The 55,980-nt window shown below is 71.0% G+C and carries 53 protein-coding genes (1 of these 53 only partly in view); 19 read left to right on the top strand and 34 right to left on the bottom strand.

Annotated elements, in window-relative coordinates; translation table 11 throughout:
* Positions 1 to 118: the beginning of a DUF3817 domain-containing protein gene (locus GQR16_RS17255; RefSeq protein ID WP_157416406.1), read on the bottom strand. 344 nt of this gene lie to the left of the window's left edge; only the first 118 of its 462 coding nucleotides appear in the window; its start codon is at positions 116 to 118; its stop codon lies off the left edge, out of view.
* Positions 119 to 211: 93 nt separating this feature from the next.
* Between GQR16_RS17255 and GQR16_RS17250 the strand changes: the two genes are divergently transcribed.
* Positions 212 to 745 (top strand): adenine phosphoribosyltransferase, encoded by a 534-nt coding sequence (locus GQR16_RS17250; protein ID WP_157416405.1) that lies wholly within the window; start codon positions 212 to 214, stop codon positions 743 to 745.
* Positions 746 to 762: 17 nt separating this feature from the next.
* Here the strand turns inward: GQR16_RS17250 and GQR16_RS17245 are convergent, their stop codons facing one another.
* The 5 genes from GQR16_RS17245 to purS all read right to left on the bottom strand — a co-directional run bounded on the left by GQR16_RS17245 (position 763) and on the right by purS (position 5,115).
* Positions 763 to 1,782 carry a DUF389 domain-containing protein gene (locus GQR16_RS17245; protein ID WP_211373566.1) on the bottom strand — a complete coding sequence of 340 codons (1,020 nt, stop codon included), beginning with the start codon at positions 1,780 to 1,782 and terminating at the stop codon, positions 763 to 765.
* Between the two features lie 114 nt (positions 1,783 to 1,896).
* Positions 1,897 to 3,489, bottom strand: coding sequence for an AMP-binding protein (locus GQR16_RS17240; protein ID WP_157416404.1), 1,593 nt, complete (start codon positions 3,487 to 3,489; stop codon positions 1,897 to 1,899).
* 92 nt (positions 3,490 to 3,581) lie between these two features.
* Complete coding sequence (locus GQR16_RS17235) at positions 3,582 to 3,968, bottom strand: hypothetical protein (protein ID WP_157416403.1); 387 nt, start codon at positions 3,966 to 3,968, stop codon at positions 3,582 to 3,584.
* 179 nt (positions 3,969 to 4,147) lie between these two features.
* Entirely contained in the window at positions 4,148 to 4,846 is a 699-nt protein-coding gene (purQ, locus tag GQR16_RS17230) for a phosphoribosylformylglycinamidine synthase subunit PurQ (RefSeq protein ID WP_157416402.1), read from the bottom strand.
* A gap of 5 nt (positions 4,847 to 4,851) precedes the next feature.
* Positions 4,852 to 5,115, bottom strand: a complete 264-nt coding sequence (gene purS / locus GQR16_RS17225) for a phosphoribosylformylglycinamidine synthase subunit PurS (RefSeq protein ID WP_170298550.1) — start codon at positions 5,113 to 5,115, stop codon at positions 4,852 to 4,854.
* A gap of 239 nt (positions 5,116 to 5,354) precedes the next feature.
* Here purS and GQR16_RS17220 point away from each other — a divergent pair, with 239 nt between their 5' ends.
* Both GQR16_RS17220 and GQR16_RS17215 read left to right on the top strand, forming a co-directional pair.
* Entirely contained in the window at positions 5,355 to 5,924 is a 570-nt protein-coding gene (locus tag GQR16_RS17220) for a PadR family transcriptional regulator (protein WP_157416401.1), read from the top strand.
* A gap of 41 nt (positions 5,925 to 5,965) precedes the next feature.
* Positions 5,966 to 7,486, top strand: a complete 1,521-nt coding sequence (locus GQR16_RS17215) for a DHA2 family efflux MFS transporter permease subunit (RefSeq protein WP_157416400.1) — start codon at positions 5,966 to 5,968, stop codon at positions 7,484 to 7,486.
* Between the two features lie 86 nt (positions 7,487 to 7,572).
* Here the strand turns inward: GQR16_RS17215 and GQR16_RS17210 are convergent, their stop codons facing one another.
* The 4 genes from GQR16_RS17210 to kynA all read right to left on the bottom strand — a co-directional run bounded on the left by GQR16_RS17210 (position 7,573) and on the right by kynA (position 11,357).
* Positions 7,573 to 8,043: a hypothetical protein gene (locus GQR16_RS17210; protein WP_157416399.1), complete on the bottom strand. Its 471-nt coding sequence runs from the start codon at positions 8,041 to 8,043 to the stop codon at positions 7,573 to 7,575.
* A 152-nt stretch (positions 8,044 to 8,195) separates the two neighbouring features.
* Positions 8,196 to 9,419: a kynureninase gene (locus GQR16_RS17205; RefSeq protein ID WP_157416464.1), complete on the bottom strand. Its 1,224-nt coding sequence runs from the start codon at positions 9,417 to 9,419 to the stop codon at positions 8,196 to 8,198.
* A 32-nt stretch (positions 9,420 to 9,451) separates the two neighbouring features.
* Complete coding sequence (locus GQR16_RS17200) at positions 9,452 to 10,453, bottom strand: amidohydrolase family protein (protein ID WP_157416398.1); 1,002 nt, start codon at positions 10,451 to 10,453, stop codon at positions 9,452 to 9,454.
* A 4-nt stretch (positions 10,454 to 10,457) separates the two neighbouring features.
* Positions 10,458 to 11,357, bottom strand: coding sequence for a tryptophan 2,3-dioxygenase (kynA, locus tag GQR16_RS17195; RefSeq protein WP_157416397.1), 900 nt, complete (start codon positions 11,355 to 11,357; stop codon positions 10,458 to 10,460).
* A gap of 192 nt (positions 11,358 to 11,549) precedes the next feature.
* Between kynA and GQR16_RS17190 the strand changes: the two genes are divergently transcribed.
* From GQR16_RS17190 to GQR16_RS17180, 3 genes are all read left to right on the top strand, one after another.
* Positions 11,550 to 12,200 carry a TetR/AcrR family transcriptional regulator gene (locus GQR16_RS17190; protein WP_170298549.1) on the top strand — a complete coding sequence of 217 codons (651 nt, stop codon included), beginning with the start codon at positions 11,550 to 11,552 and terminating at the stop codon, positions 12,198 to 12,200.
* Positions 12,201 to 12,281: 81 nt separating this feature from the next.
* Positions 12,282 to 12,464, top strand: coding sequence for a hypothetical protein (locus tag GQR16_RS17185; RefSeq protein ID WP_157416395.1), 183 nt, complete (start codon positions 12,282 to 12,284; stop codon positions 12,462 to 12,464).
* A gap of 10 nt (positions 12,465 to 12,474) precedes the next feature.
* Positions 12,475 to 12,756 carry a hypothetical protein gene (locus GQR16_RS17180; RefSeq protein ID WP_157416394.1) on the top strand — a complete coding sequence of 94 codons (282 nt, stop codon included), beginning with the start codon at positions 12,475 to 12,477 and terminating at the stop codon, positions 12,754 to 12,756.
* A gap of 41 nt (positions 12,757 to 12,797) precedes the next feature.
* Here GQR16_RS17180 and GQR16_RS17175 read toward each other — a convergent pair whose 3' ends face one another.
* Entirely contained in the window at positions 12,798 to 13,640 is an 843-nt protein-coding gene (locus tag GQR16_RS17175; protein WP_157416463.1) for a VOC family protein, read from the bottom strand.
* 197 nt (positions 13,641 to 13,837) lie between these two features.
* Here GQR16_RS17175 and GQR16_RS17170 point away from each other — a divergent pair, with 197 nt between their 5' ends.
* Complete coding sequence (locus GQR16_RS17170) at positions 13,838 to 14,365, top strand: DUF1269 domain-containing protein (RefSeq protein WP_157416393.1); 528 nt, start codon at positions 13,838 to 13,840, stop codon at positions 14,363 to 14,365.
* A gap of 16 nt (positions 14,366 to 14,381) precedes the next feature.
* Here GQR16_RS17170 and GQR16_RS17165 read toward each other — a convergent pair whose 3' ends face one another.
* Both GQR16_RS17165 and purD read right to left on the bottom strand, forming a co-directional pair.
* The gene (locus tag GQR16_RS17165; RefSeq protein ID WP_157416392.1) at positions 14,382 to 15,323 is read right to left on the bottom strand and encodes a phosphoribosylaminoimidazolesuccinocarboxamide synthase; all 942 of its coding nucleotides are present in this window, start codon (positions 15,321 to 15,323) and stop codon (positions 14,382 to 14,384) included.
* A 19-nt stretch (positions 15,324 to 15,342) separates the two neighbouring features.
* Entirely contained in the window at positions 15,343 to 16,656 is a 1,314-nt protein-coding gene (gene purD, locus GQR16_RS17160) for a phosphoribosylamine--glycine ligase (RefSeq protein WP_157416391.1), read from the bottom strand.
* A 210-nt stretch (positions 16,657 to 16,866) separates the two neighbouring features.
* Between purD and GQR16_RS17155 the strand changes: the two genes are divergently transcribed.
* Positions 16,867 to 17,313 (top strand): sterol carrier family protein, encoded by a 447-nt coding sequence (locus GQR16_RS17155; protein WP_157416390.1) that lies wholly within the window; start codon positions 16,867 to 16,869, stop codon positions 17,311 to 17,313.
* 36 nt (positions 17,314 to 17,349) lie between these two features.
* Here the strand turns inward: GQR16_RS17155 and GQR16_RS17150 are convergent, their stop codons facing one another.
* Positions 17,350 to 17,691, bottom strand: coding sequence for a hypothetical protein (locus GQR16_RS17150; RefSeq protein WP_157416389.1), 342 nt, complete (start codon positions 17,689 to 17,691; stop codon positions 17,350 to 17,352).
* 133 nt (positions 17,692 to 17,824) lie between these two features.
* Between GQR16_RS17150 and GQR16_RS17145 the strand changes: the two genes are divergently transcribed.
* Positions 17,825 to 18,385 (top strand): putative immunity protein, encoded by a 561-nt coding sequence (locus tag GQR16_RS17145; protein WP_157416388.1) that lies wholly within the window; start codon positions 17,825 to 17,827, stop codon positions 18,383 to 18,385.
* Here GQR16_RS17145 and GQR16_RS17140 read toward each other — a convergent pair.
* The 4 genes from GQR16_RS17140 to GQR16_RS17125 form a co-directional block, all read right to left on the bottom strand.
* Entirely contained in the window at positions 18,382 to 18,882 is a 501-nt protein-coding gene (locus GQR16_RS17140) for a DUF1990 domain-containing protein (RefSeq protein ID WP_246200911.1), read from the bottom strand. The two genes, GQR16_RS17145 and GQR16_RS17140, sit on opposite strands and share 4 nt — an antisense overlap.
* A 109-nt stretch (positions 18,883 to 18,991) precedes the next feature.
* Complete coding sequence (locus tag GQR16_RS17135; RefSeq protein ID WP_157416386.1) at positions 18,992 to 19,756, bottom strand: heme ABC transporter ATP-binding protein; 765 nt, start codon at positions 19,754 to 19,756, stop codon at positions 18,992 to 18,994.
* Positions 19,753 to 20,850, bottom strand: a complete 1,098-nt coding sequence (locus tag GQR16_RS17130) for a FecCD family ABC transporter permease (RefSeq protein ID WP_157416385.1) — start codon at positions 20,848 to 20,850, stop codon at positions 19,753 to 19,755. The genes GQR16_RS17135 and GQR16_RS17130 overlap by 4 nt, the downstream gene beginning before the upstream one ends.
* Positions 20,847 to 22,028 (bottom strand): heme/hemin ABC transporter substrate-binding protein, encoded by a 1,182-nt coding sequence (locus GQR16_RS17125; protein ID WP_157416384.1) that lies wholly within the window; start codon positions 22,026 to 22,028, stop codon positions 20,847 to 20,849. The genes GQR16_RS17130 and GQR16_RS17125 overlap by 4 nt, the downstream gene beginning before the upstream one ends.
* Before the next feature lie 153 nt (positions 22,029 to 22,181).
* Between GQR16_RS17125 and GQR16_RS17120 the strand changes: the two genes are divergently transcribed.
* Both GQR16_RS17120 and GQR16_RS17115 read left to right on the top strand, forming a co-directional pair.
* Positions 22,182 to 27,278 carry an HtaA domain-containing protein gene (locus GQR16_RS17120; RefSeq protein ID WP_157416383.1) on the top strand — a complete coding sequence of 1,699 codons (5,097 nt, stop codon included), beginning with the start codon at positions 22,182 to 22,184 and terminating at the stop codon, positions 27,276 to 27,278.
* Positions 27,279 to 27,390: 112 nt separating this feature from the next.
* The gene (locus tag GQR16_RS17115) at positions 27,391 to 27,816 is read left to right on the top strand and encodes a hypothetical protein (protein WP_246200910.1); all 426 of its coding nucleotides are present in this window, start codon (positions 27,391 to 27,393) and stop codon (positions 27,814 to 27,816) included.
* A gap of 100 nt (positions 27,817 to 27,916) precedes the next feature.
* Here the strand turns inward: GQR16_RS17115 and purF are convergent, their stop codons facing one another.
* The gene (purF, locus tag GQR16_RS17110; RefSeq protein WP_157416382.1) at positions 27,917 to 29,374 is read right to left on the bottom strand and encodes an amidophosphoribosyltransferase; all 1,458 of its coding nucleotides are present in this window, start codon (positions 29,372 to 29,374) and stop codon (positions 27,917 to 27,919) included.
* Between the two features lie 142 nt (positions 29,375 to 29,516).
* Positions 29,517 to 30,002 (bottom strand): carboxymuconolactone decarboxylase family protein, encoded by a 486-nt coding sequence (locus GQR16_RS17105; RefSeq protein WP_157416381.1) that lies wholly within the window; start codon positions 30,000 to 30,002, stop codon positions 29,517 to 29,519.
* Between the two features lie 47 nt (positions 30,003 to 30,049).
* On the opposite strand from GQR16_RS17105, the gene pdxR reads away from it, so the two are divergent.
* Complete coding sequence (pdxR, locus tag GQR16_RS17100) at positions 30,050 to 31,459, top strand: MocR-like pyridoxine biosynthesis transcription factor PdxR (protein WP_157416380.1); 1,410 nt, start codon at positions 30,050 to 30,052, stop codon at positions 31,457 to 31,459.
* Between the two features lie 13 nt (positions 31,460 to 31,472).
* On the opposite strand, the gene GQR16_RS17095 is transcribed toward pdxR, so the two are convergent.
* The gene (locus tag GQR16_RS17095) at positions 31,473 to 31,907 is read right to left on the bottom strand and encodes a PaaI family thioesterase (RefSeq protein WP_157416379.1); all 435 of its coding nucleotides are present in this window, start codon (positions 31,905 to 31,907) and stop codon (positions 31,473 to 31,475) included.
* A 99-nt stretch (positions 31,908 to 32,006) separates the two neighbouring features.
* Positions 32,007 to 32,615 (bottom strand): zinc-binding alcohol dehydrogenase, encoded by a 609-nt coding sequence (locus tag GQR16_RS17090; protein WP_157416378.1) that lies wholly within the window; start codon positions 32,613 to 32,615, stop codon positions 32,007 to 32,009.
* Between the two features lie 88 nt (positions 32,616 to 32,703).
* Between GQR16_RS17090 and purM the strand changes: the two genes are divergently transcribed.
* Both purM and GQR16_RS17080 read left to right on the top strand, forming a co-directional pair.
* Positions 32,704 to 33,810, top strand: a complete 1,107-nt coding sequence (gene purM / locus GQR16_RS17085; RefSeq protein WP_157416377.1) for a phosphoribosylformylglycinamidine cyclo-ligase — start codon at positions 32,704 to 32,706, stop codon at positions 33,808 to 33,810.
* A 17-nt stretch (positions 33,811 to 33,827) separates the two neighbouring features.
* On the top strand, positions 33,828 to 34,661 hold the full coding sequence (locus GQR16_RS17080) for an LLM class flavin-dependent oxidoreductase (protein WP_246200909.1): 834 nt from the start codon (positions 33,828 to 33,830) through the stop codon (positions 34,659 to 34,661).
* A 5-nt stretch (positions 34,662 to 34,666) separates the two neighbouring features.
* Here the strand turns inward: GQR16_RS17080 and GQR16_RS17075 are convergent, their stop codons facing one another.
* Positions 34,667 to 34,876: a DUF3073 domain-containing protein gene (locus GQR16_RS17075; protein ID WP_157416376.1), complete on the bottom strand. Its 210-nt coding sequence runs from the start codon at positions 34,874 to 34,876 to the stop codon at positions 34,667 to 34,669.
* A gap of 183 nt (positions 34,877 to 35,059) precedes the next feature.
* On the opposite strand from GQR16_RS17075, the gene GQR16_RS17070 reads away from it, so the two are divergent.
* Positions 35,060 to 36,244, top strand: coding sequence for an FAD-dependent oxidoreductase (locus GQR16_RS17070; RefSeq protein ID WP_246200908.1), 1,185 nt, complete (start codon positions 35,060 to 35,062; stop codon positions 36,242 to 36,244).
* A gap of 83 nt (positions 36,245 to 36,327) precedes the next feature.
* Here GQR16_RS17070 and GQR16_RS17065 read toward each other — a convergent pair whose 3' ends face one another.
* From GQR16_RS17065 to GQR16_RS17045, 5 genes are all read right to left on the bottom strand, one after another.
* Positions 36,328 to 38,382 carry an APC family permease gene (locus GQR16_RS17065; RefSeq protein ID WP_246200915.1) on the bottom strand — a complete coding sequence of 685 codons (2,055 nt, stop codon included), beginning with the start codon at positions 38,380 to 38,382 and terminating at the stop codon, positions 36,328 to 36,330.
* A 157-nt stretch (positions 38,383 to 38,539) separates the two neighbouring features.
* Positions 38,540 to 38,920 (bottom strand): fluoride efflux transporter CrcB, encoded by a 381-nt coding sequence (gene crcB / locus GQR16_RS17060; RefSeq protein WP_157416373.1) that lies wholly within the window; start codon positions 38,918 to 38,920, stop codon positions 38,540 to 38,542.
* On the bottom strand, positions 38,917 to 39,336 hold the full coding sequence (locus tag GQR16_RS17055) for a fluoride efflux transporter FluC (protein WP_157416372.1): 420 nt from the start codon (positions 39,334 to 39,336) through the stop codon (positions 38,917 to 38,919). Before GQR16_RS17055 ends, crcB begins: the two co-directional genes overlap by 4 nt.
* Before the next feature lie 9 nt (positions 39,337 to 39,345).
* Positions 39,346 to 39,867, bottom strand: coding sequence for a GNAT family N-acetyltransferase (locus GQR16_RS17050; protein WP_157416371.1), 522 nt, complete (start codon positions 39,865 to 39,867; stop codon positions 39,346 to 39,348).
* Positions 39,868 to 39,905: 38 nt separating this feature from the next.
* Positions 39,906 to 40,664, bottom strand: coding sequence for a MerR family transcriptional regulator (locus tag GQR16_RS17045; RefSeq protein ID WP_157416370.1), 759 nt, complete (start codon positions 40,662 to 40,664; stop codon positions 39,906 to 39,908).
* A gap of 213 nt (positions 40,665 to 40,877) precedes the next feature.
* On the opposite strand from GQR16_RS17045, the gene GQR16_RS17040 reads away from it, so the two are divergent.
* Positions 40,878 to 41,771 carry a DUF4097 family beta strand repeat-containing protein gene (locus GQR16_RS17040; RefSeq protein WP_157416369.1) on the top strand — a complete coding sequence of 298 codons (894 nt, stop codon included), beginning with the start codon at positions 40,878 to 40,880 and terminating at the stop codon, positions 41,769 to 41,771.
* Complete coding sequence (locus GQR16_RS17035) at positions 41,768 to 42,427, top strand: PadR family transcriptional regulator (protein WP_157416368.1); 660 nt, start codon at positions 41,768 to 41,770, stop codon at positions 42,425 to 42,427. Before GQR16_RS17040 ends, GQR16_RS17035 begins: the two co-directional genes overlap by 4 nt.
* A gap of 207 nt (positions 42,428 to 42,634) precedes the next feature.
* Here GQR16_RS17035 and yczE read toward each other — a convergent pair whose 3' ends face one another.
* Positions 42,635 to 43,330 (bottom strand): membrane protein YczE, encoded by a 696-nt coding sequence (gene yczE, locus GQR16_RS17030; protein WP_211373565.1) that lies wholly within the window; start codon positions 43,328 to 43,330, stop codon positions 42,635 to 42,637.
* A 61-nt stretch (positions 43,331 to 43,391) separates the two neighbouring features.
* On the opposite strand from yczE, the gene yczR reads away from it, so the two are divergent.
* Positions 43,392 to 44,852, top strand: coding sequence for a MocR-like transcription factor YczR (yczR, locus tag GQR16_RS17025; RefSeq protein WP_157416367.1), 1,461 nt, complete (start codon positions 43,392 to 43,394; stop codon positions 44,850 to 44,852).
* Positions 44,853 to 44,911: 59 nt separating this feature from the next.
* Here yczR and GQR16_RS20000 read toward each other — a convergent pair whose 3' ends face one another.
* Together GQR16_RS20000 and GQR16_RS19995 are read right to left on the bottom strand one after the other, a co-directional pair.
* Positions 44,912 to 46,285: an LPXTG cell wall anchor domain-containing protein gene (locus GQR16_RS20000; protein WP_157416366.1), complete on the bottom strand. Its 1,374-nt coding sequence runs from the start codon at positions 46,283 to 46,285 to the stop codon at positions 44,912 to 44,914.
* A gap of 122 nt (positions 46,286 to 46,407) precedes the next feature.
* On the bottom strand, positions 46,408 to 47,490 hold the full coding sequence (locus tag GQR16_RS19995; RefSeq protein ID WP_157416365.1) for a hypothetical protein: 1,083 nt from the start codon (positions 47,488 to 47,490) through the stop codon (positions 46,408 to 46,410).
* Between the two features lie 145 nt (positions 47,491 to 47,635).
* On the opposite strand from GQR16_RS19995, the gene GQR16_RS17010 reads away from it, so the two are divergent.
* Entirely contained in the window at positions 47,636 to 51,139 is a 3,504-nt protein-coding gene (locus GQR16_RS17010) for an efflux RND transporter permease subunit (RefSeq protein WP_157416364.1), read from the top strand.
* A 71-nt stretch (positions 51,140 to 51,210) separates the two neighbouring features.
* Here the strand turns inward: GQR16_RS17010 and GQR16_RS17005 are convergent, their stop codons facing one another.
* The 3 genes from GQR16_RS17005 to GQR16_RS16995 are packed head-to-tail and all read right to left on the bottom strand — an operon-like array spanning position 51,211 to position 55,711.
* Positions 51,211 to 53,283: an ABC transporter ATP-binding protein gene (locus GQR16_RS17005; RefSeq protein WP_157416363.1), complete on the bottom strand. Its 2,073-nt coding sequence runs from the start codon at positions 53,281 to 53,283 to the stop codon at positions 51,211 to 51,213.
* Positions 53,280 to 55,016 (bottom strand): ABC transporter ATP-binding protein, encoded by a 1,737-nt coding sequence (locus tag GQR16_RS17000; protein WP_157416362.1) that lies wholly within the window; start codon positions 55,014 to 55,016, stop codon positions 53,280 to 53,282. Before GQR16_RS17000 ends, GQR16_RS17005 begins: the two co-directional genes overlap by 4 nt.
* Before the next feature lie 11 nt (positions 55,017 to 55,027).
* A complete protein-coding gene (locus GQR16_RS16995; protein ID WP_157416361.1) occupies positions 55,028 to 55,711 on the bottom strand; it encodes a TetR/AcrR family transcriptional regulator in 684 nt (227 codons plus the stop codon).
* Positions 55,712 to 55,980 lie beyond the last annotated feature (269 nt).

Here is a 55,980-nt window from a genome sequence, read left to right as displayed (position 1 = left end):
CGATCGTCACGGCGATGTCGACGCCGAACCCGTACTTCAGCACCATGCCCGCGATGAGCAGGGTCCAGGTGATCGCCTCGGCGACGGCGAACGTTCGGTACAGGCGTTTCGGTGACACGGGGGCTCCTCGGGTGGGGGTCCTTCCATCGTGTCATCAGGGCCTGGGCGGATGCCTCAGCCGAACGATTGATTGAACGCGTACCCTTGACCGGTGACCGATCAAGACGTACGCACGCTCGTCGAATCGCATCTGGCGACGATTCCCGACTTCCCCGAACCGGGCATCCTCTTCCGCGACCTGACGCCGGTGTTCGCCGACGGTCCCGCCTTCCACGCGCTGTCCGAGGCGCTGACCGAGCCCTTCGCCGGGCGCTTCGACGTGCTCGCCGGCGTGGAGGCGCGCGGATTCCTGCTCGCCGGGGCCGCGTCGGTGCTGAGCGGCGCGGGCGTGCTGCCCGTGCGCAAGGCGGGCAAGCTGCCGCGCAAGGTGCTCCGCGAGGAGTACGCGCTCGAGTACGGCACCGCTGCGCTCGAGGTCCACGAGGGCGAGCTCCCGCCCGGCACGCGCGTGCTCGTCGTCGACGACGTGCTCGCCACGGGCGGCACGGTCGGGGCGGCCGCACGGCTCGTCGAGCGCGCCGGATGGCAGGTGGCCGGCATCGCGGTCGCGATCGAGCTCGTCGACCTCGGCGGGCGCGAGGCGCTCGGCGACCGCTACGAGATCTTCTCGCTGCTGCAGTACTGAGCCGGCGGCGAGGAGTTCTACTCGCCTGAGCCCACGCCCAGTTCGACGGTGTGCGTCGGCACGAACTTCACCTCGACCTCGGCAGGGTCGACGCCCTGCGCTCGCAGGGCGTCGGCGAACGTCGAGGGGTCGGGGTCGTCACCACTGCCCTCGAGCTCGACGGTGACGGCGCCGCTGCCGCCGGTCACGCCGACGACGCTCCAGCCGGTGCCGTCGACCCACTGCTCGGCCGCGGCGTTGACGGTGGTCTGGTCCGTGAAGTCCTGTACGCGCTGCACGGTCGTGACGGTGAGCGGCACGACCACCACGATCGCCATGAGCGAGAGCACGATCGCCGTGTTGCGGCGACTCCGGCCGAGCACCGCGGGGTCTCGCGGGGGCGTCGCGAGTCGACCCGCACCGTAGACGGCCATCACGACGATGCCCGTGCCGATGATCGCGGCGACGTTCGTGAGGAACAGCAGCATCGCGCCGAGCGACTCGTCGGGGACGCCCGATTCGAGCGTCAGCCCGACGACCGACAGCGGGGGCACGAGCGAGATCGCGATCGCGACGCCCGGCAGTGCGTCGGCGATGTCGCGGCGCACAAGTGCGATCGATCCGACGACGCCGGTCGCGAGCGCGGCGAGGAGGTCGATGAGGCCCGGGGAGACCCGACCGGCGACCTGCGAGTTCGTGGCGGCCGTGACATCCGTCACCGTGAGCAGGCCGACGACGAAGCCGATGCCGATCGCGGTGCCCGCACCGGCGACGAGCAGGAACAGTGAACGGAACAACCCGCTGCGATCGCCCAGCACGGTCGCGAGCATCGTGCCCTGGATGGGCAGCATGAGCGGCGCCACGATCATCGCGCCGATGACGGTGGCGGTCGAATCGGCGACCACGCCGGCGGCGGCGATGATCGACGCGAGGATCAGCAGGATCCAGAATCGACTGATCTTGTGCGGCGCCTGGGGGCCCTCGAACAGCACGGCGTCGCGCATGTACACGATGTCGTTCAGCTGGGGCTTGGGCTTCAGAGGGGCTGCGTCGGTCATCCGGTCCGCCGATCGTCGCGTCGATGGGTGCTCGCCGAGCCTATCCGCGTGCGGACGCGGGCCTGTGGCAGCCTCCGTAGACACGCCGAGGCAGGCGGGCGGCGCCGACGCCGCTCATGCGGGTGCAGCCGCCTGCCGCGCCCGCAGGTCCTTGCGCAGGATCTTGCCCGAGCTCGACTTCGGCACCACGTCGATGAACTCGACCGCGCGCACCTTCTCGTGCGGCGCGACGTGCTCGGCCACGTACGCGATGACCGCGTCGGCGTCGAGGTCGGCGCCGGCCTGGGCCACGACGAACGCCTTCGGGATCTCCTGCCCGTCGTCGTCGAGCACGCCGATGACCGCGGCGTCCGCGACATCCGGATGCCCGAGCAGAACGGCCTCGAGCACGGCCGGCGCGACCTGGTAGCCCTTGTACTTGATGAGCTCCTTGAGCCGGTCGACGATGCGGTAGACGCCGTCGGCCGTGACGGTCGCGATGTCGCCCGTGTGCAGCCATCCGTCGGCGTCGAGCATCTGGGCCGTCGCCTCGGCGTTGTTCAGGTAGCCCTTCATGACCTGCGGGCCGCGGATCCACAGCTCGCCCGGCTCGCTCGGGCCGTCGGCCGGCACGTCGACGTCGGCGCCGGACTCGACGTCGACGACCCGCGCCTCGGTGCTCGGCAGCAGGTGGCCGATGCTCGAGCGATCGAGATCGGGCCGGTCGAGCGGGATGACGTGGGTCACCGGGCTCGTCTCGGTCATGCCGTAGCCCTGGCAGACGATGCAGTCGAGGCGTTCGGCGACGAGTTCGGCGAGCGCCCCGTCGAGCGGCGCCGCACCCGAGAAGACGACCTTGACGCTCGAGAGGTCGGCCTCGGCGACGAGCGGGTGCTTCGCGAGCGCGACGGCGATCGGCGGCGCGATGAACACCCACGTCGCCCGGTACTCGCCGATGACCCGCAGGAACTCGACGAGGTCGAACTTCGGCATCGTGACGAGGCTCGCGCGGCACTTCAGCGCGTAGTTCAGCAGCACGGTCATGCCGTAGATGTGGAAGAACGGCAGCACCGCGAGCACGCGGTCCGACGACTCGAGGCCGATCGACTCGACGTTCTGGGCGACGTTGGCCACGAGGTTGCGGTGCGTGAGCATGACGCCCTTCGGACGACCGGTGGTGCCCGACGAGTACGGCAGCACGGCGAGGTGCTCGGCCGGGTCGAAGGAGGCCTCGGGTGCTGCGTGCCCCTCCGACAGCAGGTCGCGCAGGGACGGGTACCCCTCGGCGCCGTCGAGCACGACGAGGTGGTCGTCGGCGATGCCGACCCGTTCGGCGGCGGCCTTCGCCTGGGGGAGCAGCGGCGACACCGTGAAGAACCAGGTGGCACCGGCATCCGTCAGCTGGTTCGCGATCTCGTCGGGCGTGTAGAGCGAGTTCACGGTCGTCGCCGTGGCCCCCGACCGCAGGATGCCGTGGAACACCGTCGCGAAGGCGGGGACGTTCGGGCAGAGCACCGCCACCACGTCGCCCACGCCGACGCCGCGCGCGGCCAGCGCTCCGGCGAGCAGCTGGATCTGGCCGACCAGCTGGCGGTAGGTCGTCGTGGCCCCGCTGGTGCCGTCGACGATCGCGACGGCGTCGAGGTCGGCCTCGGCCAGGCTCCCGAACAGGTAGTCGTAGACGGACAGTTCGGGAACGGTCGTGTCGGGGCGCGGGCTGCCGGCCATCGGATCTCCTTCGATCAACGGGTGCAGCCATCATCCGTCATCGAAACGATCGAGGGAAGGGCGGATGCCGCGGTCGGCCGCATCCGTCGAGGTCAGGAGTTGGTGCCGTCGGAGGTTCCCGTGTCGTCGCCCTGCGTGCCCTGGTCGCCGGGCTGCCCGCCCTGCCACGGGCCGCCGCCGTTCGGAGGTTCGGGCATCTCGCCGTCGCCGCCGGGGAACTGGCCGGGTCCGCCCTGGAAGTCGCCGCCCGACGGCACCCCGAGCATGCCGTTCAGCAGCGAGCTCGCCGATCCGGCGGCGAACCCGCCCGTGAACGAGAGCAGCACCAGCAGCACGCCGCCCGAGACGAGCACCCACACGCGGCGGTACCACGGGGTCTTCGCTGCCGGCGTCGCACCGATCGCGGGAGCGGATGCCGGTGTCGCACCGGTCGGTGCCGCCGCTCCGTCGGCGCGCGGCGTGGGGTACGTGGCGGTCATGGGCTCCTCCGGAGGCGGGAGCGGGGCGGTTCCCCGCGCTGGCCTCCAGTCGACCCCGAGCCGCTATGCGGAACCCCTCATGCGCCAATGAATCGGCCGAGAGTGCGTGCCGCCGAAGGGCGGAGACGCGAATGGGCGACCGTCGCCGGTCGCCCATCCACGTATTCGAGAGTGCGGGGTTACGCCTCGACGAGGGACGTCTTGATGACGCTCGTGAAGAACGCGAGCCCGTCGATGCCGGAGCGCATGGCCGCGGCGGTGTCGGGGCCGAAGCCGGGCTCGACCGCGTGCTCGGGGTGCGGCATGAGGCCGACCACGTTGCCGCGCGCGTTCGTGATGCCGGCGATGTCGCGCATGGAGCCGTTGGGGTTCACGTCGACGTAGCGGAACACCACGCGACCCTCGCCCTCGAGCCGGTCGAGCGTGTCGGCGTCGGCGATGAATCCGCCCTCGCCGTTCTTCAGCGGGATGGTGATCTGCTGGCCGGCGTCGAAGCCGCTCGTCCAGTCGGTCGAGGTGTTCTCGACCGTGAGCACCTGGTCGCGGCAGATGAACGAGCCGTGATCGTTGCGGATCAGGCCGCCCTCGAGCAGGTGGGCCTCGGTGAGCATCTGGAAGCCGTTGCAGATGCCGAGCACCGGCATGCCGGCGTTCGCGGCAGACACGACCTCGGTCATGATCGGCGAGAGCGAGGCGATCGCGCCGCAGCGGAGGTAGTCGCCGTAGCTGAAGCCGCCGGGCAGGATCAGCGCGTCGACGCCTTCGAGGTCGTGCGAGCCGTGCCAGAGGGCGACGGGCTCGGCGCCCGCGAGGCGGACCGCGCGCTGTGCGTCGCGGTCATCGAGCGAGCCGGGGAAGGTGATGACGCCGATGCGCATGGGCGTCAGGCCTCGGGGCTCTCGTCGCCGAAGTCGATGTTCACGACGTCTTCGATGACCGAGTTCGAGAGGATCTCTTCGGCGATCTGCTGCACGTTCGCGCGCAGCGCGTCGTCGACGGGTCCGTCGACGGTGAGTTCGAAACGCTTGCCGATGCGCACGGAGGCGAACCCCGCGTGACCGGTGCGTGCGAGGGCGCCGGCGACGGCCTTCCCCTGGGGATCGAGCAGTTCGGCCTTGGGCATCACGTCGACGACGATGGTGGGCACCGCGGTTCTCCGTCCGGTGTCGAGGGGTGGTTTGCCTCGATTCTACCGGCCGCGGGCGTGCGCGCCGCACGGGCGCCGCGCCGAGGGGCGAACGGCGGCGCACCGGCATCCGCGATCCGGATCGTCGCAGGTTCGGTCGCCGATGCCGCTGCCGGTTGGGCGCGGGTTGTTCCGCGTGTATTATTCCGGATGGAATAACCAACGACGACCCGACATGCGAACAGAACGGAGGCGAACGGATGCCGCAGCTGAACCCGCTGGCCTTCTCGGCGCTCGCGATCCTGATCGACGCGCCGATGCATCCGTACGAGATGTACCAGCTCATGCTGGCCCGCAAGGAGGACCGTGTCGTCAAGGTGAGCGCCGGATCGCTCTACCGTGCCGTCGAGCGGCTCGCCCGTGACGGCCTCATCGTCGAGAGCGCGACCGAGCGCATGGGCAACCGACCCGAGCGCACGGTCTACACCGTGACCGAGGCCGGGCGTGCGGCGTTCGACGAGAGCCTCGAGGAGATGCTCGGGCGGCAGGTCAACGAGTTCCCCGAGTTCCCGCTCGCGGTCGGCGAGGCGCACAACCTCCCGGCCGAACGCGTCATCGAACTGCTCTCGACCCGGCTCGACGCCGTGCGCGACAACATCGCCTGGCACGACGTCGCCGTGGTGCGCATCGCCGACAAGGGCAAGCCCAAGTCCGTCGTGCTGAACGTCTACTACACGAGGGCGATGCTCATCGCCGAAGCCGACTGGCTCGCACAGACCATCGACGAACTCCGCTCGGGCGCCCTCGAGTGGCCGTCGACCACCGACTGACCCGTCTGAACCGACCGCATCGCGGTCCACTGGAGGCATACATGAACACCGAACGAAAGCCGTGGCCGGCGCTCTGGGCGCTCGTCATCGGCTTCTTCATGATCCTGGTCGACTCGACCATCGTCTCGATCGCGAACCCGGCCATCATGGCCGACCTGAACACCGACCTCACGATGGTGATCTGGGTCACGAGCGCGTACCTGCTCGCCTACGCCGTGCCGCTGCTCATCACCGGCCGTCTCGGCGACCGCTTCGGGCCGAAGAACCTCTACCTCGTCGGGCTCGTGGTCTTCACGCTCTCGTCGCTCTGGTGCGGGCTCTCGGGCGACATCGGAACCCTCATCGCGGCGCGCGTGGTGCAGGGCCTCGGCGCCTCGCTCATGACCCCTCAGACGATGGCGATCATCACCCGCATCTTCCCGCCGCAGCAGCGCGGTGCGGCCATGGGCCTCTGGGGCGCCGTCGCCGGTGTCGCGGCGCTCGTGGGCCCGATCCTCGGCGGCCTGCTCGTCGACTCCCTCGGCTGGGAGTGGATCTTCATCGTCAACGTGCCCGTCGGCGTGATCGGCTTCGTCCTCGCGTGGCGGCTGGTGCCGAAGCTCGAGACGCATGCGCACAGCTTCGACTGGCTCGGCGTGGTGCTCTCGGCGGTCGGCCTGTTCCTGCTCGTCTTCGGCATCCAGGAGGGCGAGACCTACGACTGGGGCACCATCGTCGGGCCGATCACGGTGTGGTCGCTCATCATCTCGGGCATCGTGGTGCTCATCGGCTTCGTGGTCTGGCAGCGGTTCAACCCGGCCGAGCCGCTGCTGCCGCTGGGGCTCTTCCGCGACCGCAACTTCTCGCTCGCGAACGGCGCGATCTCGCTCGTCGGCCTCGCGATGACGGCCATGCCGATGCCGCTCGCGTTCTACTACCAGATCGGTCGCGGGCTCGACCCGACGCAGGCGGCGCTCATGCTCGTGCCGATGGCCGTCGTGATGGGCATCGCCTCGCCGCTCGCCGGGCGCCTGAACGACCGCGTGAACCCGAAGTGGGTCGCGGTCAGCGGCTTCGCGATCGTGTCGCTCGGCCTCGTGCTCTTCGCCGTGCTGATGACGCCCGACGTCGAGCTCTGGGTGCTGCTGATCCCGTCGGCCCTGCTCGGCCTCGGCCAGGCCGGCGTCTGGTCGCCGCTCGCCTCGACGGCCACGCGCAACCTGCCGATGTCGCAGGCCGGCGCCGGCTCGGGTGTCTACAACCTCACCCGCCAGGTCGGCGCCGTGCTCGGTTCCGCCGCGATCGCCGCCCTGCTGAGCGCACGCCTCGCGGTCGAGCTGCCCGGGTTCGACCAGAACAGCGCGGGCGGTGGCGCGCTGCCGCCCGAGGCCGTCGAGGGCTTCACGGCCGCCATGAGCCAATCGCTGTGGCTCGCGGTCGGCGCGTTCGTCGTCGGCGCGTTCGTCGTGCTCTTCTTCGCCAAGCCCAAGGTCACGGTCGCGTGGGGCGAGCACAAGGGCGCCGCCTCCTGGTCGGATGCCGCGGGCGCGCCCACGACCGGATCGCTCACGGCCGTCGACTAGGCGTCCGATACCCGCCGGTCGCCGAGTGCAGACCGTCGGCCGAGGCGCGCTGCGCGCTCCTTGACCGGCGGCCGGCCGGCGTCGCGTCAGCGACGGGTGATCGCCCGCACGATGAAGACGACCGCGAGCAGGGCCGCGGCACCCACCGCGATCACGAGTCCGGGGTTCTCGCGGTACTTCTCCTGCACGAATCCGACGCCGTCGTCGACGATGCCGCGGCCGGAGTCGTAGGCCTGCCGGGCTTGGGCCTGAGCCGAGTCGAGTGCGTCGGCACTCGCGTCCTTGGCCTGCGACGCGGCCGACTTGAGGCCGTCGATCACGTCGTCGACGGTGTCCTTCGCGGTGTCGACGGCGTCGCCCGCCGCCTCCTTCGCCGCCGAGACCGCCGACTCGGCCGCACCGCGCGCGTTCTTCACGGCGTCCTGCGCGTTTTCGGCCGCCGACCCCGCGGCGTCCTTCACCTGGTCGGCCGCGTGCGCCGCGGCATCCGTCACCTGATCAGCGGTGTCGCGTGCCGTCGCCCGTGCTTCCGAGATGGTTCGCTCCGCGTCTGACATGGTGCCCTCCTGCCGTTCGGGAACGGGAGCCGGCTCGTGACGAGCGCTCGCCGTTCCGATGATCCGGCCATGGTAGGGCGCGCATCGGGGGAACGCCTGATCGGGGCGGTGGGGTTGTCACGGGGCGACGCGGGTGGTAACCGAGCCCCCTGCTACGCGAGCCCGGCGCGCTCGAGCAGCACCTGCTTGAGCACGTCGCGGGTCGCCGCCATGCCGCGGTGCACCTCTTCGAAGCTCGTCGAGAGCGGCGACAGGCCGATGCGGATGCCGCCGGGGTCGCGGTAGTCGGGAATCACGTCCTGCTGCCAGAGACGCGCCACGACCTCGCGCATCTCGGGGTGGAAGAGCGTGACGTGGCCGCCGCGCCGTTCGACGTCGTCGGGGGAGGCGAGGGTCACGCCGAGCGGCGCGAGCCAGTCGGCGGCGAGCGAGATCGCGTACTCGGTGAGGGCGATCGACTTCGCCCGGATCGCGGGCATGCCCGCCTCCTCGATCATCGCGAGCGTCTCCTGCATGGCGATCATGCCGACGACGGGCGCGGTGCCGCTGATGAAGCGCTGCATGCCGGGCGCCGGCCGGTACTCGGGCCCCATGAGGAACATGCCGGTCGTGCCCCACCAGCCTTGGATCGGCTGCTCGAGCACCTCCTGCAGGTCTTCGCGCACGTAGGCGAACGCCGGGGACCCGGGCCCGCCGTTGAGGTACTTGTACGTGCAGCCCACGGCGAGGTCGAAGCCCCACTCGTCGGCCTTCACGGGCACCGAGCCGGCCGAGTGGCAGAGGTCCCAGAGCACGAGGGCGCCGGCATCGTGGGCGATGCGCGTCAACTCGGGCGCGTCGGCGAGGTAGGCCGAGCGGTAGGCCACGTGCGAGATCACGACGAGCGCGGTCTGCGGGCCGACGACCGCGGCGAGCTGCTCGGGCGTCACGCCCGACGAGGTGTCGACCTCGATCCACCGCAGGGTCAGTCCGCGCTCCTTGGCGATGCCGTCGAGCACGTAGCGGTCGGTCGGGAAGTTGTCGGTGTCGAGCACGATCTCGCGGCGGGCGGGGTCGCGGGCGACCTGCGCGTCGACGGCCGCGCGCGCGAGCTTGTAGAGCAGCACGGTCGTCGAGTCGCCGATGACGGTCTGGCCCGCCTTGGCGTCGATCACGGCGCGGCCGATGCGGTCGCCGATCTCGTTCGGCAGGCGAAGCCAGGATTCGTCCCACCCGCGGATCAGGCGCCCGCCCCAGCTCTCGCGCAGGAACTCCTCGACGCGCCTGATCGCCGACTTCGGCGGGCGCCCGAGCGAGTTGCCGTCGAAGTAGACGAGGTCGGTGTCGGTCCCCTCGAACTTCGCCCGGTGATGCGCGAGCCCGTCGGAGCGGTCCATGCGCCGGGCGAACGCGAGCTGGGGGTCGAGCGTCACAGGGTCTCCAGTTCTTCGGCGGGCACGACGACGGCCGCGGCGAGCCACGCGGGCAGGTGGGCGAGCGTCGCGGGCGCGGGGTCGGCCGCGAACGTCACGACGCCCTCGGCGGGTTCGTCGCGCGGCCATGGGTCGGTCAGGGCTTCGAGCACTTCGGATGCCGCGAGCCCCGCCTCGGCGAGCAGCTCGAGCTCGCGGGCGTTGACGCCGAGCGGCTGGTCGCCGTTGCCGAGGTCGGTGCCGTAGAGCACGCGCCCGCCCGCGGCGTGGAATCGGCGGAGGTTGTCGACCGCGCGTTCGGCCTCGGGTGTGCGCTCGCCGTAGCCGGCGACGAACAGCGTCGAGATCCACCGCTGCCCGAGCGCGACGGCGCGGGCGATGAGCTCGTCGTCGACCCGTTCGGTGAAGGGCGTGTGCGCGAGCGCGTCGACCCCGGCCTCGACGGCCAGTCGGGTCATGCCCTCGCCTTCGACGTGGGCGACCACCGGCATCCGTCGTTCGTGTGCGGCCGCGACGATCGCGCCGAGCGTCGCGGCGTCGAACACGGGACCGGCCGAGGCGTTCAGCGCGACCTTGACGACGGATGCCCCGAACGCGTGCTGTTCGGCCACGGCCGCCTCGGCGGGCGAGGGCAGTGCGCCCCGCCCGTCGCCGTCGATGGGCGGCACCTCGCGCGCGCAGCCCTCGACGGCCCAGGTGCGACCGACCGGATACCCGCCGGGCGTCGTGAGGAACGCGCCCGCGAAATCGGTGCGGGGCAGGCCCTCGCGGCCGCGGGCCGCGGTCACCACGTCGAGCGGCGCGCCGAGGTCGACGACACCGGCGAGGTTGCCGCCCGCGAGCGCATCTGGGCTCACGAGCATGAGGTGCACGTGGTGGTCGACGAACGGCGGCAGCGCGACGCCCGTCTCGCCGGGATGCCCGCCGTTCAGCGACCGCCGCGCGCGAGCGGCGAGCGGGCCGAGGTCGAGCCGGGAGGAGTCGTCGAGCTGCGGCATCCGATCACCCCGGGATCTCGGTGCGCACGGCGTAGAGCTCGGGGAAGAACGTGAGCTCGAGCGCACGCTGCAGGAACGGCGCACCGCTCGACCCGCCCGTGCCCGGCTTCGAGCCGATGATGCGCTCGACGGTCTTCAGATGCCGGAACCGCCACAGCTGGAAGTTGTCCTCGAGGTCGACGAGCTCCTCGCACGTCTCGTACGCGGCCCAGTGCTGGTCGGTGTGCGCGTAGATCTGCGCGAAGACCGGCACGAGCTCCGGCACGAAGGTCCACGCCTGCGTGACGTCGCGCTCGAGCACCGACTCGGGGATCGGGTAGCCCGCGCGAGCGAGCAGCCGCAGGAACTCGTCGTAGAGGCTCGGCGTCTCGAGGGCCGTGGTCAGCATGGCGGTGGCGTCGGCATCCGCCTCGAAGACCTTCAGCATGCGGGCGTTCTTGTTGCCGAGCACGAACTCGACCGCACGGTACTGGTACGACTGGAACCCGCTCGCGTTGCCGAGCACCCCGCGGAACTGCGCGTACTCGGCCGGCGTCAGGGTCGCGAGCACCGACCACTGCTCGGTCAGCGTCTTCTGGATGTGCTTCACGCGCGCGACGCACTTGAGCGCCCGCGCGAGTTCGTCGGCCCGCAGCAGGTCGCGCGCGGTCTCGAGCTCGTGCAGCACGAGCTTCAGCCACAGCTCGGTGGTCTGGTGCTGGATGATGAACAGCAGCTCGTCGTGGTGCTCGGGCCGCGAGATCGGTCGCTGCGCACTGAGCAGCGTCGGCAGGTCGAGGTAGCCGCCGTAGCTCATGCGGTCGCTGAAATCGGTGACGACGGATGCCTCGATGCGGCGGGTGTTGCCTTCGACGCCGTCGCTCGCGCGATCGTCGACGCCGGCGTCGGGCTGCTCGGTACTCACACGTTCAGCCTAGCCGCGGGGTCTCGCCGGAGGCGGGTCGGGCGCGGCGGGCGCTCCCCCCGACCGGTAGAACCGGCGGTCTGCCCGCCGCACCGCATCCTTCTCCCCCAAGAAGGCCGTTCGGCTCAGAAATGGATGAAACGGAGCCGACCCTCCGAATCATATCCGATGTCGCGGCGTACAGTGAACCCCATGACATCGAGCGCCTCGCCCCGTCGCGATGCGCGACGCAATCACGAGCGGCTCCTCGCCGAGGCGAGGACCCTCTTCACCGAGCGCGGCATCGACGCGCCGCTCGACGAACTGGCCACGCGTGCAGGGGTCGGGCCCGGTACCGTCTACCGTCATTTCGCGAACCGCGATGCCCTGATCCGCGAGCTGTACGACGCGGGCGTCTCCGACCTGCACGGCCTCGCCCCAGGGATCCTCAGTGCCGAGACCGGCTGGCGCTCGATCGAGCTCTACCTCGAGCGCCTCGCCGAGTGGCTCGCGGCCTCGCCGTACGTGCCTGCGGTGATGCGGCGCATGGCCGACCTCGATCCGACGTACAAGCCGGGCACCGAGTTCGCCGAGGCGATCGCCGGAATGGTCGCCCGCGCGCAGGAGGAGGGCACCCTCCGGCCCGATGTCACGGCCGTCGACCTCAGCGTGCTCGTCGACATGCTCGGCAGCCTCGGGCAGTACGGCGGCGCCTACCTGCCGTTCTGGCGACGCCAGCTCACGATCGTGCTCGACGGGCTGCGTGCGCGGCCCGACAACACGCCCGTGCCGGGCGTCGGGCAGGAGTTCGACGAGTTCCACGACATGTCGCACGCCAAGGGGCCGAAGCCGTCGCACGACTGACGGGCGTAGGCAAAGCCTCCACGCGAAGCTGAGCAATCGTTGCTCATGGGCACCGTGCGCCACCTCGGTAGCTTCGCCGACATGAACAGAACGACCACCGCATCGACCAAGCGTCGCCCCAAGACGTCGACCCTCGTGGTCCTCGGCGTCGTCGCCATCGCCGGCTTCCTCCTGGCGGTCGGCGGCTTCACGGGCGCCGACCTCACCGCCGTCTTCCAGGGCGTCGAGAACGCCTTCGACGGCCCCCAGGGCCGACGGTTCTGAGGCGCGACCGATGATCGAGGTCAAGGGAGCGAACGGCGAACGCCTGCTCTTCGACGGCGCGAGCGTCGCGAAGTTCCGGCACAACGGCTTGGAGGAGGTCGCGCGCAATCCCGTGTCGACCTACCGCAGCATCCAGGTGAAGCACCGGCCCGGCAAGCGCGGCCGGCCCGACACCTACGAGGTGCTGCTCGCGATGGCGTCGTTCATGTCGCTCACGGTCGACGACGAGCAGAAGCCGCGGCTCGACGACCTCGTCGCCGCGCTCGACGGTTCCGGTACGCCTGCGCCCTGACCCGTGGCCTGACCCGTGGCCTGACCCGGTGGCCTACCCGGCTACGCTCCGGCGCGCACCTCGACGAGGTTCGCCCACGGGTCGTCGAACGCCAGGCTGCGGCCGTCGTCACGTGTCGCGACCTTGAAGTGCGACATCCGCTCGCCCAGCTCGCCGAGGTCGTCGGCGCTCGGCACGACGATCTCGACCTTGCCGAGGCCGAGCGCGAGACCGCGGCGACCCGCACCGCGGCTGCCCCACGTGTTCATGGCCATGTGGTGGTGGTAGCCGCCGGCCGAGACGAACAGCGCCTGGTCGCCCATGGCGGCGGTGGTCTCGAATCCGAGGCGGTCGACGTAGAACTCCCGCGCGCTCGCGATGTCGCCGACCGAGAGGTGCACGTGCCCGACGACCGCGTCGCCGATGCCCGTGCCGGATGCCGCGGCATCCGCCCCTCGCTGACCGAGGTGCTCGCGGAGGTACTCGTTGGGGTCGAGGTAGATCGTCGCCATCTCGATCTGGCCGTGCACCCAGCTCCAGCCGGAGCGGTCGCGGTCGAAGTAGAGCTCGACGCCGTTGCCCTCGGGGTCGGTGAAGTAGAACGCCTCGCTGACGAGGTGGTCGGCGCTGCCCGTGAAGGTGCCCGGGTAGCGCGAGGCGACCGAGTAGATCGCGGTCGCGAGCGCCTCGCGCGATTCGAAGAGCACGGCCGTGTGGTAGAGCCCCGCGTCGCGCGGCGAGGCGTGCTTGAGCTCGGGGGAGTGCTGCAGGATCACGACGGGCGTCGTGCCGCGGCCGAGCACGGCGACCGGGCCGTCGTGGCTCAGCACGTCGAGCGTGACGCCGTCGCGGTAGTAGCGGATCATGCCGTCGAGGTCGCCGACGCGCAGGGTCACGGCGCCCATGCCGGTGTCTGCGGCGAGCAGGCCGGCGCCGTTCGGGGTTCCATTAGTTGTAAGCACAACTAATAGTAACGCGGACGCCGGCCGGGTATTCCGCCGGAGGGCGAAATCCCCCTTGAACCGGCGTTCTCCGGGTCCATAGAGTGGAGGCCACACGCTCCGGGGGGATGCCGGGAGCATTCTTCGAGGGGGAACGAATCATGGGTATGGACAACCTGGTGCTCTACGTGGCGACGTACGACGACGCCGCGACGGCGACCGACGACTACCGACTCCTGAAGGACGCCCAGTCGGCCGACGACATCGAGGTCGTCTCGTCGGTCGTGCTGCGCCGCAGTGACGACGGCCGCGTCACCGTCGATGAGCACGGCACCGGCCAGGTCGCCGCCGGCGCGTGGATCGGCGGCGCCGCCGGCCTCGTCGTCGGATTGTTCTCCCCGCCGCTGCTCGCGGCCACGGCCATCGGCGCCGGCATCGGAGCGATCTCGGGCAAGCTGGCGAAGAAGCACGACGAGAAGAAGGTCGGGCTCGACCTCGAGCAGTACCTGCCCTCCGGCAGCTCCGCGATCGTCGCGGTCATCGACGACCGCTACCTCGATCGCATCGACAAGGCGCTCGGGCAGACCACCAAGAAGGTCGACAAGGTGATCGACCGCGACGACTTCGAGGCGCTCGAGAAGGCCATCAGCGAGGGCGGCGACAAGATCGCGAAGGCCATCGCCTCCTAGGCCCGACTGCTAGACGCTAGACGCCGAGACGGTCGAGCAGCTCGCGGTACTTCGCCGCGGTCTGCTCGACGATCTCGTGCGGGAGCGTCGGCGCGTGCTCGACGGCGGACTGGTCCCAGTTCGCGGCGAGCCAGTCGCGCACGATCTGCTTGTCGAAGCTCGCCATGCGACGCTCGGGCGTGGTCTCGGTCGCGTACGTCGCGGCATCCCAGTACCGGCTCGAATCGCTCGTGAGCACCTCGTCGCCGAGGGTCACGATGCCCGTCGCCCGGTCGGCGCCGAACTCGAACTTCGTGTCGGCGAGGATGAGCCCGCGCGACTCGGCGATGGCCTGCGCCTTGGCGAAGATCTCGAGCGAGAGCTCGCGCAGCTGGGCCGCGACGACCTCGCCCACGATCTCGACCGTGCGCTCGTAGCTGATGTTCTCGTCGTGCTCGCCGAGCGGCGCCTTCCACGCGGGCGTGAAGATCGGCTCGGGAAGACGGTCGCCGTTCGAGAGCCCCTCGGGCAGCGCGATGCCGCCGATGGCGCCCGTCTGCTGGTACTCCTTCCAGCCGCCGCCCGTGATGAAGCCCCGCACGACGCACTCGATCGGGAACATGTCGAGCGTGCGGCAGAGCGTCGCCCGGTCGGCGAGCTCGGCGGGCACCTCGGGCAGGCCGAGTGCCTGTAGCCGGTCGTCGAGCGGGTGCGCGAGGTGGTTCGGCACCTCGGGCAGCTGGTCGAACCACCAGCGCGTGAGCTCGGTGAGCATCGCGCCCTTGCCCGGGATCGCGGGCTCGAGCACCTCGTCGAACGCGCTCACGCGGTCGCTCGCGACCACGAGCACCACGGGCGAGAGCCGCAGCGGGTCGCCGGTCCACGTGTCGTCGTCGTCGAGCACCGAGGTCGGCACGTAGAGGTCTCGCACCTTGCCCGAGTAGACGTGGGTCCAGCCGGCGTACTCGGTGTCGCTCATGGTGCTTCCTTTGCTCTGGTTATTCGGCGACGCGCGCGGCGATGTCGGTGCGGTACTGGCCGCCATCGAGGCGCAGGTGGCCGAGCGCCTCGTAGGCGCGGCGACGGGCCTCGCCGAAGTCCTCGCCGACGGCGACGACGTTGAGCACGCGGCCCCCGGTCGCGAGCAGGGGCGGGTCGACGTCGGGCTCGGTCACCGCGCCGATGGCGGTCGCCGCATGCGCGATGTGCACACCGGGAACGGATGCCGCGGCATCCAGCCCCTCGATGGCCCGGCCCGTCTCGGGGGCCTCGGGGTAGCCCTCGCTCGCGAGCACGACCGTGACCGCGGCGTCGGGGCGGAACTCGGGGCGGGGCAGCTCGCCGAGCCCGCCCGTGGACGCGGCCAGCAGCAGGCCCGACAGCGGGGTCGCGAGTCGCGGCAGCACGACCTGGGTCTCGGGGTCGCCGAAGCGCGCGTTGAACTCGATCACGCGGATGCCGCGCGTCGTGAGGATGAGGCCCGCGTAGAGCAGCCCGATGAACGGGGTCTGCTCGTCGGCGAGCTGCTTCACGGTCGGCAGCGCGATGGTCTCGATGACCTCGTCGACGAACGCCTGCTCGCTGCCGAAGTCGGCGTCGAGCCACGGCAGCGGCGAGTAGGCGCCCATGCCGCCGGTGTTCGGACCCTGGTCGCCGTCGCGCAGGCGCTTGTAGTCCTGGGCGGGTGAGAGCGGCAGCACGTTCGTGCCGTCGGAGAGCAGGAAGAGCGAGACCTCCTGGCCGTCGAGGAACTCCTCGACGAGCACCGGCCCCTGCTGCAGGTAGTGGGTCGCGTGCGCGAGCGCCGCATCGCGGTCTTCGGTGACGAGCACGCCCTTGCCCGCCGCGAGGCCGTCGGCCTTCACGACGTACGGCGCACCGTACTCCTCGAGCGAGGCCTCGACGTCGGCGAGGTTCTCGGCGAGGCGCGCACGGCCGGTGGGCACGTTCGCCTCCTCCATGATGCGCTTCGCGAAGGTCTTCGAGCCCTCGAGCGCGGCCGCGGCCTTGCCCGGACCGAACACCGGGATGCCGCGCGTGCGGAGCGCATCGGCGACGCCCGCGACGAGCGGGGCCTCGGGGCCCACGATCACGAGGTCGATGTCGTTCTCGAGCGCGTAGTCGGTGACCACCGAGCGGTCGGTCGGGTCGAGCGCGATCGTCTCGACGCTGCCGCGGGCAGACGAGGTCGCGGATGCCGCGATGCCGGCGTTGCCCGGTGCGGCGACGATCTCGTGCCCGGCCTCCTCGTCGAGGAGCGCGAGGATGATGGCGTGCTCGCGCGCGCCCGAGCCGAGGATGAGGATTCGCACCGGTTCAGGCTACCCGATCGGGCCCGCGCCGCCCGCGGCGTGACGCCGCTCGCGCGCACTGCGGACGCGCACCGCCGACGAGCCCGGGCACCCCGTTCGCGCGCGGACGCAGATGGTCGCCTCGCGGCTCGAATGGCGACCACTCGCGTCCGCACGGTGGGCATCAGCAGGGCATCCGGCAGGGTCGGCGGTGTGCGGGAGGATGGAAGCATGGCACGAGCGAGGATCGGCGACGACGAAGGACGCGCGGCGGTGGCCGCCTGGCGGGCGGCATCCGGAGTCGCTGCCGGTGCGGCCGGCGGTGCTGCCGGTGACGGCGACTCGGCCGCAGACGGGTCGCCCGCGGCATCCGCCCCGACCGTGGTCGACCGCACGACCCTGGCGCTGGCCGTGCGCTACTCGCTGCAGCTGCTCGCCGAGCGCGCGCCCGGCGGCACCGTCGAGGTGCGGGTTCCGCCGTTCGCGGCCGTGCAGTGCGTCGAGGGCCCCAAGCACACGCGCGGCACCCCCCCCAACGTCATCGAGACGGATGCCGCGACGTGGCTGTCGCTGGCCACCGGCAGCCTCGCGTGGGCTGACGCCCGAGACGCGGGCCGCGTGCACGCCTCGGGCCAGCGCGCCGACCTCGAGGGCCTGCTGCCGGTGCTGCGCGGCTGAGCGCCTCACCGTCGTGATCGATGCAGGCGTGACGGCCTACGCCCAGAGGTGCCGAGGCGGCACCGCGTCCCACGGCCACGTCGCGGGTGCGCCGGCCTCGACGACCTTGTAGGTGGGCGCGCCACGGATGCAGAGCCCCCAGAAGCGGGTGCGCCCGCACGACTCGCACGTCAGGAAGCTCACGATCGTGAACTTCCGGTCGGACTCCGCGAGCGCAAGCATGTCGCCGAGCGGGACGTCGGCCCGCACGATGCGCATGCGTCCTTCCACGACACGTTCTTCGAGTGCCGCGGAGGTCTTCGCGATGTCGACGTCGTGCGGCGGAGTGCCGGCGTTGTGCACCAGAGCGGTGTCGCACGTCGCGCAGTCGGTTCCCATCCCGAAACTGTATCGACGCGTGGCGACTCCCGGCTCCAAGAGGTGCTCGCAGCGGTCTGGGATCAGGAGCCGGTGCTCGGCGCATGTCTGTGAGTCCCGACGGGCTCGCGGAGCGGTGTGGCAGGCTGCTGTGATGCTCTCACCGCAGACGCTGAGTGAACCCGATCGTCGCCTGGTCGCATCGTGGGCGGCCGACTGCGCCGAGCGCGTCCTGCCGTTGTTCGAGGCGGAGGCGCCCGACGACGATCGGCCCCGCGAGGGCATCGCGCGCACCAGAGCCTTCGCCCGAGGCGAACTCGATGCCGCCGGCCAGATCCGCATCCGGTTCGTCGCGGGCAGGGCCGCGCAGGCGGTGAGCTCGCCGGCTGCCGTCGCTGCTGCCCGGGCCGCCGCCCAAGCCGCCGGAGTCGCGCACATGGGCGCGCACGCGCTCGGCGCGGCCGCCTACGCCGCGAAGGCAGCGGGACTCGCCGCCCCCGATCGTCCGGAGGCCCTGCATGACGAGATCGCCTGGCAGCTCGATCACCTGACCGACGAGACGCGCTCGGCGTTGCTGCAGTTGCCCCTGCTCGGCACGGACTCGGCGGGCCCGCTCGGCTCGGGCTTGCTCGCGTCGGGCGTGCTCGGGTCGACGATCCGCGAGATCCAGGCTGCGCTCGGCGACGCGCCCACGCCGAATGGCGCCGCGCACTAGGCACCCTTTCCGCTGCCGCGCGAGCGCAGCGAGCGCAGGTACCTGCGCCGAGCCACGATCTGCGCGATGCGGAGCAGCGGGTGCAGCGACCGCCACGGTTGCTGCGGCGCGGGGCTCGTGAGCGAGCGGACGGTCAGGAACACATCGGCGCCCTCGCGATGGACGATGAACGCCTCCTCGCCCGACACCGGATGCCCCGGGAGCGTGCGGTACGCGAACCCCACGCGCGACGGAGTGATGACGACATCCGCCACCTCGATGGGCTCGCGCACGGTGATGCCGAGAACCCGAGCGGTGATCGTCAGGCTGGCACCGGATGTCACGGCGCGCGCGTCGTCGACGCGGAACCCGCTCCGCGTCTTCACCTTCCAATGCAGGATGTCGCGGCTCGCCCGCTCCCAGAAATCGTCGCCGCTGCCGATGCGCGCCGACACCTCGCTGCGGCGGAACCCGTCGGCGCCGCCCGCCGGCCAGATCGGCAGCTGCGGATGCGTCACGCTGCGCCCGTGCCAGGGCGCGCGGTGAGCATCGCGACGAGGTGGCGATCGCCCGGTCCGGTCATAGGCACACTCTTCCATGCGCGCCGAGGCCGGAAGACCGACCGATTCACCGAACCGGCAGCACAAGCGGCACGCCCGTGCGCGGGTGCTCGATCACGTCGACCGGCTGCCCGTAGACGGCCTTGATGCGGTCGGCCGTGAGCACGTCGGCCGGGGCGCCGTGGGCCACGACGCGACCTCGCTCGAGCAGGGTGATCTCGTCGGAGTAGGCCGCCGCGAGGTTCAGGTCGTGCAGCACGACGACGACCGCGTCGCCCTCGGCGGCCTGTGCGCGCGCGAGTCGCAGCACGTCCTCCTGGTGCCGCAGATCGAGGGCCGCGGTCGGCTCGTCGAGCAGCAGCACGGGGGAGCGCTGGGCGAGCACGCGGGCGAGCGCGACGCGGGCCTTCTCGCCGCCCGAGAGGTCGGCGACGGGGCGATCGGCGAGGTGCGAGACATCCGTCGCCGTCATGGCGCGCTCGATCTCGCGATCGTCGTCGTCTTCGGCGGAGGTTCGCGCCCACGGGTGGCGGCCCATCTCGACGATCTCGCGCGAGCGGAACGAGAAGGTCACGCTGTGCTCCTGCGTGAGCACGGCGCGCGTGCGGGCGAGCTCGCGCAGCGGCCAGTCGGCGAGCGGGCGATCCCGGAGGACGACCCTCCCGGAGGACGGCACGCGGTCGCCGGCCAGCACCGAGAGCAGGGTCGACTTGCCGGCCCCGTTCGGGCCGAGCAACGAGTGCACGCGTCCGGGAATCGCCGCGAACGAGACATCCGTCAGCAGGTGCGCACGATCGATCGTGACCGAGACGTTCTCGGCGACGAGGCTCATCGCCACCCTCCGGCACCCTTGCGCTGACGCCGGAGCAGCCAGAAGAAGAACGGGCCGCCCACGAGCGAGGTGAGCATGCCGATCGGCAGGTCGGCCATCGGAACGGCCGTGCGTGCGACGAGGTCGGCGACGAGCAGCAGCAGCGCGCCGCCGAGCGCGCTCGCCGCGATGAGGCCGCGATGGGCCGGGCCGATGACCATGCGCATGAGGTGCGGCACGATGAGGCCGACGAAGCTGATGATGCCCGCGAAGGCGACGGCGGCGCAGGTCAGCACGGCGACGAGCACGATCGAGACGATGCGCACGCGTTCGACGTTGACGCCCAGGTGGCGTGCGCTGCGCTCGCCGAGCGAGAACAGGTCGAGCTGCCGGGCGAGCACGAACGCGAACACGAGCGAAACCGCCACGAGCGGCGCGATGACGCCGATCTCCTGCCAGCGCGATCCGTTCAGCGATCCGAGCTGCCAGAAGATGATCTCCTCGCGGCTGGCGGTGTCGCCCAGGAACGTGAGCAGCGCGAGCCCGCCCGCGGCGAACGCGTTCACGGCGATGCCCGTGAGCACGAGCGTGACGACCTCGGTGCGTCCGCCCGAACGGCTCGCGAGGTAGACGACCATCGTCGTCGCGAGCCCCGCCAGGAACGACGCCCCGGCGGTCACCCAGTCGCTCGTCGCGGTCAGGCCGAAGACGATCGTGACCGCGGCGCCGAGTGCCGCGCCCGACGAGACGCCGACGACGCCCGGCTCGGCGAGCGGGTTGGCGAACACCGCCTGCATGATCGTTCCGGCGACCGAGAGGGCGGCGCCGATCAGGATCGCGGCGACGATGCGCGGGAACCGGATCGTCCAGAGCGCCGCGTCGACGTGCGGCGCCGTCGCCGGCGCGTCGCTCAGGCCGAGACCGCGCAGCAGGCTGTTCCACACCTCGCCGGGCGCGATCTGCAGCTGCCCCATGCCCGCCGAGACGAGCGCGAACACGACGAGCGCGACCGAGAGCCCCGTGAACAGGGCGACCCGTCGGCCCGTCGATCGTCGGGTCTCGAGCGGGGCGGATGTCGCGACGGCGGCGTCTGCGGAGGACTCGAGCCGAGTCATCCGTTGGTGCCGTCTGCAGTGTCGGGGCCGCTGTCGGATGCCGCGACCGCGGTCTGGGGCGCGTACACCGCCCGAGCGAGGGCGTCGACGACCGCCGGCGTGCGCGGCCCGAACCCGAGGATCTCGGTGTCGGCCATGTCGACGATGCGCCGGTGCTCGCCCGCTGGTGTGGCGGCGAGTGCGGGCAGGCGTTCGAGCAGCCCGTCGACGCCGCCGGTGGAGGCGAGGCCCTCGGTCATGACGAGCACGACGTCGGGGGCGGCCTGCACGAGGGCCTCGGCGGTGACGGGCCGCATGCCCTCCCAGCCGATCTCGCCGGCGACATCGAAGCCGCCGACCGCGTCGATGAGCGAGTCGGCGCCCGACTCCTCGCCGAAGAGGTAGTAGACGTTCGCGCTGCCGCGCACGTAGAGGAAGATCATGCGGGGCCGGTCGGCCGGGTCGGCCGGGATCGACGCCTCGATCGGCAACGTGACGGCCGTGAGGTCGGAATCGATCGCGGACTTCAGCAGCTCGGCGCGCTCGGGCACGCCGAGCGCGGCGGCGATCTGGTCGACGAGCTCGCCGATGTTCTCGACGCTGCGCTCCTTCGTGACGATGACCACCGGGATGCCGGCGTCGCGCAGCTGCGCGAGCGCGTCGCGCGGACCGAGCGTCGTGTCGGTGATGACGACCGTCGGAGCGAGCGAGAGCACGGCCTCGGCCGACAGCGTGTGGCCCTCCTGGGTGACCTCGGGCAGGCCGGCGGCCTCGGCGAAGCCGGTCGAGGAGTCGCGGCCGACGACCTGGTCGCCGAGGCCGAGGCTGAAGACGGTCGCGGCGATCGTGCCGGTGATGTCGAGCGGCAGGATGCGCTCGGTCGAGTCGACGGTGACCTCGACGCCGTCGACGCCGGTCACGGTCAGGGGCACGGCGGATGCCTCGTCGGACTCGATGACCGGGAGGCTGGTGTCGGCGAGGCAGGCCGTCGACGGGCCGTCGATCGTGCGCACGTCGGCGGCGAGGTCGAGTTCGTCGAACGGGGTGGAGGCGCCGGGGCACTCGGCTTCGGCGGATGCGCCGTCGGCGGAGGTGCCTGCGCCCGAATCGCTGCCGGGGGTCGCGCAGCCCGTGAGCGACAGCGCCACGAGTGCCGCGAGCGCCGTGAGGGCGGTGCGCGCAGTTCGAATCTTCGTCATCTTAAGGTTAGCCTTACCTCACCTTGCGCGGTGAGTATTCGTCCGCATATGTTAGATGAGCCTAACCTAACTTCAGGCATCCCCCTCACCCGCTGCTTCGCCTCGGAACCCCTGGTTTCGTCGCGCTCGCGCGCCGACCCGGAGGTCCGCGTCTTGACGTCGCAACTGCCCACAGCTCCGCCGCCCGAAACCGAGATCGGCGGCCGACCCCGGCGCCGGCGTTGGCTCGCGGCCATCCTCGCCGCGGCGCTCGCGTTCGGAGGCTCCGTCACGGCCGCCGCTCCGGCCTTCGCCGACGGCGCGCCGACGGTCACGGTGACCGAGGCGCCCCGCGAGGGTGGAACGGTCACGGTCGCCGGCAGCGGATTCAAGGCCGACGGCACGGGCATCTACGTCGGCATCGGCTCCGCGGCATCCGCGGGCTTCTACACCGCGAGCATCACCGAAGCCGGAACGGTCTGGGTGGCGACCGGCCTGGCATCGACCGCGACCCGTGCGCCGATGAACGCCGACGGCTCCTTCTCGCTCGAGCTCGCGGTTCCCGCAGCGGGCGACACCGAGCTCGCCGTGTTCACCTCCCGCGCGCACGGCGGCGGCATGATGGGCGATCTGACCCAGGACACGAAGACCCCGGTGGCCTACGCCGCCGCTCCCGAGGAGCCTGGCACTGAGGAGCCGGGCACTGAGGAGCCGGGCACTGAGGAGCCGGGCACTGAGGAGCCGGGCACTGAGGAGCCGGGCACTGAGGAGCCGGGCACTGAGGAGCCGGGCACTGAGGAGCCGGGCACTGAGGAGCCGGGCACCGAGGAGCCGGTCGCCGCGGCGCCGTCGATCGTCGTGTCGAAGGTGGACGGGCTCGACCCGCACGGCGAGACCGTCACGATCACGGGTTCCGGATTCGTCCCGAACGGCGCAGCGACCACGGGCACCCGTCCGCCGCTCGCAGGCAAGTTCACGGGCACGTACATCGCCTTCGGCGCCTTCGCCGATGTCTGGGCGCCGAGCACGGGTGCCGTCGGCGCGACCCGGCCTGCCGCCGAGGTGAGGTGGGGCGTGCACGAGGCCGATCTCGCGACGATCGGCGGTGCCTCCAAGGGCGGCATCGTCATCGCAGAGGACGGCACCTTCGAGACGACGCTGACCGTCTCGTACGACTACGCGGGCGCGCTCGCCGACGGCAACTACGGCATCTACACCTACCCGGGCGGCGGCGCCAAGAACGCCGAGTTCGAGACCTTCACGCCGATCACCTTCAAGCCGGGCGTCTTCGTCTCGAAGACGGCCGATCTCGACCCCTTCGGCGACACGGTCACGGTCAAGGGCGTCGGCTTCACGCAGACCGCGGCGACCACCGGAGCCCGTCCGCCGCTCGCCGGCAAGTTCAGCGGCGCCTACGTCGCGTTCGGCGCGTTCGCCGACGCCTGGGCGCCGAGCACCGGCGCGGCCGCGGCGACCAGGCCCACCGGTGACGTCAAGTGGGGCGTGCACGCGGCGGACCTCGCGACGATCGGCGGCGCCAACGCCGGCGGCATCGTCATCGACGCGGACGGCACCTTCGAGACCGAGCTCCACGTGAGCGCCGCCTACGCGAACCTCAAGGCCGACGGCACGTACGGCATCTACACCTACCCGGGCGGTGGCGCGAAGTACGCCCCGTTCGAGACCGCGACCACCGTCTCCTTCGCTCCCAAGGTGACGGTCTCCAAGACGAGCGAACTCGACCCGGCAGGCGAGACCGTGACGGTCCGCGGCGCGGGCTTCCTTCCCGCCGGCTCCGCGACGACCGGCACCCGCCCGCCGCTGGCGGGCAAGTTCACGGGCGCCTACGTCGTCTTCGGCTCGTTCGCCGACGGCTGGCAGCCGAGCACCGGCGGTGCGAGCGCGCTCCGCAAGGTCGACGCCCAGAAGTGGGCCGTGCAGGACGCCGAACTCGCGACGATCGGCGGCGCGAACGCCGGCGGCATCGCGATCGGCACCGGCGGCACCTTCGAGACCACGCTCACCGTGCGCGAGTTCGAGGGCGCGCTCGCGAACGGCAGCTATGGCGTCTACACCTATCCGGGCGGTGGCGCGAAGTACGCCCCGTTCGAGACCGCGACACCGCTCGAGTTCGCCGAGCCGGTACCGGTCGCGGACCCGAAGTTGACGGTGTCGCCGTCGACGGATGTCGATTCGACGGTGTCGAACACGTTCACTGTCTCCGGCACGGGCTTCATCGGTGACGGCGCGAAGAACGGCGCGTACGTGCTGATCGGTGAGGAGGGCGTGTGGGACGGCAGCGGGCCGCTGCCGTCGACCGGGTGGCTCGTGCAGGGCTGGGTGATGCCGCAGCAGATCACGGACGGCGCGTTCACGACGACGCTGACGGTTGCTGCCGGCAAGCTCGACCCGGCGAAGCGCTATGTGGTCGCATCGTCCGCGGCGCACGGTCTGTCGGTCACGGACCGCACGCTCGATGCATTCGCACCCATCACGGTCGCCCAGGTGGCGCCGGTGATCGACCCGAAGCTGACGGTGTCGCCGTCGACGGATGTCGATTCGACGGTGTCGAACACGTTCACGGTCTCCGGCACGGGCTTCATCGGCGACGGCGCGAAGAACGGCGCGTACGTGCTGATCGGTGAGGAGGGCGTGTGGGACGGCAGCGGGCCGCTGCCGTCGACCGGGTGGCTCGTGCAGGGCTGGGTGATGCCGCAGCAGATCACGGACGGCGCGTTCACGACGACGCTGACGGTTGCTGCCGGCAAGCTCGACCCGGCGAAGCGCTATGTGGTCGCATCGTCCGCGGCGCACGGCCTGTCGGCCACCGACCGCACGCTCGATGCGTTCGCACCCATCACGGTCGCGTCCATCGTGCCGACCGGGCCGACCCTCTCGGTGACCCCGTCGACGAATGTCGACGGCACGGTCTCGAACACGTTCACGGTCACCGGCGCCGGCTACACCGGATTCGGCGCGTCGCAGGGCGTCTACGTGCTCATCGGCGAAGACGGCATCTGGAGCGGCGAAGGCCCCCTGGTCGCCGACGGATGGCTCGCTCAGGGCTGGGTGATGCCGCAGCAGATCGTGGGCGGCACGTTCTCCACCACGCTGACGGTGACGGCCGGCAAGTTCGATTCGGCCAAGGACTACGTCGCGGCGTCCTCCGCGGCCCACGGCCTGTCGGTCACCGACCGGAGCATGGATGCGTTCGCTTCGATCACCGTGGCGAGCGGCACCGTCGATCCCGTCGATCCCGTCGATCCCGAGGTCCCGGTCGACCCGAGCGTCCTGAAGCTCGTCGTCTCGCCCTCGAAGGACCTCGACGGGGCGAAGTCGAACGTGCTCACGGTCACGGGCTCCGGCTACACGGGCGCGTCGGCCGCGCAGGGCGTCTACGTCGTGTTCGGCGAGAAGTCGGTCTGGGCCGGCAACGGTCCGCTCCCGGCCGACGGCTGGATCGCACTCGAGTGGGTGCGCCCCGACCAGATCTCGAAGGGCGCATTCACGGTGAAGGTCACCGTGCCCGCGGGCAAGCTCGACGCGGCGCGCTCCTACGTCGTGGCCACCTCGGCCGCGCACGGCCTGTCGCAGACCGATCGCAGCCTCGACGTGTTCGCCCCGGTGACGGTGAAGGCCGGCACGAAGCCGGATCCGACGACGCCGACGGAGCCCACCACGCCCACGAAGCCGACCACGCCTCCCGTCGTGGCCCCAGGCACGTCCGTCGACGGCGGTTCGCTCAGCTGGGGCGTCTCGGAGCGATTCGTCGCGTACATCGGCGGCCCGATCGCCAACGGCAGCATCACCGTGAGCGGTGCGACGCGTTCGGGCGGTGCGTTCCAGTTCGGCCAGTCGGGCGGCGACTACAACGCCGGCACGGGTCGCGGCACCGCGGAGTACTCGGGGTCCGTGAGCTTCCGAGGCCATGGCGGACTGCTCGACCTGACCTTCGCCGACCCGGTGCTCCGCGTCACCTCGCCGCAGTCCGGCGTGCTGAGCGTGGCCGTCAACGGGTCGCGCGTCGACCTGGCGAGCGTCGACCTCGGCGCCGCGTCGACGAGCGTGCAGAACGGTGCGACCCGCTTCGCGAACGCGCCGGTGTCGCTGCTCGCCACGGGCGTGTCCGCCTTCGACGGCTTCTACGGAGCGGGCCAGGTGCTCGCACCGCTGACGGCCGTGATCGGGTCGCCCGCTGCGGCACCGGCCGGCGACAGCGGCACCGTGGTCTCCGCGGCCTCGACCGCGACGGCGAGCACCAAGCGCGACATCCCCGCGACGCCCCCGGCCACGACGGGCATCGTGCTCGACACCGCGACCCTCGCCGCCCTCGGCGCGGGCGAGACGGTCACCGTGACCGCCGCCGGTTTCGAGGCGAACGAGGAGGACATCGCCGCGGTCGTGTACTCCACGCCGATCGTGCTCGCCGACGACCTCTCGGCCGATGCCGCGGGCAACGTGACGTGGACGGGAAGCATCCCGGCCTCGCTCGAGCCCGGCGTGCACACGCTCACCTTCCAGGGGTCGACAAACGTCGGTGTGGAGTTCACGGTTCCGGTCGAGAAGGCCGGCGTCTGCAAGGTGACGGCCGGAAGCCTCGACTGGGGCTTCAAGGAGTCGTTCCGCAGCTACCTGACGAGCGGCATCGCCAACGGCGACTGGACGCTCTCGGGCACGACCGAGGACGCGGGCGTGTTCACGTTCGTCGACGGATCGGGCTCGCTCGACGAGTCCGGTCGCGGCGTGCTCGCCTACACCGGTGCGGTCGAGTTCACGGGCCACGACGGCGCACTCGACACGACCATCGCGAACCCGAAGGTCGAGCTCGACGGCGACGGCGGCGCGTTCCTGCTCCTCGACGTCACCGGCACCACGCAGGACGGCCAGCCGATCGACCTGAAGTCGGTGCGGTTCGCCGAACTCGAGCTCGGCGACGGCGTCGCGGTGGTCGACGGCGTGCTGAACGGCGAGGCGACCGCGGTGCTCACCGCCGACGGCTCGGCCGCGTTCGGCACCTACCCGGCCGGCGAGGCGCTCGACCCGGTGTCGTTCACCGCCACGGTCTCGAGCGACTGCGTCGTGGCCGCACCGGCCGCCGTCGAGGCCGTCGAGGCCGACTCGGAGTCCGCCGAGACCGAGGCGGTCGAGCCGATCAGCGAGACCGGATCCACCTGGTGGATCTGGGCGCTCTCGGCCGCGCTGCTGGTGATCGTGCTCGCGATCATCGCGGTGCTCGTCATCCGCTCGCGTCGCAACTCGACCGAGAGCTGACACCGAACCGCCACGCCGGGCCGTCGACCTCACCTGGTCGGCGGCCCGGCGTCGTCTTCGGTGTTCGGATGCCGCGCGGCGGGCGTTCAGCCGCATGCGCGACAATGGTGGGGTGAGCAACGCCCCCATCCCCGCCGAGCCGAACGACTCCGCGGCCCCCGCAGCCGTCGAGCCGATCATCGTCGAGCCCACCGCACCCGTGCCGGCACCCGAGATCCTCATCGAGACCGAGGTCACGAGCGACACCGTGACCGTGCGGCGCGCGCCGAAGTACGGTCGGTTCATGACGCTCGGCGCCGGTCTCGGCGCGATCGTCGCGCTCGTGCTCACGCTCGCGTTCACCCCGACCCAGAGCGAGATCGAGCCCCTCGGGGTCGACGGCGGCCAGGTGTTCGGCTTCCTGCTGCTGATCTGCGCGTCGATCGGCGTCGCACTGGGCGCGCTCGTCGCCCTCGCGTTCGACCGCGCACTGGCCAAGCGCACGGCCTCGGTCGCCGTCGAGCACGAGGTCGCGCACCGCGTCGACGAGACGCCGTAGCGCTCACCGCCCGGTACGACGAAGGCCGCCCCGAGATCGGGGCGGCCTTCGTGCATTTCGCCGGGCACGCGACATCCGGATGCCGCGTGCCAGGCGCAGGTCAGCTGAGCTGCGTCTGCTCGACCCAGCCGAGGTACTCCTCGGTGACCGTGCCGGTGACGTAATCGCCCGTGAAGCACGACAGGTCGAGCGACTCGATCGACGTGCCCTCAGTGATCGCCGCCTGCAGGTCGGCGACCTCCTGGTAGATCATGTGGTCGGCGCCGAGCTCGGCCGCGATCTCGGGGATCTTGCGTCCGTGGGCGATGAGCTCCTGACGGCTCGGCATGTTGATGCCGTACACGTGCGGGAAGCGCACGGGAGGCGCCGCCGAGGCGAAGGTCACCTTGTTGGCGCCGGCGTCGCGGGCCATCTGCACGATCTGCTGCGAGGTCGTGCCGCGCACGATCGAGTCGTCGACGATGAGGATGTTCTTGCCGCGGAACTCGGTGCCCATGGCGTTCAGCTTCTGGCGCACCGATCGCTTGCGCTCCGACTGCCCGGGCATGATGAACGTCCGGCCGACGTAGCGGTTCTTGTAGAAGCCCTCGCGGTACTCGATGCCGAGCTTCTGGGCGACCTGCATGGCCGACGGGCGCGACGAGTCGGGAATGGGCATGACCACGTCGGCGTCGCCGAGCGGCATGTGCTTCGCGATGGTGTCGGCGAGGCGGTCGCCCATGCGCAGGCGCGACTCGTAGACCGAGATGCCGTTCATGACGGAGTCGGGGCGGGCGAGGTAGACGTACTCGAACGAGCACGGCACGAGGCGCGGGTTCTTCGCGCACTGGCGCGAGGTCATCTGGCCGTCGAGCGTGATGAAGATCGCTTCGCCGGGCTCGACGTCGCGCACGATCTCGTAGTCGCCGTTCTCGAGCACGAGAGACTCGGAGGCGACGATCCACTCCTCCTTGCCCTTCGCGGTCAGGCGGCGCCCGAGGATCAGCGGGCGGATGCCGAACGGGTCGCGGAACGCGAGCAGGCCGTGACCGGCGATGAGCGCGATGACGGCGTAGGAGCCCTCGACGCGCTCGTTCACCTGCTCGACCGCCGCGAAGATCTGGTCGGGGTCGAGGTCGAGGCCCGTGATCTGCCCCTGCAGCTCGGTGGCGAGCACGTTCAGCAGCATCTCGGTGTCGCTCGTGGAGTTCACGTGCCGACGGTCGATGTTGAAGAGGTCCTGCGAGAGTTCGCGGGTGTTCGTGAGGTTGCCGTTGTGCACGAGGATGATGCCGTACGGCGCGTTCACGTAGAACGGCTGCGCCTCCTCCTCGCGCTCGGCGGCACCCTTGGTCGTGTAGCGCACGTGGCCGAGGCCCATGTTGCCGATGAGCGAGCGCATGTCGCGCGTGCGGAACGCCTCGCGCACCTGCCCCCGCGCCTTCGCCATGTGGAAGGCCGAGCCGTCGGCGGTCGCGATGCCCGTCGAATCCTGGCCGCGGTGTTGCAGGAGGAGCAGGCTGTCGTACACCTGCTGGTTGACGGGTTCGGTCGAGACGATTCCGACGATGCCGCACATGCGAGCAATGGCTCCTCGAAGGTGGGGGAAGGTGTCCGAGCGGACTGGACAATCCTCCCACACGTGCGCGGGTGAGCCGACTGAGTGCGGGCTGGTGCTCGGCTGAGCATCGCCCGCCTCATCCGCGCGGATTCGCCCGCCGTCATCCGCGGGTCTTGGCCCGCCATCCGCGCGTCGCGACCGAGATCTCGTTCCACGCGTTGATCGAGACGAGCAGCGCGAGCAGGGCGGCGAGCTCGTCGTCCGAGAAGTGGGCGGATGCCTCGTTCCACACGCCTTCGGGCACGTGCGTCTCCGAGAGGCGGGTCACCGAGTCGGTGAGTGCGAGGGCGGCCCGTTCGCGCGCCGTGAAGAAGTTCGCCTCGGGCCAGACGGCGACCGCGAAGATCCGCTGGTCGGATTCGCCGGCCTCGCGGGCGTCGTGCGAGTGCAGGTCGACGCAGTACGCGCAGCCGTTGAGCTGCGAGGCCCGCAGCTTCAGGAGGTCGCGGAGTCCCTTCTCGATGCCGGCGCGGTCGGCCTCGGCGGAGGCGGCGTCGTCGAGTGCGCTGACGGCGCGCGTGAAGGCCGGGGCGACGCCTTCGAAGTCGAGGCGGCGGGCGGGGGTGATGGTCGTCGTGGTGGTCATGTGGTTCACGCTACGGAGCGCGGCCGCCGCTGGTAACGTCCATTCGCATGGCGGATGATTGGGCCAATTCAGGATTGGATCTGCTCGTCGTGCTCGACCCCCGGCACAAGGTGCAGTCGCTCGAACGCGCGCTGCGGGACGCGATCGACGACGGCTCGCTCCGGGCGGGCACCCGGCTGCCGTCGTCGCGCGCCCTCGCTGCAGACCTCGGCATCGCGCGCAACAGCGTCGTCGAGGTCTACGAGCGGCTGCTCGGCGAAGGGCGCCTCGAGGCGCGCGTCGGGTCGGGCACCAGGGTGCGCGAGCGCCTCGCCTCCGCGTCGGCATCCTCGGGGGCCCTCGTCAACCGGTCCACGCGGTTCGAGCTCGACCTCCGCGGGGGCCTGCCCGACGCCTCCGCGTTCCCCCGGTCGGCCTGGCTGGCGGCGATGCGCCAGGCTCTCGCCGAGGCGTCGAGCGCCTCGCTCGGATACGGCCCGCCCGAAGGGGTCGCGCCGTTGCGCGCCGCACTCGCCGAGTACCTCGCCCGGGCCAGGGGGGTGCGCGTGCAGGCCGACGACGTCATCGTGACGCACGGTTTCGGCGAACTGCTCGGGCTCGTCGCTCGCGCGATCGCAGCGCGCGGCGGTCGCCGCATCGCGGTCGAGGCCTACGGGCACGCCTCGCACCGCGAGGTGCTCCAGGCCGCCGGGCTCGAACCCGTGCCGCTCGCAGTCGACGCCGAGGGGGCCGACGTGGCGCGCCTCCACGACTCGGGCGTCGACGCCGTGCTGCTGACCCCCGCGCACCAGTTCCCGACGGGCGTGCCGCTCTCCTCGGCGCGCCGCACCGCACTGGCCGAGTGGGCGATGACCGCCGGCGGCATCGTGATCGAGGACGACTACGACGGCGAGTTCCGCTTCGACGGGCGCTCGATCGGGGCGTTCCAGTCCCTCGCGCCCGACGCCACGGTCTACGGCGGCACCGCGAGCAAGGCGCTCTCGCCGGCCGTGGGCATCGGATGGGGCGTCGTGCCGCCCGTGCTCCGCGACGAGGTGCTCGCGGCGCGCCGGCGAACGGGCGCGGCCACCGACGCGATCGGCCAGGCGGCACTCGCGGTGCTCATCGGCTCGGGCGGGTACGACCGAAGCGTGCGAACCCTGCGCACGCGCTACCGGGCCCGCCGCGAGCGGTTCGAGGCGAGGCTCGCCGACGGAGCGCCCGACGCGAGGGTGCTCGGCCTCGCCGCCGGCATCCACTGCCTGCTCGAACTGCCCGACGGCGTTCGCGAGGCCGACGTCGTCGCCGCCGGAGCGGCACGCGGCCTGCGCTTCGACGGCCTCGCCGCGTACGCGGCCGACGCGGCGACGGCGTCGAGCCGCCCGGCCACGATGGTCGTGGGGTTCGGCGCGCCGCCCGACCTGCGGTTCGAGCAGGCCGTCGCGGCCGTCATCGCGGCGATCGACGCGGCCCGCTGAGCCGCGCGACGCGTCAGTACTCGGAGGGCTTCGCGAGCACGGCCATCGTGCAGCGCGACACGCACACGAGCTTGCCGTTGTCGTCGGTGATGCGGATGTCCCACACCTGCGTCGTGCGGCCGCGCGTGATCGGCCGAGCCTCGCCGTGCACGAACCCGTCGGCGACCGGCCGCACGTGGTTCGCGTTGATCTCCATGCCGACGCAGTAGAACTGCTCGGGGTCGACCGTGAAGCTCGCACCCCAGCTCGCGAGCGTCTCGGCCAGCGCCACGGATGCCCCGCCGTGCAGCACTCCGCCGGGCTGACGCGTGCGGCCGTCGACCGGCATCCGACCCTTCAGGGATTCGTCGGTGACCTCGGTCATCTCGATGCCGAGGGCCCGGATCGCGGTGCCCTCGCAGCGTGCGTTCGCCCACTCGACCGAGGGCTCGCCGAACCAGATGCTCATGCCTCAGAGTCTGGCACGCCGTCCGCCCAGCCACCCACCCGTCCCCGCCGGTCGAGTAGGCGCGCCAGCGCCGTATCGAGACCAGCGCCCAAGGAACCCCTACGCCAGCTCCGCGATGATCGGATGGATCGCATCGTCGAACGCCGAGGCGTCCGATCGCAGCGAATCGGTGACCGCGACGGTCTTCTCGCCGATCCACCAGACGCCGGATGTCGCGAGCGGCAGCACCTCGACGTTCAACTCGAACGAGTGGGCCCGTCGCCCGACCTCGCGCTCGTGCTCGGCGATCGTGCCGGCGTAGGCGCGATACGAGTCCCCGTGGCGCGCGCTGGATGCCGAGCGGTAGGCGTCCTGCGTCCACTCGGCCCAGGCGCGCGCGGCCTCGGCGTGGGGCACGACCGCGGCGAGCAGCACCTCGGCGCCCGAGACGGGCAGCGCGATCTCGGTCTCGTACGCCTCGACGAGCTGCAGCGGCACGGGCGACGGATGCGCCTCGGGCTCGACGGTCATGGCCCACCAGTCGCGCCACTGCGCCTCGAGCAGGTCGTGCTGGTCGATGGCGAGCGTCGCGCCGACCTTGCCGACGTCGCGCACGCGCGGCAACTCGACCGGGGAGGCGACCCCGAGGGCCGCGCGGAGGTACAGCGCGATCAGCACAGGCCGACTCGCGTTCTCTCGGATCACCCACGACGGTGTGCCCTCGTGCATGCCCGGATTCTACGCTCGGGCACGGCCCGCGGCCGGGATGCCGGGACGGGCGGGTTTCGGCGCGCCGTGCGCCGGGTACCCTTGACGGGTGAGCGCGAACTCGTCCTACGCCGCTGCCGGAGTCGACACCGCAGCAGGCGACCTCGCCGTCGAACTCATGAAGGCCTCCGTGGCCGCGACGCACGGTCCAAACGTGCTCGGCGGCGTCGGCGGCTTCGCGGGGCTCTTCGACCTGTCCTTCGCGAAGGCGTACGAGCGGCCGCTGCTCGCGACCTCCACCGACGGCGTCGGCACGAAGATCGCGATCGCGCAGGCGCTCGACAAGCACGACACCATCGGTCAGGACCTGGTCGGCATGGTCGTCGACGACATCGTCGTGGTGGGCGCGAAGCCGCTGTTCATGACCGACTACATCGCGTGCGGCAAGGTCGTGCCCGAGCGCATCGCCTCGATCGTCACGGGCATCGCGAAGGCGTGCGCCGAGACCGGCACCGCCCTCGTCGGCGGCGAGACCGCCGAACACCCCGGGCTCATGGGCGTGAACGACTACGACGTGGCCGGCGCGGCCGTCGGCGTGGTCGAGGCCGATCGTCTGCTCGGCGCCGAGCGCGTTCAGAACGGCGACGCGGTCATCGCGATCTCCTCGAGCGGCCTGCACTCCAACGGCTTCTCGCTCGTGCGTCACATCCTCGCGAACGCCGGTCTGCACTACGGCGACACCGCGGCCGATCTCGGCACGACGTGGGGCGAGGCGCTCCTCGAGCCGACCCGCCTCTACAGCGGCCCGCTCGTCGAGCTCCTCGCCGACGAACGACTCGGCTCGGCCGTGCACTCGCTCTCGCACGTCACTGGCGGCGGCATCGCCGCGAACCTCGCGCGCGTGCTGCCCGTGGGCTCGTGGGTCGAGGTCGACCGGTCGACCTGGTCGCCGGCCGCGGTCTTCCGTTCGCTGAGCGCGCTCGCGGGGTCGACCCTCGAGAGCTCCGAGGGCACCTGGAACCTCGGCATCGGCTTCTTCGCGGTCGTCGAGGCAGATGCCGCGGCCGACGTCATCGCGGCGCTCGAGCAGCTCGGGCTCCCGTCCTGGCAGGCGGGCACCGTCACGATCGGCGCACGCGACCTCGACGGGTTCGAGCAGGGTGCCAAGGGCGTCGACGGCGGAGCGGTCCGCCTCGTCGGCGGCTACGCGAGCTGACCTCCGGGTTCCGACGCATGTCGCAGACGAACGCACCGGCAGCGCACGTATCGCCGGCGCGCATCGCGCAGGCCGTCTCCATCGGCCTCATGGGCACGACCTCGCCCGAGACGCTGCTCGCCCTCGCGCCGCGCATCGAGCGCCTCGGCTTCGACGCGCTCTGGCTCAACGACGTACCGGGCGGCGACTCGCTCGCAGCGCTCCGCGTCGCGGCATCCGTCACCTCGACCCTGCGCCTCGCGACCGGCGTGATCCCCGTCGACCGCAGGCCGGTCGACTCGCTCGACCTCGCCGGGCTCCCGATCGAGCGCACGTCGATCGGCATCGGCTCGGGCGGGGCGGCGTCACCGCTCGCAGCCGTGCGCGACGCGATCGCCGGGCTGCGCGAGCGCACCGACGCGTCGATCGTGGTCGGCGCGCTCGGCCCGCGCATGCGTCGGCTCGCGGCCGAGGTGGCCGACGGCGTGCTGCTGAACTGGCTGACTCCGGATGCCGCGGCCACCGCGATGCGCGAACTCGCGGCCGATGCGGCCGGCCGATCGGTGCGCGGGGTGCTCTACGTGCGCACGATCGTCGACGAGGCGGCCAGGCCGACGCTCGTCGCGGAGTCCGCGAAGTACGACGCGTTCCCGGCGTACTCGGCGAACTTCGACCGCCTCGGATTCCCGGCGATCGACTCGACGATCGACGATGCGTCCGGCCTCGCGGCGTACGCCCAGGCGAGTGAGCCGCTCGACGAGATCGTGCTGCGCGCGATCACGCCCGGGTCGACGCTCGCCGAACTCGAGTCGTTCGTCGAGCACGCGGCGGCATGGCTCGCGGAACTCGCGGAATCACACACCGACAGCTGAGCAGGCTAGGCGCGCTGCTCGTGCTGTTCGTCGTCGGTCACGTAGCTGTCGTCTTCGTCGTCGGCGTACTCCGCCCACTTCGCAGCTTCTTCGGAATATTCGTCATGCGAACTCGTGAGTTCGCGCTCAAGCGCGTTGTAGTCGGTGTTCGGGCTGAAGTACTTCAGCTCCCGAGCGACCTTGGTGTGCTTGGCTTTCTGACGGCCGCGCCCCATGCGTGACCCCCTTACGACGTCTGGCCAGGTGGAATGTTCTTCACCCGGCGCTTCTGGTTTGTATGAATTTCGTCCGGCCGTCAGTTTAGCACCGCCGTCAGGCAGTCAGACGTTGCCATGCACAGGCGCCGAAGTGCGCTCGGAATTGGGCATGCGCACAGCTGGACATGGTTCGATGGAGACGTGACGTCGAGCCCTGAACGCGTGAAGATCGCGGTGATCGGCGCAGGGCAGGCGGGCCTCTCGGTCGCCTACTACCTGCGCCGCTTCGAGCTGGTCGCCGGCGAGGACTTCGTGATGCTCGATCGGGCTCCCGGCCCCGGCGGCGCGTGGCAGCACCGATGGTCGTCGCTTCGGCTCGGCACCGCGCATCGCGTCAACGACCTGCCGGGCATGGCCGACCTCGGCCTGAGCTTCGACACGGCCGACCGCTCGCTTCCGGCACGCGAGGTCGTCGCCGACTACTACGGCCGCTTCGAGGAGCACTTCGGCCTCCAGGTGCGCCGCCCGATGGACGTGCGCTCGGTCACGAACGAGGGCGTCGACCTCGTCGTCCGCTACGACGACCTCAGCCCGCAGCCGCTCGACGAGCAGCGCGCGCGCGGCTTCTTCGGGCGCATGCGCAAGTCGTTCCAGGAGCCGCCCGAGCAGGCGGCACCGCGTCACGAGCTCGCGGTCCAGTTCCTCGTGAACGCCACGGGCACGTGGGGTTCGCCGTTCGTGCCGTACTACCCCGGCATGACCGCCTTCCAGGGGCGGCACCTGCACACGTCCGACTTCGCCGACGCCGAGGACTTCCGCGACAAGCACGTCGTCGTGGTCGGCGGCGGCACCTCGGCGATCGGCTTCATGCTCGAGCTCGAGGGCATCGCCGCCGAGCTCACGTGGGTCTCCCGTCGGCCGATCGACTGGCTCGATCGTCAAGAACTCGACCTCGAGGGCGCGTCGGCCGCCGTCGCCAAGCAAGACGAGGCGGCCCGCTCCGGCCGCGCACTGCCCTCGATCGTGAGCGGCACGGGCGTGCCGAAGAACCGCCGCATCGCCGCGGGCATCGAGCGGGGCCTGCTCGTCGCGCGATCCATGTTCGATCGCATCGACGCCGACCGGGTCGTGTGGGAGGGCGACGACGACCACCCCGCGAGCGAGGTGCGCGCCGACGCGATCATCTGGGCCACGGGGTTCCGGCCCGAGCTGCGCCACCTCTCGCCGCTGAAGCTCCGCGAGAAGGCGGGCGGCATCAGCGTCGGCCAGGGCGCCTCGTGGAACGACCCGCGCATCTTCCTCGCCGGGTACGGCCCGCAGGCGTCGACCATCGGCGCGAGCCGCGCCGGACGCATGATCGCCCGCCAGATCATGGCGATGCTCTAGCCGAGCGGGCTCGAACGGCATCGAGGCGAGCGGATGCGACATCCGCTCGCCTCGATCGCGACCACCGCGTGCGGGGTCGACGCCTACGGCTTGTGCTGCTGCTTCGTCGAGGGGCCGCTGTCGACGGTCGAGCGGCGCGGCGGACGCACGGGCTCGCCGCGGCGGTCCTGGCCGGGCAGGGGGCGCGAGCGTCGGCCGTAGATGAGGTCCGACGAGTCGAGCAGCCACGGCACGAGGGTCACGGTGACGCCGTGCACGAGCAACAGCTTCTGGCTGATGCGGCGAGCCTTGTGGTTGTGGAGGATGCTCTCCCACCAGTGGCCGACGATGAACTGCGGCAGGTAGACCGTCACGACCTCGGAGCCGTGCTCCTCGCGACGCTGCTTGATGTACTGGATGAGCGGGTGGCTGAGGTCGCGGTACGGCGACGACAGGATGCGCAGCTTCACGTGCACGTTCTGCTTGACCCAGTCCTTCTTCAGTTGCTTCGTCGCGTCTTCGTCGAGCGAGACGTGCACCGCCTCGAGGGAGTCGTGGCGCGCCGCGATGGCGTAGTCGAGGGCCTTCAGCACGGGCTTCTGCATGCGACCCACGAGCACGATCGCGTGGTCGCCGGTCGCGCCGAACGTGGTGATCGGGTCGGGCTCGATCTCGCGTTCGACATCGCGGTAGTACCGGTTCACGCCGACCATGAGCGTGAACAGGATCGGCATCATGACGAAGACGATCCAGGCGCCGTGCGTGAACTTCGTGACGGTCACGACGATGAGCACGACCGCGGTCATGCCCGCGCCGATGGAGTTGATCACGAGCGCGCGCAGCATCGCCGAGCGCGAAAGGGCGCGGTCGTCGTCAGGCGCACGGCGAGCCGCGGCCGACTTCGACGTGGGGTGCCGGTTCTTCGAGAGCTCGCGCAGCCAGTGCCGCACCATGCCGGTCTGCCCGAGCGTGAACGAGACGAACACGCCGATGATGTACAGCTGGATGAGCACCGTCAGGTTCGCCTGGAAGACCACGAGGATCACGGATGCCGCGAGCGCGAGAATGAGCACGCCGTTCGAGTAGATCAGGCGGTCGCCGCGCGTCGAGAGCGACTTGGGCGCGTAGCCGTCGCGCGCGAGCACGGAGCCGAGCAGCGGGAACCCGTTGAACGCCGTGTTCGCGGCCAGCAGGAGCACGAGCGCCGTGGTGGCCTGGATCAGGTAGAAGAAGACGCTCGAGTCGCCGAACGTCGCGCCGGCGACCTGGGCCATGAGGCTCTGCTGAGGTTCCGTCGCGCACTCGGCCCAGCCGATGAGGTGGCATGGATCCTCGGCGTAGTGCACCTGCGAGATGAGCGCGAGCGCCGTGAGCCCGGCGAACAGCACGATCGCGATGCCGCCCATGAGCACGAGCGTGCGCTGCGCGTTGCGCACCTTGGGGCGACGGAACGCGGGCACGCCGTTCGCGATGGCCTCGACGCCCGTGAGGGCGGAGCATCCGCTCGCGAAGGAACGCAGGAGCAGCAGGATGACGCCGGCCTGGGTCAGCGACTCGGCGTCGACCTGGAAGTGCGCCGACGATGCGACCGGTGGGTTGCCCATCACCGTGCGGGTCAGGCCCACCACGATCATGACGAAGACGCTGCCGATGAAGAGGTAGGTCGGCACGGCGAACGCCTTCGACGACTCGCTCACGCCGCGGAGGTTGACCGCCGCCAGGATGATGACGAAGATCACCGCGAGCTCGACGCGGAACGGGTCGAGCTCGGGGATCGCCGAGATGATGTTGTCGACGCCCGAGGCGACCGACACGACGACCGTCATGACGTAGTCGACGAGCAGCGCGGAGGCCACGACGAGGCCCGCCTTCTCGCCCAGGTTGCGGTGCGCGACCTCGTAGTCGCCGCCGCCCGAAGGGTACGCGCGGATCAGCTGCCGGTACGACGCGACGACCGTCACGAGCAGCACGACCACGGCGACGGCGACCCACGGCGCGAAGCTCAGGAACGCGAGCCCGCCGACCGTGAGGATCATGAGCAGTTCCTGCGGCGCGTACGCCACGGAGCTCAGCGGGTCGCTCGCGAAGATCGGCAGCGCCAGGTGCTTCGGAAGGAGCTGCCCCTCGAGCTTCTCGGTCGGCAGCGGGTCGCCGATGATCCAGTGCTTCGGCGATTTCAGTTCTGGTGGCGGTGAATCCGCCTCATTTGTCACGGCGGATGAGACTACACCCGCCACTGCCCATGTCAAGTCGGCGGATGCCGCGTGGCTCGACATCCGCGCAGAACGGCCGGTCAGCCACGAATCGGGCGAGTGCTCAGCGCGTCAGCAAGTACGCGCCGGCCGCGGCCGCGAGGCCGAGCGCGAGTGTCAGCAGCACGTTGAGGATCGCGGCGCGCCACCGCCCGCCGTCGAGCAGTTCGACGGTCTCGACGCTCCACGTGCTGAACGTCGTGAGCCCGCCGCAGAACCCCGTGACGAGGATGAGCCGCAGGTCGCCGTCGATCGCCGCGCGCTCGGCGAGGCCGAGGAACGCGCCCGCGAGGCCCGAGCCGACGACGTTGACGATGAGGATGCCGCCCGGCAGGTGTCCGGGCCGCACGGGCAGGGCGCGCGAGAGCGCGAAGCGGAGCAAGGCGCCGAGCGAGCCGGCGACGAGCACGGCGACGACCACGAGCGGCGTGAGCTGCCCGGTCACAGGGTCTGCCCGGCATCCGTGACGGTGCTCGGCATGGGGCGGTGCGCGATGAGCGACCCGATCCGCAGTCCGGCGGCCGCGAGCAGCAGGCCTCCGATCGCCGAGACGGCCAGGTAGAGGGCCGCGAGCCACGCCTCGCCTGCCCCGGAGAGCAGCGCGACCGCCGCCAGGACGGCCGACATCGTCGTGAAGGAGCCGAGCACGCCCGAGCCGATGCCCGCCTTCACCCAGTTCGGCGTCGACGGGCGGGTCCAGAGCCCGCCGACGAGCCAGCCGAGCACGAAGGCGCCGACGAGGTTGATGATGAGCGTGCTCACCGGGAACTCGTGATCGGCGTGCGGCAGCGCGAGATCGATCGTGAGGCGGAGCCCGGTGCCGAGGAGGCCGCCGATCGCGACGGCGAGGTAGGAGCGCACGCGTCGAGGCTACGCCGTGCTCGCGGCCGTCGCCGACAGGTCGTGCACCCAGTCGTTCGTGTGCAGCACGATGCCGGGCTTGACCTCGAACTCCAGCGGGCCGAGCAGCGTGAAGCCGGCCTTGCGGCAGACCGCGTTCGACGGGAGGTTGTCGACGCGCGGGTACGCGTGCACGCGCAGTACCTCGCCATCGGCTCGTGCGAACTCGAGCATGGCGCCGACCGCGGCCGGCGCGATGCCGAGGCCGCGGTACTCGGCCTCGACCGACCAGCCCGACTCGAGGGCGGGCTCGCCATCGTGCTCGTGCTGCCAGTAGCCGACCATTCCGACGCCCTCGGGGTGCCCGGGGATCACGATGCGGAAATGGCGCGCCGTGCCCTCGGCCCGCAGGCGCAGGTACCTGGCGTGGCGGGCGATGACCTGTTCGTCGGTCTCGACGCCGCCCATCTGGTCCATGAGTTCGGGCGTGTTCGCGCGGCGAAGCACGTCGAGGTCGTCGGCCGACCATGGCACGAGCGAGACATCCGTCATGTCCTCACCCAACCACGGCCCACCGACGACGCTCGATGCTAGAGCTCGCGCTCCGCGTACGCGGTCATCGCGTCCCGCACGAAGCGGGCGCCGTCGACGCCGCCGTAGTTCGCGCCGAAGCGCTCATCGGCCACGTACATCTCGGCGAGGCCGAGGAAGTACTCCCTGCTCGGGCCCGCCGCTCCGCCGCCCGGGGTGCCGGGAATGCCGCGCAACCACTCGAACTGACGCTGCGCGAGCGCCTGCGCCTCGTCGCCGGCGGGGTCGATGCCGCGTTCGTGCGCGGCGATCCAGTCGGCGTTGAGGCTCGCGAGACGCTGCTGCCAGGCCCGCTTCTCGTCTGCGCCCATCGAGCGCCACCATGCGTCGCTCTTCGCGTACGCGTCGGCGCCCCAGCGCTGCTCGACCTCCTCCTTGTACTCGGTGTGGTCGAACCCGTCGAACATCTGCTCTGCCATGAGTCGTTCACCTCCTTCCAATGCGTCGATGGTCCGTTCGACCGACACGATCTGCCGTGCCAGCCGCTGCTGCTCCCTGACGAGCCACTCGAGATGGCTCCGCAGGGCGTGCGGAGCGCGCTCTTCGCGCTCGAGCACGTCGGCCACCGCAGGGAGCCCGAGGCCGAGCTCGCGCAGCAGCATGATGCGCTGCAGTCGCACGAGCGCCTCGGCGTCGTAGTACCGGTAGCCGTTCGAACCGATGCGCGCCGGCGCGAGCAGCCCGATGTCGTCGTAGTGACGCAGCGTGCGGCTCGTGGTCCCGGCGAGCTTCGCGATCTCCTGGATCGACCAGTCCACGGCCGGCTCCCTTCTCATGCGGTGGTCGTCGGGTCGTTCGCCCGACGGATGCCACGTTAGAGGTTGACGTTACGTCAAGGTCAAGCCCGCGGCATCCGTCGTTCCTTGCAATTCGCGGCAACGCGATATATCGTGTTTGGAGAAGACGCGATATATCGCGATACGAGGACTTCCGGATGCCGCGGCATCCGCCCGCAACAGAAGGAGCACCCCATGAGCATCGAGCAGTGGGTCATCAACCCCGGCGAATCGCGCGTGATCGACCTCGAGCTCGTCCGGCGCCTCAAGGTCGGCCTCATCGGAGGCAAGGTCGACGTCATCGCGCACGACGAGCCCGGCGCACGCGTCGAGATCAGCGGCGTCACCGGCAAGGACCTGAAGGTCTCGATCAACGGCGACGTGCTCGAGATCGACCACCCCCAGCTCGGCTGGGACAACTTCATCGACGTCTTCAAGGGATGGGCCGGCAACGCGAAGGCCGACGTGTCGATCCTCGCTCCGCGCCACGTCGCGCTGAAGCTCGGCATGATCTCGGGCGACGCCCTCATCGCCGGCTTCACGACCGACGCGAAGATCAGCACCGTCTCGGGCAGCATCGTCGTCGACAACCACGAGGGCGACCTCGACGTGTCGAGCGTCTCGGGCGAGATCTCGGTCGGCAACCACCTCGGTTCGATCGACGCGCACTCCGTGTCGGGCGACGTCGTCGCAACCGGCGAGATCTACGGCTTCGACGCCGACACCGTCTCGGGCAGCATGATCGTCGACGCCAAGGGCACGCCCGGCAAGATCGACACGAACACCGTCTCGGGTTCGCTCACGGTCCGCTTCGACGCCGGAGCCGGTGCCCGCTACCGCATCAACACGGTCGGCGGCACGGTGCTCCTCGACGACACCCGCATCAAGGGCGTGCTCGGCAAGGGCTTCGAGCGCATCACCGGCGAACTCGCGGGCACCTGGCTCGACCTCGCCGCGAACAGCGTCTCCGGGTCGATCTCGGTGATGACGCGGGTGCGCCACGAATCGAGCAGCAGTGAAGGGGCGGATGCCGGCGGCTCCGCCGAGGCCGGAGTCGGCGCCGAACGCGACGCCGAGGCATCCGTATGACCCCCGTCTTCGCCCACGGCAGCCTGCGGCTCTACCTGCTGGCGCTCCTCGCCGAGCAGTCGCGGCACGGCTACGAGCTGATCCAGGCGCTCAGCGACCAGTTCGGCGGCACGTACACCCCGAGTGCCGGCACGATCTACCCGCGCCTGGCGAAGCTCGAAGAAGAGGGACTCGTCACCAAGGCGGCCGACGGTCGCAAGACCGTCTACGAGATCACCGCTGCCGGGCGCGCAGAGCTCGAGTCGCGGCGGCACGAGCTCGACGACATCGAGAACGAGGTCACCGACTCGGTGCGACGCCTCGCCGACGGCGTGCGCGCCGAGGTGAACGACGCGATGCGTTCGCTGCGCGCCGAGCTGGCCAGCGCCGCGCGCGAGGCCAAGCGTGCGGCGACCACGACGACCGCGGGTGCAGCCGGTGGCGCGGGCGCGGGGTCGACCGGTGCGACCGGTGGTCCGGGTTCGGCCGACTCCGAGCGCATCGAGTCCGAGCGCGCCCTCCAAGACGCCGACCTGGCGATCGCGGAGTTCCGCCAGCAGCTGCGCACCGACCTGCGTTCGCATCGCGGGCGTGTGCGGCCCGAGTCCGTCACGTTGCTCACGGCGCGCCTCGCGCAGGTGCGGGCCGACGTGCTCGCGACGCTCGCCCAGCACTGACGGGCGCCGGTCGACCCCCGGTCGGCCACCCGCGCCGGTCGCGGAGCGCAGCGTCTCGAGACCAGCGCCCCGCGCCACACCTCGCCGGTCGAGGAGGCGCGTCGGCGCCGTCTCGAGACCAGCGCCCGGCCCGGGGGTTCGGCCCGCTTCCGCGCCGAGAGGAGTACGACGGGTCGGCGGGTGTCCCTCCGCGCCGACCCGCCGAGTTCAGGGTGCCGCCGGGGCGGCAGCCGGCGACGTCGACTCGCGCTCGCCGGAGGCGCCGGCATCCGCATGCTCGACCGTCGGCCGCTTGATGGCGAACAACGGGATCGTGTATCCGCACAGCGGGCCGATGAGCAGCGCGAAGGCGACTGTGCCGATGCCGACGTTGCCGCCGAGCAGCCAGCCGGCGGCGAGCACCACGAGCTCGATGCTCGTGCGCACGATCCAGATGCGCCATCCGGTGCGTGCGTGGATGCCGGTCATGAGGCCGTCGCGAGGCCCGGGGCCGAAGTGCGCGCCTATGTAGAGGCCGGTCGCCATCGCGAGCACGAGGATGCCGGCGGGCAGCAGCACGATGCGCACCCAGAGGTCGAGACCCGATGGGATCAGCCAGAGCCCGAGGTCGGCGGCCGGCCCCACGAGCAGCACGTTCATGATCGTGCCGAATCCGGGCTTCTGCCGGATCGGGATCCAGAGCAGCAGCACGAACACGCTCGTGATGACCGTGACCAGCCCGAAGTTGAGGCCGGTCTGCTTGGAGATGCCCTGCGTCAGCACGTCCCACGGGGCGACCCCGAGCTCGCCGCGCACGATCAGCGCGATGCCGATGCCGTAGAACAGCAGGCCGACGTAGAGCTGCACGAGCCGACGCACGAGGATCGGGGCCGGGTCGCGGAAGGAGGCGTGGCGGGGGAGCATGAGGCGATCCAATTGCACGATTGGCCTTTCCGTATACATCCAATTCTCCTAAAGTGGCCTCATGGTTGACCGATCGCTCAGCGCCCGTTCCCTCGAGGTGCTCCTCGGCGACTGGCGCGGCCGAGGCAGCGCCTACGAGGCGCTCGCCGACCGCATCCGCCTGCTCATCGTCGACGGGCGCATCCCCGTCGAGACGCGGCTGCCGGCCGAGCGCGACCTCGCCGAACGACTCGGCCTCAGCCGCACGACGGTCGCGGCCGCCTACCGCCGCCTGCGCGAACTCGACCACCTGCACAGCGTGCGGGGCTCCGGCAGCGTCGCGCGACTTCCCGGAGCCCCCGCGATCCTTCCTGCGTCGTTCGAGTCCGAGTACCTCGACTTCTCGAAGGCGGCGCCGCCCGCCCTGCCCTGGCTTCCCGACCTGGCCAGGCAGGCGGCCGAAGACCTGCCCGCGCACCTCGGCGACTCGGGCTACGACCCCGTCGGCATCCTGCCGCTGCGCGAGGCGATCGCCGACCGGTACACGCGTCGCGGCCTGCCGACCTCGCCCGACCAGATCATGGTCACGATCGGCGCGCAGCACGCGATCGCGCTCGTCGCACGCACCGTGATCGCCCGCGGCGACCGGGCGCTCATCGAGATGCCGACCTACCCGCACGCGTACGAGGCGCTGCGGGGCGCCGGGGCCAGGCTCGTGGGCTCGCCGGTCGTGCCGCATGCGGCCGGCGCCGGTGCCGCCGCCCGCGTCGACGCCGACCGGGAGGAGGCCGCGAGCCTCGTGCAGTCGATCCGCCACTCGAACCCCGTGCTCGCCTACCTCATGCCCGACTTCCAGAACCCGACCGGCCGCACGCTGAGCCGTGAGTCGCGGGCGCGCGTGCTCGACGCGGCCGCCCGCCAGGGCACGGTCGTCATCGCCGACGAGACGATCGCCGAGCTCGACATCGATCGCGCCGAGGCGTTCCCGCCCATGGCCGCCGACGGCCCGGCCGTGCTCATCGGCAGCGTCGGCAAGACGATCTGGGGCGGGCTGCGCATCGGCTGGATCCGGGCCGACCGGCCGCTCATCCGCCGCCTGCTCGCGGTCCGGGCGCCCGGCGACCTGGGCACGCCGATCCTCGACCAGCTGCTCGTGACGCGCGGCCTCGAGCGCATGGACGACATCCTCGACCTGCGTCGCGAGCAGCTTCGGGCCGGCCGGGATCTCGTCGAACGACGGGTCGCCGAACTGGTGCCCGAGTGGCACGTGCCGCACGTCGACGGCGGCATCGTGACCTGGATCGGACTCGATGCGCCCGTGAGCTCGCAGCTCGTGCTCGCGGCCCGGCAGGAGGGGCTCATCGTCACCGCAGGACCGAGGTTCGGCATCGACGGTGCGTTCGAGCGGTTCCTGCGCGTGCCGATCTGCCAGCCGCTCGAGGCGACGGATGCCGCGTTGCAGGCGCTCGCCCGGGCCTGGCGCTCGCTCGGCGGCGTGCCGCTCGGCGCACCCGATCCCGAGCTGCTGGCCTCGGTGGTCTGAGGCGCCCGCCGGGCGCGGACGGTCGAGGCCGCCGAAACCGGCGACCCCGACCGTCTCGCTCAGCGCTGCGTCGGGCGTCGGCGCAGTGCGACCAGCCCGAGCCCCATCACGAGCAGGAGCGCTGCGATCGCGACCCAGCCCGAGTCGACGCCGGTCGAGGCGAGCGACGCGTCCGAGGCGACCGCGGTCACGGTCTCGCTCGCGACGGTCGTGCCGGTCCCGGTCCCGGTGCCGCCGGGGGTTCCGGGCTCACCCGGCGTTCCCGGGTCCACGGGGTCGGTCGGGTCGACCGGGTCCGTCGGGTCGACCGGGTCGGTCGGGTCGACGGGGTCCACCGGGTCGGTGGGGTCGCCCGGAACCACGACGGTGGTCGATCCCCCGGTCGTGCTGTCGCCGACGACCGAGATCGCGTTGCCGCCCACCGTGACGGGGAGCGAGATGCTCGGGATCAACTGCGTTCCGCCGAGCAGTCCGTCAAGCCCCGACGTCGTCGGGGATCCGCTGCCGCCGGTGCCCGGCGTCACGGTCGTCGCGGCATCCGTCGACGTGGAGTCGCCGATGACGCTGATGGCGTTGCCGCCGACGGTCACCGGGATCGCAGCCCCGATGATCGCCTGCGTGCCCCCGAGGATGCCGTCGTCACCCGTGGTCGAGGCGCTGCCCCCGGTACCGGATCCGGCCTGTGCGCCGGGCGTGACGGCGGTCGCGGCATCCGTCGACGCGGAGTCGCCGATGACGCTGATCGCGTTGCCGCCCACGGTCACCGGAACCGCGAGGTCGACGAGGCCCTGGAGCCCGCCGAGCAGCGAGTCGTCGCCCGACGTCGTGGCACCACCCGTGACAGGTGCCGCTCCGGATGCGACGTCGGTCTCGGCACCGCTCGACGACGAGTCGCCGATGGCGCTGATCGCGTTGCCGCCGACGGTCACCGGGATCGCAGCCGCGACGATCGCCTGCGTTCCGCCGAGCAGCGAGTCGTCGCCGCTCGTGACGGGCGCCGCAGCGGGCGTCGATTCGGCGGCCGGGGCGGCCGCGGGTGCGACCTCGGTCGCGGCATCCGTCGACGTGGAGTCGCCGGCGACGCTGATCGCGTTGCCGCTCACCGTCACCGGAACCGCGATGTCGACGAGGCCCTGGAGCCCGCCGAGCAGCGAGTCGTCGCCGCTCGTTTCGGGTGCGGTCGCCGGTGCCGCCGCGGCAGCAGGTGCGACCTCGGTCGCGGCATCCGTCGACGACGAGTCGCCGAGGACCGAGATGCCGTTGCCCGAGATCGTGACCGGCACCGCGAGCGAGACGATCGCCTGCGTGCCCGAGAGGAGGCCGTCGTCGCCGCTCGTCTCCGAGGCGTGCGCGACGCCGGCGCCGAGGAGCGTGATGCCCCCGGTGAGGAGGGTCGCGTACAGCGCCCTCGTGGCGAATCGCTTGAGATTCATGAGTGTTCTCCTGACTGGATGGGTTGGATGCTCCGGGCGCGATGCGGCGCGGAGCGATGACCGTGTCCGTCGTCTCGAGGCGCGCGGAACGGCGCGCCTGCGATCAGGCGGAACGGCCCCCGTCAGTCAGGGGTGGTGTCGGTCTCGAAGATCGGCGACGACGGCAGCGCGTCATCGACCGAGGAGAGAGCCGTGGCGACCGTGGCGTCGAGCAGCTGCGAAGCGCCGACGAGGTCGGAGCCGAGCACGCCTGCACCCGAACCGGCGCCGGCACTCGGACCGCCGGAGGGCAGCGGCGCGCCGCTCGGACCGCCGGCGTCGCCCGGAGGCGCGACCGAGCCCGCGAGGCCCGACGGCGCTGCGATGTCGCTGATCTCGGATCGAGGTGGATCGAGGCCGTGAGGGGCGCCGGACGTCGCGGCGCGCGCGGCGACGATCGAGTCGGCTCTGCCGGGCGGCACCGGGCCGCGAGGCTCGCCGATCGCAGGAGGCGAGACCGGGATCGAGGGCTCGTGGCCCTCCGATCCGCCGCCCGTCGACCCGTCGCCGGGCAGGAGGGGGACGTCGGGGATCTCGGGCAGCACACCGCCCGGAAGTTCGCCGGTCGAGCCGATGAGGCCGCCGAGCAGGCCGTCGACGGCGCCGGTCACGGGCGTCACGACGTCACTGACCCCGGAGTCCCCGAGCAGGCCGCCGACCACGCCTCCGACGACCGGAACACGGCCGACCACCCGGTCGACCTCGCCGACCACGGGATCGAGGATCGCGCCGACGGTGCCGCCGCCCGCGACATCCGTCACGGTCTGCGTCGTCTCGCCGACCGTGCCGACGACCGCGGTGTCGACCGTCTCGACGACGGCGTCGATGGCCTCGGTCGCGCCGCCGACGACGGGCGGGACGAGTTCGACGACGGGTGCGACAGGTGCCGGAACCACCGCGGTGACGGGTTCGAGCACGGAGTTCACGGGTTCGACAACCGTGTCGACGACGGTTCCGAGGGTGTCTCCGACGGCGTCGGTCGTGGCCGAGACTCCGCCGAGCAGGGAGCCGACCGCACCGAGCAGGCCGCCGCCGTCGCGTTCGTCGGCCGAGGCGCTCTGCGCGCCGGAGACCAGCGAGACGGCGAGCCAGGCGGCCGAGAACCCGACCCCGATGAGGGCGTAGCGAACACCGGACCTGCGCATCGCGCTCGTCGTCTGCGTCAACCGGATCACCCCCAACCCTGTCTGCACCATATCGGCTGTCCCTCGAACAGGGCTAGAGGCACGCGCCGGATCGGGTGCACGACGGCCCGTTCTTCACAGGCATCCGTGACCGAATCGGTGCGCCGACCCTGCGAGGATTGACCCCATGTCACTGCTCGCTGCGCTCAGCATGAAGAACCGCGCGCTCATCGCGCTCGTCACCGTCGTGGTGGCGATTTTCGGAGGCATCTCGCTGGGCTCGCTCAAGCAGGAGCTGGCACCCTCGATCTCCTTCCCACAGCTGATGATCGTCACGTCGTACCCGGGCGCGTCGCCCGACGTCGTGAACACCGATGTCTCGACGCCGATCGAGACCGCGATCCAGGGCATCACCGGCCTCGAGGACACGTCGACCACGAGCTCGACCGGCTTCTCGCGCGTGACCGCGAGCTTCACGTACGGCACCGACCTCGCGTACGCCGAGCAGAAGCTGCTCTCGTCGGTGAACCGCATCCAGAGCCAGTTGCCCGAAGACGTCGACCCCCAAGTCTTCGCGCTGAGCCTCGACGACTTCCCGGTGCTGCAGGTCGCGGTCACCGGCGCCGAAGACACGGCCGCGCTCTCCGACGAGCTCACCCGCACCACGCTCGGCGAGATCAAGGACGTCGACGGCGTCCGCGATGCGACCCTCACCGGTGACACCGGCAAGCGCGTCACGATCGTGCCCGACGTCGAGAAGCTCGCGACCTACGGCCTCACCTCGCAGGCCATCGGCGACGCGCTCGCGCAGAACGGCGTGCTGATCCCCGCCGGCTCGATCACCGAGGGCGACACGACCTACGCCGTGCAGACCGGCGACCGCATCGCGAGCGTCGACGAGCTCGCCGCGCTCCCCGTGCTGGGTGCGACCGAGACGCAGGCGGCGCCCGATGCGGGAGCGATCCCCGACGGCGTCGCGACGGGCATCCCGGGGGCGGTCACGGCGCCGACCACCCTCGCCGTGCCCGTGGCGATCACCATCGGCGACGTGGCATCCGTCGAGCTCGAAGAGAGCCCGGTCACGAGCATCTCGCGCGTGAACGGCGAGCCCGCGCTCACGATCGCGGTCACGAAGCTCCCCGCGGCCAACACGGTCGAGGTGTCGACGGCGGTCAACGCGATGCTGCCCGACCTGCAGGCCGCGCTCGACACGACCAACCCGGGGGCCGAGTTCACGGTCGTGTTCGATCAGGCGCCGTACATCCAGCAGTCCATCGAATCGCTCGCGACCGAGGGCCTGCTCGGCCTCGCGTTCGCGGTCATCATCATCCTGCTGTTCCTGATGTCGGTGCGCGCGACCCTCGTGACGGCGATCTCGATCCCGACGTCGGTGCTCATCACGTTCATCGGACTGCAGGCCACTGGGTACACGCTCAACATCCTGACGCTCGGCGCCCTGACGATCGCCATCGGTCGCGTCGTCGACGACTCCATCGTCGTCATCGAGAACATCAAGCGGCATCTCGTCGCGGGGGTCGACAAGTCGGCCACGATCGTGCGCGCGGTGCGCGAGGTCGCCGGCGCCATCACGGCGTCGACCATCACCACGGTCGCGGTGTTCCTCCCGATCGCGCTCGTCGAGGGCGTCACCGGCGAACTCTTCCGACCGTTCTCGCTCACGGTCACGATCGCGCTGCTCGCCTCGCTGCTCGTCTCGCTCACGATCGTGCCCGTGCTCGCGTACTGGTTCCTGAAGCCGGCCAAGGTGCACGCCCACGCCGGTGATTCCGGAACGGATGCCGCGGCCGCCGCCTTCGTCGACGAGGCCGGCGCCGGTGCCCCCGACGAGCTCGAGCACCCGTCGCGTCTCCAGCGCGGGTACCTGCCGATCATCGCGTGGACCCTCAAGCACAGCGTCGTGACGCTGCTGCTCGCGGTGCTCGTGCTCGGCGGCACGATCGCGATGGTGCCGCTCATGAAGACGAACTTCCTCGGGTCCTCGGGCCAGAACACGTTCCAGGTCACGCAGGAGCTGCCGGTCGGCTCGAGCCTCGACGCCATGGACGAGGCGTCTAAGCCGGTCGAAGACGCGATCCGCGACACCGAGGGGGTCGAGACCGTCGAGACCTCGATCGGGTCGAGCGGGCAGGACCTCGCGGCGATCTTCGGCAGCGGCGGCGCGACCGTCACGTACTCGATCACGACCGATGAAGACGCCGACCAGGAGGCGCTCCAGGCCGAGGTGCGCGAGGCCCTCGACGGGCTCTCCGACGTCGGCGAGGTCACGCTCACGGCGTCGAGCGGCTTCGGCGCCTCGAACGACATCGCGGTCAACATCACGGCGTCGAACGCGGAAGACCTCCAGTCGGCGACCGACGCCATGGTCGCCGAGTTCGAGGGCTTCGACTCGCTCACGCAGGTCTCGTCGAACCTCGCCGAGTCGCGCGAGTACATCGCCATCGAGATCGATCGGGATGCCGCGGCCGAGGCCGGGTTCACCGAGGTCGCCCTCGGCGGCTTCGTGTCCTCCAAGATGTCGCCCCAGGCCAAGGGCTCGGTCGTCATCGACGAGCAGACCCTCACGATCTACGTCGCCGACGAGAACCCGCCGACGACCATCGAGGAGCTCCGGGCCCTCGAGGTCCCGACCGCGACCGGCGTCGTGCGCCTCGACGAGCTCGCCACGGTCGAGACGGTCGACGGCCCGACCTCGATCACGACCGTGCAGGGCCTCCGCAGCGCGACCGTGACGGCCACGCCGGCAGGCGACGACCTCACGACAGCGAATGCCGACGTGCAGGTCGCGCTCGCCGAGGCCGACCTGCCCGCGGGCACCTCGGCCGAGATCGGCGGGGTGTCGGCCGACCAGGCCGAGTCGTTCTCGCAGCTCGGCCTCGCGCTGCTCGCGGCGATCCTGATCGTCTACATCGTCATGGTCGCGACGTTCCGCTCGCTGCTGCAGCCGCTGCTGCTCCTCGTCTCGGTGCCGTTCGCGGCCACCGGTGCGATCGCGCTGCAGGTCATCACGGGCGTGCCGCTCGGCGTGCCGTCGCTCATCGGCGTGCTCATGCTCGTCGGCATCGTGGTGACGAACGCGATCGTGCTCGTCGACCTCGTGAACCAGTATCGGGATCGCGGCATGAGCGTGCGCGATGCGCTCGTGCACGGCGCCTCGCGCCGTCTGCGCCCGATCCTCATGACGGCGCTCGCGACGATCTTCGCGCTCGTGCCGATGGCGCTCGGCGTCACGGGCCACGGCGGCTTCATCTCGCAGCCGCTCGCGATCGTCGTGATCGGCGGCCTGCTCTCGTCGACCGTGCTCACGCTCGTGGTGCTGCCCGTGCTCTGCAACCTCGTCGAGGGCGGACGCGAACGTCGCGCGGCCAAGCGCGCGGCGCGTGCCGAGGCGGCCGAGACGGTCGCGGAGCCGGCCCTGGTACCCGCCGGAGCGCCCGCGGTCGCGGCCGACGCCGACGGCGTCCGGCAGGCGCCGAGCGAGCCCGGCGCGTCCGACTCGGCCGGCCGAGGAGTGGAGCGTCTGACCGGCGAACCGAGTGCGCCGACCGATTCCAGCGCCGCCCGCCCCGACGACGCCGGCCCCGACGACGCCGGCCCCGACGACGCCGGCCCCGACGACGCCGGCCCCGACGACGCCGGCCCCGACTCGACCGAGCCGCGGCCGGGGACCTGACCCGCGGCATCCGCCCGAATGCGAAAGGGGCCGCGTGCGATCGCTCGCACGCGGCCCCTTCGTTCGTGAGGTCAGACCTGTTCGTCGACCGGCGCCTCGAACTGCGCGTTGTAGAGGCGGTAGTACGCGCCCTTCGCGGCGAGCAGTTGCGTGTGCGAGCCCTGCTCGACGATCGAGCCGTTCTCCATGACGAGGATCACGTCGGCGTCGCGGATCGTCGAGAGCCGGTGCGCGATGACGAAGCTCGTGCGGTTCTCGCGGAGCGCGGCCATGGCCTTCTGCACGAGCACCTCGGTGCGCGTGTCGACCGAGCTCGTCGCCTCGTCGAGGATCAGCACGTTCGGTCGGGCGAGGAACGCCCGGGCGATGGTGATGAGCTGCTTCTCTCCGGCCGAGAGGTTGCCGGCCTCGTCGTCGAGCACGGTGTCGTACCCGTCGGGCAGCGCGTGCACGAACCGGTCGACGTAGGCGGCGACGGCCGCGGCGAGGATCTCCTCCTCCGTGGCATCCGGTCGCCCGTAGGCGATGTTCTCGCGGATGGTGCCGCCGAACAGCCAGGTGTCCTGCAGCACCATGCCCGTGCGCGAGCGCAGGTCGTCGCGGGTCATGTCGTTGATGTCGACGCCGTTGTAGGTGATGCGGCCCGAGTCGACGTCGTAGAACCGCATGATGAGGTTCACGAGCGTCGTCTTGCCGGCGCCCGTCGGGCCGACGATCGCGACGGTCGAGCCGGGCTCGGCGACGAGGTTCATGTGCTCGATGAGCGGCTTGTCGGGCGAGTAGCTGAACGAGACGTCCTCGAACGCCAGGCGTGCACCGGCTTCGCCGCCCTCGGCGACGGATGCCGGTGACGCGGGCGTCTCGGGGTCGGGGTCCTGCTCCTCGGCGTCGAGTAGTTCGAAGATGCGCTCGGCGCTCGCAACGCCGGACTGCAGCAGGTTGGCCATGGAGCCGAGCTGGCTGAGCGGCTGCGTGAACTGGCGCGAGTACTGGATGAACGCCTGCACGTCGCCGAGGCGCATGGTGCCGCCGGCGACCATGAGCCCGCCGACGACCGCGATCGCGACGTAGACGAGGTTCCCGACGAACATCATCGCGGGCATGATGATGCCCGAGACGAACTGGGCGCCGAAGCTCGCGGTGAACAGCTCGTCGTTCTTGGCGTCGAAGGCCTCGTCGACCTCCTTCTGGCGGCCGAACACCTTCACGAGCGCGTGGCCCGTGAAGGTCTCCTCGATGCGGGCGTTGAGCGCGCCGGTGTGCTTCCACTGCGCGGCGAACATCTTCTGCGACCGCTTCGCGATCACGACCGTGATGACGGCCGAGAGCGGAATGGTCACGAGCGCGACGAGCGCGAGCAGCGGCGAGATCGTGAACATCATGACGAGCACGCCGACCACGGTGAGCAGCGAGGTGAGCATCTGGCTCATGGTCTGCTGCAGGCTCTGCGACACGTTGTCCATGTCGTTGGTGACCCGCGAGAGCACCTCGCCGCGCTGCAGGCCGTCGAAGTACTTCAGCGGCAGGCGGTTGATCTTCTCCTCGACGTCCTCGCGCAGGCGGAACACCGTGCGCTGGATCGCGCCGTTCAGCACCCAGCCCTGCAGCCACATGAACAGCGAGGCGAGCAGGTAGAGCGCGAGCACGCCCATGAGCACCATGCCGAGCGCCTGGAAGTCGATGCCCTGACCGACCTGGAAGTCGTTCATGGCCGAGACCATGTTGGCGATGTCGTCCTGGCCTGCGGCGCGCAGCATCTCGATGGCCTGCGCCTGCGTGGTGCCGGCCGGCAGCTGCTCGCCGAGCGCCGACGAGACGACGCCCTCGAAGATGATGTTCGTGCCCTCGCCGAGGAGCTTCGGCCCGAGCACGCTGAACACGACGCCGATGATGGCGAGCACCGTCACGGAGATGACGGGCCACGCCTCGGGTCGCAGCCGGCCGATGAGCCGCTTGGCCGAGGGCCAGAAGTCGATGGCCTTCTGCACGGGCGCCTGCATGCCGCCGCCGAACGGACCGCCGCCGCGGCGGGGAGGCGCGGCGGGCGCGGGGGCGGCCTCGGCCTCGGAGGCGATCTCGGCCTGGGTGGCCGCGCTGATCGAGCCCGTGTCGGGCTGGGCGTCGTTGCGCTGCTCGGTGGTCATGCTGCGGCCTCCTCGGCGCTGAGCTGGCTGGAGACGATCTCCTCGTAGGTGGGCGAGTTCGCGAGCAGCTCCTCGTGGGTGCCGCGGGCCACGATCTCGCCGTGCTCGAGCACGAGGATCTGGTCGGCGTCGACGATGCTCGAGACCCTCTGGGCGACCACGAACATCGAGGCGTCGCCGATGTCGGCGCGAAGGGCGCGGCGGAGGCGCCCGTCGGTCGCGACGTCGAGCGCCGAGAACGAGTCGTCGAACACGTAGATCTCCGGGCGTTTCACGAGCGCTCTCGCGATCGCCAGTCGTTGGCGTTGACCACCCGAGACGTTGGTGCCGCCCTGGGCGATGGGGGCCTCGAGACCGCCCGGCATGGCCGACACGAAGGCGCGTGCCTGCGCGACCTCGAGTGCGTGCCAGAGCTCGTCGTCGGTGGCATCCGGCTTTCCGTAGCGCAGGTTGGAGGCGACCGTGCCCGAGAACAGGTATGGCTTCTGCGGCACGAGTCCGATGCGCTCCCAGAGCGCGTCGGGCTCGAGGTCGCGCACATCGACGCCGTCGATGCGCACGCTCCCCTCGGTCGCGTCGAACAGGCGCGGCAGCAGGTTGACGAGCGTGGTCTTGCCGGCACCGGTGCTGCCGATCACCGCGGTGGTGGTGCCGGGCTCGGTCAGGAACGTGAGGTTGCGCAGCACGGGGGACTCGGCGCCGGGGTAGGCGAAGCTCACGTCGTCGAGCTCGATGGCGCCGTGCATGCTCACCACGGTCGTCGGCTCGAGCGGCGGCACGACGCTCGAGCTCGTGTCGAGCACCTCGCCGATGCGGTCGGCGCTGACCGAGGCGCGCGGGATCATGACGGCCATGAAGGTCGCCATCATGACCGCCATGAGGATCTGCATCAGGTACTGAAGGAACGCCATGAGCGTTCCGACCTGCATGCTGCCGTCCTCGATGCGGAACGCGCCGAACCAGAGAACGGCGACGCTCGAGACGTTCAGCACGGCCATGACCACCGGGAACATCAGGGCCATGAGGCGGCCGGCGCGCGTCGCGACATCCGTGATCTCGGCGTTGGCGACCTCGAATCGATCGCGCTCCTCCGGCTCGCGCACGAACGCGCGGATGACGCGGATGCCGGTCAGCTGCTCGCGCAGCACGAGGTTGACCCGGTCGATCTTCTTCTGCATGACGCGGAACAGCGGCACCATGCGGGTGACGATGAGCCCGACCGCGATGAGCAGCACGGGCACGCTGATCGCGATGAGCCACGACAGCTCGAGGTCCTGCTGCATGGCCATGATCACGCCGCCGATGGCGAGGATCGGGGCCGAGACGAGCATCGTCGAGGTCATCAGCACGAGCATCTGCACCTGCTGGACGTCGTTCGTCGTGCGGGTGATGAGCGACGGGGCGCCGAACTTCGAGACCTCGCGCTCCGAGAACTCGCCGACCTTGCGGAACACTCCGCGGCGGAGGTCGCGGCCCACGGCCATCGCGACCTTCGCGCCGAAGTAGACCGCCGTGATCGAGCACGCGACCTGCGCGAGCGTGATGAGCAGCATCCAGCCGCCCGTCGTGAGGATGTACTCGGTGTCGCCGGTGGCGACGCCCTGGTCGATGATGTCGGCGTTCAGCGTCGGCAGGTAGAGCGAGGCCATCGATTGCGCCAGTTGGAAGACGATGACGCCGACGACGAGCCACGAGTACGGCTTGACGTAGCGCTTCAGCAGGGAGATGAGCATGGTGCGGCTTTCTACGCAGTGGTGGGTGCGGCGGTGGGCGGTGCGGTGAAGGTGGGCGAGACGGATGCCGCGTCGCGGCGTCCGTCGGCGGGGGCGGTCGTGGTTGCGGCATCTGCGGTGACCGAGAAACCGTGCAACAGCAGTGCGCTGATCTCCTCGGCCGGAACGATGTCGCCGTTCGTGATCATCGGATGCGTCATCGAGAAGGTGGCGTACCGGATGAACTGGGCGGCCCGGCGAGGACTCACCGTGAGCTGGTCGCGATGCGGCAGCAGCATGTCGGTGATCGCCTGGATGACGGGCTCGTTGTCGGGCGGGCGGCGTTTCGCCTGATCGGGCGTGCGTTCGTGGAAGCCCAGGATCGCGACGAGCGCGAAGATCTGCTCGGTGCGGTGCTGGGTCAGCTCCACGATCGTGCGGATCACGTCGTCGAGTTCGCTGGACGCCGGGATCTCGCGGATCGCGTCGACCATCGACGTGGCCTCGATGTGCCGGTGGATCGAGTCGTGCACGAGCTCGTCCTTGTCGGCGAACACGGAGTACAGCGTGCCCTCGGCGACACCGGCCGCCTCGGCGAGCTGCTTACTCGTCACGTCGCGCCCGTACTGCACGAGGAGCGGGATCGCCGCGTCCATGATGGACGCCCTTCGCTCGTCGCGACTCAGGGGTTTCGCCCGTCGTGCTCGTTCTGCCATGACGGGATCATAACTGAATGAGCGCTCACTCAGAAGAGTGGATGCAGATGAACGCTGATTTCGCGATGCCGCGCCGAGCCGGGCGGATGCCGGTGGCCGGCCTGGATCCCGGTGCGCAGACCGTGTCGAGCGGCCTGTCCAGGGCGTTGCGACACGCCCGGGGTGTTGGTGGGATTTGTGTGGTGGGGGTGGGGTTGCGTATGTTTATCCATGTCGCCGCGGCGGTCGGGTCTTCGGGCCGGGCGGTCGGTGCGGTTCTAGCCAAATAA

The sequence above is a fragment of the Agromyces allii genome (assembly GCF_009749385.1).
GTDB classification, from domain to species: Bacteria; Actinomycetota; Actinomycetes; order Actinomycetales; family Microbacteriaceae; genus Agromyces; species Agromyces allii.
Note: the sequence above shows the minus strand (reverse complement) of the source record. Positions and strands in the feature narration are given on the sequence as shown.

Coding starts and splice junctions, on each gene's coding strand:
- GQR16_RS17245 (WP_211373566.1), bottom strand. CDS start 1,782: ATGACCGACGCAGCCCCTCTGAAGCCCAAGCCCCAGCTGAACGACATC.
- GQR16_RS17240 (WP_157416404.1), bottom strand. CDS start 3,489: ATGGCCGGCAGCCCGCGCCCCGACACGACCGTTCCCGAACTGTCCGTC.
- GQR16_RS17235 (WP_157416403.1), bottom strand. CDS start 3,968: ATGACCGCCACGTACCCCACGCCGCGCGCCGACGGAGCGGCGGCACCG.
- purQ (WP_157416402.1), bottom strand. CDS start 4,846: ATGCGCATCGGCGTCATCACCTTCCCCGGCTCGCTCGATGACCGCGAC.
- GQR16_RS17220 (WP_157416401.1), top strand. CDS start 5,355: ATGCCGCAGCTGAACCCGCTGGCCTTCTCGGCGCTCGCGATCCTGATC.
- GQR16_RS17215 (WP_157416400.1), top strand. CDS start 5,966: ATGAACACCGAACGAAAGCCGTGGCCGGCGCTCTGGGCGCTCGTCATC.
- GQR16_RS17210 (WP_157416399.1), bottom strand. CDS start 8,043: ATGTCAGACGCGGAGCGAACCATCTCGGAAGCACGGGCGACGGCACGC.
- GQR16_RS17205 (WP_157416464.1), bottom strand. CDS start 9,419: ATGGACCGCTCCGACGGGCTCGCGCATCACCGGGCGAAGTTCGAGGGG.
- GQR16_RS17200 (WP_157416398.1), bottom strand. CDS start 10,453: ATGCCGCAGCTCGACGACTCCTCCCGGCTCGACCTCGGCCCGCTCGCC.
- GQR16_RS17190 (WP_170298549.1), top strand. CDS start 11,550: ATGACATCGAGCGCCTCGCCCCGTCGCGATGCGCGACGCAATCACGAG.
- GQR16_RS17185 (WP_157416395.1), top strand. CDS start 12,282: ATGAACAGAACGACCACCGCATCGACCAAGCGTCGCCCCAAGACGTCG.
- GQR16_RS17180 (WP_157416394.1), top strand. CDS start 12,475: ATGATCGAGGTCAAGGGAGCGAACGGCGAACGCCTGCTCTTCGACGGC.
- GQR16_RS17175 (WP_157416463.1), bottom strand. CDS start 13,640: ATGGGCGCCGTGACCCTGCGCGTCGGCGACCTCGACGGCATGATCCGC.
- GQR16_RS17170 (WP_157416393.1), top strand. CDS start 13,838: ATGGGTATGGACAACCTGGTGCTCTACGTGGCGACGTACGACGACGCC.
- GQR16_RS17165 (WP_157416392.1), bottom strand. CDS start 15,323: ATGAGCGACACCGAGTACGCCGGCTGGACCCACGTCTACTCGGGCAAG.
- GQR16_RS17155 (WP_157416390.1), top strand. CDS start 16,867: ATGGCACGAGCGAGGATCGGCGACGACGAAGGACGCGCGGCGGTGGCC.
- GQR16_RS17150 (WP_157416389.1), bottom strand. CDS start 17,691: ATGGGAACCGACTGCGCGACGTGCGACACCGCTCTGGTGCACAACGCC.
- GQR16_RS17145 (WP_157416388.1), top strand. CDS start 17,825: ATGCTCTCACCGCAGACGCTGAGTGAACCCGATCGTCGCCTGGTCGCA.
- GQR16_RS17135 (WP_157416386.1), bottom strand. CDS start 19,756: ATGAGCCTCGTCGCCGAGAACGTCTCGGTCACGATCGATCGTGCGCAC.
- GQR16_RS17130 (WP_157416385.1), bottom strand. CDS start 20,850: ATGACTCGGCTCGAGTCCTCCGCAGACGCCGCCGTCGCGACATCCGCC.
- GQR16_RS17125 (WP_157416384.1), bottom strand. CDS start 22,028: ATGACGAAGATTCGAACTGCGCGCACCGCCCTCACGGCGCTCGCGGCA.
- purF (WP_157416382.1), bottom strand. CDS start 29,374: ATGTGCGGCATCGTCGGAATCGTCTCGACCGAACCCGTCAACCAGCAG.
- GQR16_RS17105 (WP_157416381.1), bottom strand. CDS start 30,002: ATGACCACCACGACGACCATCACCCCCGCCCGCCGCCTCGACTTCGAA.
- pdxR (WP_157416380.1), top strand. CDS start 30,050: ATGGCGGATGATTGGGCCAATTCAGGATTGGATCTGCTCGTCGTGCTC.
- GQR16_RS17095 (WP_157416379.1), bottom strand. CDS start 31,907: ATGAGCATCTGGTTCGGCGAGCCCTCGGTCGAGTGGGCGAACGCACGC.
- GQR16_RS17090 (WP_157416378.1), bottom strand. CDS start 32,615: ATGCACGAGGGCACACCGTCGTGGGTGATCCGAGAGAACGCGAGTCGG.
- GQR16_RS17080 (WP_246200909.1), top strand. CDS start 33,828: ATGTCGCAGACGAACGCACCGGCAGCGCACGTATCGCCGGCGCGCATC.
- GQR16_RS17075 (WP_157416376.1), bottom strand. CDS start 34,876: ATGGGGCGCGGCCGTCAGAAAGCCAAGCACACCAAGGTCGCTCGGGAG.
- GQR16_RS17050 (WP_157416371.1), bottom strand. CDS start 39,867: ATGACGGATGTCTCGCTCGTGCCATGGTCGGCCGACGACCTCGACGTG.
- GQR16_RS17040 (WP_157416369.1), top strand. CDS start 40,878: ATGAGCATCGAGCAGTGGGTCATCAACCCCGGCGAATCGCGCGTGATC.
- GQR16_RS17035 (WP_157416368.1), top strand. CDS start 41,768: ATGACCCCCGTCTTCGCCCACGGCAGCCTGCGGCTCTACCTGCTGGCG.
- yczE (WP_211373565.1), bottom strand. CDS start 43,330: ATGCTCCCCCGCCACGCCTCCTTCCGCGACCCGGCCCCGATCCTCGTG.
- yczR (WP_157416367.1), top strand. CDS start 43,392: ATGGTTGACCGATCGCTCAGCGCCCGTTCCCTCGAGGTGCTCCTCGGC.
- GQR16_RS20000 (WP_157416366.1), bottom strand. CDS start 46,285: ATGAATCTCAAGCGATTCGCCACGAGGGCGCTGTACGCGACCCTCCTC.
- GQR16_RS17010 (WP_157416364.1), top strand. CDS start 47,636: ATGTCACTGCTCGCTGCGCTCAGCATGAAGAACCGCGCGCTCATCGCG.
- GQR16_RS17005 (WP_157416363.1), bottom strand. CDS start 53,283: ATGACCACCGAGCAGCGCAACGACGCCCAGCCCGACACGGGCTCGATC.
- GQR16_RS17000 (WP_157416362.1), bottom strand. CDS start 55,016: ATGCTCATCTCCCTGCTGAAGCGCTACGTCAAGCCGTACTCGTGGCTC.
- GQR16_RS16995 (WP_157416361.1), bottom strand. CDS start 55,711: ATGGCAGAACGAGCACGACGGGCGAAACCCCTGAGTCGCGACGAGCGA.